The 57671-nt window shown below is 69.8% G+C and carries 48 protein-coding genes and 2 pseudogenes (1 of these 50 running past the window's edge); 31 read left to right on the top strand and 19 right to left on the bottom strand.

Features of this window, described 5'->3' with window-relative positions:
* The 3 genes in view from KCH87_RS43265 to KCH87_RS43255 are tightly spaced (at most 34 nt apart) and all read right to left on the bottom strand, a layout consistent with a single transcriptional unit that may run on beyond the window.
* Nucleotides 1–192 carry the 5' end (the start) of a carbohydrate ABC transporter permease gene (locus KCH87_RS43265; protein ID WP_210593442.1) on the bottom strand. The gene continues 672 nt to the left of window position 1, outside the view, so 192 of the gene's 864 nt are visible here — the first part of the coding sequence; it begins with the start codon at nt 190–192; the stop codon falls past the left edge of the window.
* On the bottom strand, nt 189–1181 hold the full coding sequence (locus tag KCH87_RS43260; RefSeq protein WP_210593441.1) for a carbohydrate ABC transporter permease: 993 nt from the start codon (nt 1179–1181) through the stop codon (nt 189–191). Before KCH87_RS43260 ends, KCH87_RS43265 begins: the two co-directional genes overlap by 4 nt.
* A gap of 34 nt (nt 1182–1215) precedes the next feature.
* Nucleotides 1216–2445, bottom strand: coding sequence for an extracellular solute-binding protein (locus tag KCH87_RS43255; RefSeq protein WP_210593440.1), 1230 nt, complete (start codon nt 2443–2445; stop codon nt 1216–1218).
* Nucleotides 2446–2744: 299 nt separating this feature from the next.
* Between KCH87_RS43255 and KCH87_RS43250 the strand changes: the two genes are divergently transcribed.
* From KCH87_RS43250 to KCH87_RS43190, 13 genes are all read left to right on the top strand, one after another.
* On the top strand, nt 2745–3584 hold the full coding sequence (locus KCH87_RS43250; protein ID WP_210593439.1) for a GntR family transcriptional regulator: 840 nt from the start codon (nt 2745–2747) through the stop codon (nt 3582–3584).
* A 173-nt stretch (nt 3585–3757) separates the two neighbouring features.
* A complete protein-coding gene (locus KCH87_RS43245) occupies nt 3758–5908 on the top strand; it encodes a glycoside hydrolase family 27 protein (protein WP_308299056.1) in 2151 nt (716 codons plus the stop codon).
* Between the two features lie 115 nt (nt 5909–6023).
* Nucleotides 6024–7310: an ABC transporter substrate-binding protein gene (locus KCH87_RS43240; protein ID WP_210593437.1), complete on the top strand. Its 1287-nt coding sequence runs from the start codon at nt 6024–6026 to the stop codon at nt 7308–7310.
* A 1-nt stretch (nt 7311) separates the two neighbouring features.
* On the top strand, nt 7312–8247 hold the full coding sequence (locus KCH87_RS43235) for a carbohydrate ABC transporter permease (protein WP_210593436.1): 936 nt from the start codon (nt 7312–7314) through the stop codon (nt 8245–8247).
* Entirely contained in the window at nt 8247–9113 is an 867-nt protein-coding gene (locus tag KCH87_RS43230) for a carbohydrate ABC transporter permease (RefSeq protein ID WP_210593435.1), read from the top strand. The genes KCH87_RS43235 and KCH87_RS43230 overlap by 1 nt, the downstream gene beginning before the upstream one ends.
* A complete protein-coding gene (locus KCH87_RS43225; RefSeq protein WP_210593434.1) occupies nt 9110–11200 on the top strand; it encodes an alpha-galactosidase in 2091 nt (696 codons plus the stop codon). Before KCH87_RS43230 ends, KCH87_RS43225 begins: the two co-directional genes overlap by 4 nt.
* A 73-nt stretch (nt 11201–11273) precedes the next feature.
* Nucleotides 11274–12044: an SDR family NAD(P)-dependent oxidoreductase gene (locus tag KCH87_RS43220; RefSeq protein ID WP_210593433.1), complete on the top strand. Its 771-nt coding sequence runs from the start codon at nt 11274–11276 to the stop codon at nt 12042–12044.
* A 40-nt stretch (nt 12045–12084) separates the two neighbouring features.
* Nucleotides 12085–12822 carry a FadR/GntR family transcriptional regulator gene (locus KCH87_RS43215; protein WP_210593432.1) on the top strand — a complete coding sequence of 246 codons (738 nt, stop codon included), beginning with the start codon at nt 12085–12087 and terminating at the stop codon, nt 12820–12822.
* Entirely contained in the window at nt 12819–13964 is a 1146-nt protein-coding gene (gene dgoD / locus KCH87_RS43210) for a galactonate dehydratase (RefSeq protein WP_210593431.1), read from the top strand. The genes KCH87_RS43215 and dgoD overlap by 4 nt, the downstream gene beginning before the upstream one ends.
* On the top strand, nt 13961–14791 hold the full coding sequence (locus tag KCH87_RS43205) for a hypothetical protein (protein ID WP_308299055.1): 831 nt from the start codon (nt 13961–13963) through the stop codon (nt 14789–14791). The genes dgoD and KCH87_RS43205 overlap by 4 nt, the downstream gene beginning before the upstream one ends.
* 13 nt (nt 14792–14804) lie before the next feature.
* A complete protein-coding gene (locus tag KCH87_RS43200) occupies nt 14805–15437 on the top strand; it encodes a bifunctional 4-hydroxy-2-oxoglutarate aldolase/2-dehydro-3-deoxy-phosphogluconate aldolase (protein ID WP_210593430.1) in 633 nt (210 codons plus the stop codon).
* A complete protein-coding gene (locus KCH87_RS43195; RefSeq protein WP_210593429.1) occupies nt 15434–16327 on the top strand; it encodes an SMP-30/gluconolactonase/LRE family protein in 894 nt (297 codons plus the stop codon). The genes KCH87_RS43200 and KCH87_RS43195 overlap by 4 nt, the downstream gene beginning before the upstream one ends.
* A complete protein-coding gene (locus KCH87_RS43190) occupies nt 16324–17313 on the top strand; it encodes a sugar kinase (protein WP_210593428.1) in 990 nt (329 codons plus the stop codon). Before KCH87_RS43195 ends, KCH87_RS43190 begins: the two co-directional genes overlap by 4 nt.
* On the opposite strand, the gene KCH87_RS43185 is transcribed toward KCH87_RS43190, so the two are convergent.
* From KCH87_RS43185 to KCH87_RS43175, 3 genes are read right to left on the bottom strand one after another with little or no spacing between them, the layout of a single operon-like run.
* Nucleotides 17303–18751 carry a hypothetical protein gene (locus tag KCH87_RS43185; protein WP_210593427.1) on the bottom strand — a complete coding sequence of 483 codons (1449 nt, stop codon included), beginning with the start codon at nt 18749–18751 and terminating at the stop codon, nt 17303–17305. The two genes, KCH87_RS43190 and KCH87_RS43185, sit on opposite strands and share 11 nt — an antisense overlap.
* 5 nt (nt 18752–18756) lie before the next feature.
* Nucleotides 18757–19239 carry a hypothetical protein gene (locus KCH87_RS43180; protein ID WP_210593426.1) on the bottom strand — a complete coding sequence of 161 codons (483 nt, stop codon included), beginning with the start codon at nt 19237–19239 and terminating at the stop codon, nt 18757–18759.
* A gap of 6 nt (nt 19240–19245) precedes the next feature.
* The gene (locus KCH87_RS43175; RefSeq protein WP_210593425.1) at nt 19246–20094 is read right to left on the bottom strand and encodes a glycoside hydrolase family 16 protein; all 849 of its coding nucleotides are present in this window, start codon (nt 20092–20094) and stop codon (nt 19246–19248) included.
* Nucleotides 20095–20459: 365 nt separating this feature from the next.
* Here KCH87_RS43175 and KCH87_RS43170 point away from each other — a divergent pair, with 365 nt between their 5' ends.
* Nucleotides 20460–24257 (top strand): WD40 repeat domain-containing protein, encoded by a 3798-nt coding sequence (locus tag KCH87_RS43170; protein ID WP_210593424.1) that lies wholly within the window; start codon nt 20460–20462, stop codon nt 24255–24257.
* A 7-nt stretch (nt 24258–24264) separates the two neighbouring features.
* Here KCH87_RS43170 and KCH87_RS43165 read toward each other — a convergent pair whose 3' ends face one another.
* Together KCH87_RS43165 and KCH87_RS43160 are read right to left on the bottom strand one after the other, a co-directional pair.
* A complete protein-coding gene (locus KCH87_RS43165; RefSeq protein ID WP_210593423.1) occupies nt 24265–24912 on the bottom strand; it encodes a response regulator transcription factor in 648 nt (215 codons plus the stop codon).
* Nucleotides 24909–26168 carry a sensor histidine kinase gene (locus KCH87_RS43160; RefSeq protein ID WP_210593506.1) on the bottom strand — a complete coding sequence of 420 codons (1260 nt, stop codon included), beginning with the start codon at nt 26166–26168 and terminating at the stop codon, nt 24909–24911. The genes KCH87_RS43165 and KCH87_RS43160 overlap by 4 nt, the downstream gene beginning before the upstream one ends.
* Before the next feature lie 175 nt (nt 26169–26343).
* Between KCH87_RS43160 and KCH87_RS43155 the strand changes: the two genes are divergently transcribed.
* Nucleotides 26344–27123 carry a class I SAM-dependent methyltransferase gene (locus KCH87_RS43155; protein ID WP_210593422.1) on the top strand — a complete coding sequence of 260 codons (780 nt, stop codon included), beginning with the start codon at nt 26344–26346 and terminating at the stop codon, nt 27121–27123.
* Nucleotides 27124–27401: 278 nt separating this feature from the next.
* Here the strand turns inward: KCH87_RS43155 and KCH87_RS43150 are convergent, their stop codons facing one another.
* Nucleotides 27402–28307, bottom strand: a complete 906-nt coding sequence (locus KCH87_RS43150; protein WP_210593421.1) for a hypothetical protein — start codon at nt 28305–28307, stop codon at nt 27402–27404.
* A gap of 1215 nt (nt 28308–29522) precedes the next feature.
* Here KCH87_RS43150 and KCH87_RS43145 point away from each other — a divergent pair.
* On the top strand, nt 29523–30026 hold the full coding sequence (locus tag KCH87_RS43145; RefSeq protein ID WP_308299054.1) for a hypothetical protein: 504 nt from the start codon (nt 29523–29525) through the stop codon (nt 30024–30026).
* Between the two features lie 250 nt (nt 30027–30276).
* Here the strand turns inward: KCH87_RS43145 and KCH87_RS43140 are convergent, their stop codons facing one another.
* Both KCH87_RS43140 and KCH87_RS43135 read right to left on the bottom strand, forming a co-directional pair.
* A complete protein-coding gene (locus KCH87_RS43140) occupies nt 30277–30741 on the bottom strand; it encodes a DUF6174 domain-containing protein (RefSeq protein ID WP_210593420.1) in 465 nt (154 codons plus the stop codon).
* Between the two features lie 94 nt (nt 30742–30835).
* Nucleotides 30836–31444 (bottom strand): GPP34 family phosphoprotein, encoded by a 609-nt coding sequence (locus tag KCH87_RS43135; RefSeq protein WP_210593419.1) that lies wholly within the window; start codon nt 31442–31444, stop codon nt 30836–30838.
* Between the two features lie 107 nt (nt 31445–31551).
* Between KCH87_RS43135 and KCH87_RS43130 the strand changes: the two are divergent.
* Nucleotides 31552–31906: pseudogene (locus tag KCH87_RS43130) on the top strand (LysR family transcriptional regulator); the annotation flags it as partial.
* A 12-nt stretch (nt 31907–31918) separates the two neighbouring features.
* Here the strand turns inward: KCH87_RS43130 and KCH87_RS43125 are convergent.
* A complete protein-coding gene (locus KCH87_RS43125) occupies nt 31919–33370 on the bottom strand; it encodes a metallophosphoesterase family protein (protein WP_247197680.1) in 1452 nt (483 codons plus the stop codon).
* 377 nt (nt 33371–33747) lie between these two features.
* Here KCH87_RS43125 and KCH87_RS43120 point away from each other — a divergent pair, with 377 nt between their 5' ends.
* Nucleotides 33748–34221: a MarR family winged helix-turn-helix transcriptional regulator gene (locus tag KCH87_RS43120; protein ID WP_210593417.1), complete on the top strand. Its 474-nt coding sequence runs from the start codon at nt 33748–33750 to the stop codon at nt 34219–34221.
* Between the two features lie 153 nt (nt 34222–34374).
* A complete protein-coding gene (locus KCH87_RS43115) occupies nt 34375–35280 on the top strand; it encodes a helix-turn-helix transcriptional regulator (RefSeq protein WP_210593416.1) in 906 nt (301 codons plus the stop codon).
* Between the two features lie 32 nt (nt 35281–35312).
* On the opposite strand, the gene KCH87_RS43110 is transcribed toward KCH87_RS43115, so the two are convergent.
* The 3 genes from KCH87_RS43110 to KCH87_RS43100 all read right to left on the bottom strand — a co-directional run bounded on the left by KCH87_RS43110 (nt 35313) and on the right by KCH87_RS43100 (nt 41054).
* Nucleotides 35313–36128: an SAM-dependent methyltransferase gene (locus KCH87_RS43110; protein ID WP_210593415.1), complete on the bottom strand. Its 816-nt coding sequence runs from the start codon at nt 36126–36128 to the stop codon at nt 35313–35315.
* Between the two features lie 162 nt (nt 36129–36290).
* Complete coding sequence (locus KCH87_RS43105; protein WP_247197679.1) at nt 36291–39461, bottom strand: alpha-L-rhamnosidase; 3171 nt, start codon at nt 39459–39461, stop codon at nt 36291–36293.
* A gap of 753 nt (nt 39462–40214) precedes the next feature.
* Nucleotides 40215–41054 carry an SDR family NAD(P)-dependent oxidoreductase gene (locus KCH87_RS43100; RefSeq protein WP_210593413.1) on the bottom strand — a complete coding sequence of 280 codons (840 nt, stop codon included), beginning with the start codon at nt 41052–41054 and terminating at the stop codon, nt 40215–40217.
* A 311-nt stretch (nt 41055–41365) separates the two neighbouring features.
* Here KCH87_RS43100 and KCH87_RS43095 point away from each other — a divergent pair, with 311 nt between their 5' ends.
* The 8 genes from KCH87_RS43095 (at nt 41366) to KCH87_RS43060 (ending at nt 50438) form a co-directional block, all read left to right on the top strand.
* Entirely contained in the window at nt 41366–42241 is an 876-nt protein-coding gene (locus KCH87_RS43095; RefSeq protein ID WP_210593412.1) for a helix-turn-helix transcriptional regulator, read from the top strand.
* 223 nt (nt 42242–42464) lie between these two features.
* On the top strand, nt 42465–43364 hold the full coding sequence (locus KCH87_RS43090) for a helix-turn-helix transcriptional regulator (protein WP_210593411.1): 900 nt from the start codon (nt 42465–42467) through the stop codon (nt 43362–43364).
* 495 nt (nt 43365–43859) lie between these two features.
* On the top strand, nt 43860–44426 hold the full coding sequence (locus KCH87_RS43085; protein ID WP_210593410.1) for a flavin reductase family protein: 567 nt from the start codon (nt 43860–43862) through the stop codon (nt 44424–44426).
* A 103-nt stretch (nt 44427–44529) separates the two neighbouring features.
* Nucleotides 44530–46176 carry a Na+/H+ antiporter gene (locus tag KCH87_RS43080; protein WP_210593409.1) on the top strand — a complete coding sequence of 549 codons (1647 nt, stop codon included), beginning with the start codon at nt 44530–44532 and terminating at the stop codon, nt 46174–46176.
* Nucleotides 46177–46480: 304 nt separating this feature from the next.
* Complete coding sequence (locus KCH87_RS43075) at nt 46481–47875, top strand: amidohydrolase family protein (protein WP_210593408.1); 1395 nt, start codon at nt 46481–46483, stop codon at nt 47873–47875.
* A 21-nt stretch (nt 47876–47896) separates the two neighbouring features.
* Nucleotides 47897–48616: an Atu4866 domain-containing protein gene (locus KCH87_RS43070; RefSeq protein ID WP_247197678.1), complete on the top strand. Its 720-nt coding sequence runs from the start codon at nt 47897–47899 to the stop codon at nt 48614–48616.
* Nucleotides 48617–48703: 87 nt separating this feature from the next.
* Nucleotides 48704–49930 carry an MFS transporter gene (locus tag KCH87_RS43065; protein ID WP_210593407.1) on the top strand — a complete coding sequence of 409 codons (1227 nt, stop codon included), beginning with the start codon at nt 48704–48706 and terminating at the stop codon, nt 49928–49930.
* 85 nt (nt 49931–50015) lie between these two features.
* A complete protein-coding gene (locus KCH87_RS43060) occupies nt 50016–50438 on the top strand; it encodes a carboxymuconolactone decarboxylase family protein (RefSeq protein ID WP_210593406.1) in 423 nt (140 codons plus the stop codon).
* A 479-nt stretch (nt 50439–50917) separates the two neighbouring features.
* Here KCH87_RS43060 and KCH87_RS43050 read toward each other — a convergent pair.
* Nucleotides 50918–51305 (bottom strand): annotated as a pseudogene (locus KCH87_RS43050) (DUF664 domain-containing protein).
* Between the two features lie 129 nt (nt 51306–51434).
* Between KCH87_RS43050 and KCH87_RS43045 the strand changes: the two are divergent.
* The 3 genes from KCH87_RS43045 (at nt 51435) to KCH87_RS43035 (ending at nt 53228) form a co-directional block, all read left to right on the top strand.
* Entirely contained in the window at nt 51435–51872 is a 438-nt protein-coding gene (locus KCH87_RS43045) for a glutaredoxin domain-containing protein (protein WP_210593405.1), read from the top strand.
* Between the two features lie 166 nt (nt 51873–52038).
* Nucleotides 52039–52605 (top strand): RNA polymerase sigma factor, encoded by a 567-nt coding sequence (locus KCH87_RS43040; protein WP_247197677.1) that lies wholly within the window; start codon nt 52039–52041, stop codon nt 52603–52605.
* Nucleotides 52602–53228 (top strand): hypothetical protein, encoded by a 627-nt coding sequence (locus tag KCH87_RS43035; protein ID WP_210593403.1) that lies wholly within the window; start codon nt 52602–52604, stop codon nt 53226–53228. The genes KCH87_RS43040 and KCH87_RS43035 overlap by 4 nt, the downstream gene beginning before the upstream one ends.
* A gap of 73 nt (nt 53229–53301) precedes the next feature.
* Here KCH87_RS43035 and KCH87_RS43030 read toward each other — a convergent pair whose 3' ends face one another.
* Nucleotides 53302–54165 (bottom strand): LysR family transcriptional regulator, encoded by an 864-nt coding sequence (locus KCH87_RS43030; RefSeq protein ID WP_210593402.1) that lies wholly within the window; start codon nt 54163–54165, stop codon nt 53302–53304.
* A gap of 128 nt (nt 54166–54293) precedes the next feature.
* Between KCH87_RS43030 and KCH87_RS43025 the strand changes: the two genes are divergently transcribed.
* Nucleotides 54294–54941 (top strand): dihydrofolate reductase family protein, encoded by a 648-nt coding sequence (locus KCH87_RS43025; protein WP_210593401.1) that lies wholly within the window; start codon nt 54294–54296, stop codon nt 54939–54941.
* Nucleotides 54942–55063: 122 nt separating this feature from the next.
* Here KCH87_RS43025 and KCH87_RS43020 read toward each other — a convergent pair whose 3' ends face one another.
* Nucleotides 55064–56245, bottom strand: a complete 1182-nt coding sequence (locus KCH87_RS43020) for a serine hydrolase (protein ID WP_210593400.1) — start codon at nt 56243–56245, stop codon at nt 55064–55066.
* Between the two features lie 395 nt (nt 56246–56640).
* A partial coding sequence (locus tag KCH87_RS43015; RefSeq protein ID WP_247197676.1) for a helix-hairpin-helix domain-containing protein occupies nt 56641–57671 on the bottom strand: 1031 nt, incomplete at its 5' end.

Raw genomic sequence — 57671 nt, 5'->3', positions numbered from 1 at the left:
GAACGTCCAGGACTCCGGGAACAGCCGGGGGCTGTCGGACTGGATGTCGCGGGTCGGGGTGAACGCGGTGGCGACCATCCAGTAGACCGGGAACAGACAGACCACGACCGTGACGACGGCGGCGGCGTTCAGGGGCAGGCGGCGGACACGGCGGGTGCGTGGGATGCGGGGCCGGGTCGTGGTCGTGCTCATGCGAGCTCGTCCTCCTGGCGGAACATCTGGCGGAAGTAGAAGACGAGCACGCCCGACATCAGCACGACGGTGACCATGGAGGCCGCCGATCCGAGGTCGTAGCGCTGACTCGACAGGGCGGTCTGCACCGCGTACACGGGCAGGATCGTGGTCGCGTCGCCGGGCCCGCCGTTGGTCATCACCCAGATCTGGACGAACGCCTTGAAGGTCCAGATCACTTCGAGTGAGAAGACGAGCATGAAGATCGGCCGGATCATCGGGAGGGTGATGGAGCGGAAGATCCGCGGGCCGGACGCTCCGTCGAGCCGCGCCGACTCGTACAGCTCGGTGGGGACGGTGGTGAGGGCCGAGTAGAGGGTGATCGCCGCGAACGGCACGGACTGCCACACGACGAGTACGACCACGATGGCGAAGGCGGCCGGACCGTGCGCGAACCATGGGTAGCGGTCGAAGGATTCGAAGCCCAGGTCGGTCAGGACCGCGTTGACGACGCCGAACTCCGAGTGGAACAGCCACTGGAAGACGGTGGTCGCCGCGATGACGGGCATCGCCCAGGTCAGCACGAGCGCGCTGAGGACCGCGGTCCGGCCGAACCGGCCGAGCCGCTCGATCATGAGCGCGACCAGCGTGGACAGGAGCATGATCAGGGCGACGTTGACCGCCATGAAGAGGAAGGTGCGGCGTACGACCTCCCAGAAGAGGCCGTCGCCCAGCAGAGTCTTGTAGTTCTCGAATCCGACGAAACGCGCGTCGCCCACGATGAGTTGGCGCAGTCCGAAGTCCTGGAGCGAGATCACCACCGCGCGTACCAGGGGATACACGAGCAGGTAGAGCGTGCCGAGGATCGCGGGCGCGATCAGGACGTACGGCCAGATCCCGCGACCGGCGGCCTTCGCCGGGCGGCGCGGTCCGGGGCCGGTGGAGCGCCGAAGTGGCCCGGTGCCGAGTGGGGGACGGGGGGTGGTCTGCTCTCGTACGGCGGCCGACACGGCGCTCCTCCTTCCGGTGCGGGGACTGGGCCGTTCAGGAACCGGAGTTCAACGCCGTGGTGATGGCGTCGGACGCACCGGCGGCTTCCTTCTGGGGGTCGCCTCCGGTGAGTACGGCCGTCATGTAGTCCTTGATCGGGTTCTTGGCCTCCACGGCGGCCCAGCCGGGGGTGTTGGGCGTGGCGTGTCCTTCGGCTGCGCCGACCGCCATGGCGGCGGCACCCGGGTCGGAGGCGACCGCGGAGGCGAGGGTGGTCTTGTTCGGGACGTAGCTCATGGCGACGGCGAGCTTCTTCTGCCAGGTGTCGCCGGTGAGCTCCTTGATGAAGGCGTAGGCCGCGTCCTGCTTGGCGGAGGCCGTGGGGATGACGAGGTCGGAGCCGCCGATGAAGACCGAGCCGGGGGTGTCGGCGGTCTTTCCCGGGATCGGGAAGAAGGCGAGCTTGCCCTTGAGTTCGGGGTTGTTCTCGATGATGACGCCGGCGCGGCCGGGGGTCGCGATGGTCTGGGCGATCTTCCCCTTGGCCATGACGTCCGCCTGCGGAGGGTTGGCCTCGTCGGCGTCCTTGGGGCCCTTGCCGAGGGCTTGGAGCTTCTCGTAGAACTCCATGCCGCGGATCGCCTCCGGGGTGTCGAGGCTGCCCTTCCACTTGCCGCCGGACTCGGTGGCGAGGTCGCCGCCCTCGTCCCAGATGAAGCCCGCGAGTGCGTACCAGGTCTGGCCCGGCAGATAGATGCCCTGTGTGCCACCGGTGTTGAGCTTCTCGGTGGCTGAGATCCACTGGTCGCGGGTCTTGATGGCGGCCGCGTCGATACCCGCCGCCTTGAAGAGGTCGGTGCGGTAGATGACGACACGGTTGGCGGCGTAGTACGGAATTCCGTACTGCTTGCCCTCGTAGGAGCCGGGCTCGGCGAGGCCCTTCAGCCAGTCCTTCCCGCCGAGTTCGTCGACCTTGTCGCTGAGGTCGAGCAGCCCCCCGCTCTGCGCGAACTGGGCGACCTGGGTATTGCCGGTCTCGATGACGTCCGGTGCGTCATTGCTGGCGAGGGCGGCCGTCACCTTCTCGCCGATGCCGTCCCACTCCTGGATCTGCACCTTGACCTTGATGTCCGGGTGAGCGGTCTCGAAGCCCTTGACGAACTCGTTCTGGAACGCGGCCGAGACGCTGTCGCGCATCAGCCAGACGTCGATGGTGGTGCTCCCGTCGGAGCTGTCGTCGGAAGCATCGGAGGAGCTGCTGCAGGCACTCAGCCCGGCAGTCATCACGAGCACGGATACGCCGGCAAACAAGCGGAGCTTCACGGTTCACCTCTGGAGGACATGACCTGACCACCTGACCAGTGAGGCTCACTGGACAGCTCACCTCTTGATGTGGGGATGAAGGTGGCATAGACCAATAGAGGCGTCAACCCCCCGTGCTTTCCAGGGTTTTAGCGCGCAGGCCAGCCAGGAGCGGGACGATCATCGAGCGGCTGCGGTTACACTCCCCGACCAAGAGGGCACTTTCGGGCAACCACTGGTCAACTGGTCAACTGGGGATTCCGTGCCTGAGGGAGGGCAACATGAAGGCCGACGAACCAGGTGCGGTGCTCAAACGGGAGCGCGTTCGCGACTTCATCCTCGACCTCGTCGAGTCGCGCCGGCCGGGGGACGCGATCCCCTCCGAGCGCTCCCTCTGTGCCCAGCTGGGTGTCTCCCGCCCGACCCTGCGCGCGGCGGTCGACGAACTCGTCGCCGCGGGTCTTCTGGTACGGGAACACGGTCGCGGCATGTTCGTGGCACCCGAGAAGATCACCCAGGAACTCGTCTCCGGTCAGCAGACCATGACGGTGCCTCAGGCCGCGGGGACCTGGTCGAGCCGCCTGCTGGAGTTCACCACCATCCCGGCGGGCGCCCGCGTGGGCCGCAAGCTGCGCCTTTCACCAGCCGCCGAGATCGTGTACGTGGCACGGCTGCGCCTGGTCGACGGCGCCCCGATGGCCATCGAGCATCTGCACATCAAGGCCGATCTGGTCCCCACCCTGTCCGCCCAGGAACTCGAGGCCGGCGACCTGTACGAGCACCTGCGCGAACAGCACGGCGTGCACGTCCAGGAGGCCGTCCAGGCGATCGAGCCGACCGTCGTCACCCAGGCCGAGGCCGAGCTGCTCGATGTGCCCGAGCTGTCCCCGGCGCTGCTCTTCGAGCGGCTCACCTCGGACACCACGGGTCAGCCCGTCGAATACGTCCACTCGATCTACCGCGGCGACCGCTACCGCATCGTCTCCCGGCTCACCCTCGGCCCCACGGCCACGGCCCCGCCGGCCCGGCTCGGGCACCACCCCGGCATCCCCCCGGGCGACTTCGCCCACCGCGACACCATCGAGTCCTCCACGCGCGGGGACATCCAGTCGGCACCGTGAGCCGTTGCGGCTTCCCGGCGGGGCATCCTGCGCGGTCCATGTTTTTTTAAATTAGTAATAAATATTGACAGGGTTTCGGCCACGGGCCACAGTCGTCGCCGTGACGCCGTCGGCCCTGGCACCCGCGCGGCCCGCGTCACCTCCTCATGCTTCCCAACCTCCGGGAGAGGCACGTGACTTCGACCCCGCACGCACAACGAACCAGACACCGGCAGGCCGCTCGGCTCACCCTCGCCGCCGCGATCGCCGTGGTCCTGACCGCGTCGGCCGTCCCCGCCGCCACCGCGGACACCGCCGTGGACCAGGGAGCGCCCGCGTACTACGACAGCGGCCTCGCGCCGACGCCGTACATGGGCTGGAACACCTACTACGGGCTCGGCGCGCCGACCGAGAAAGAGGTCCGCGCGGTCGCCGACCGGCTCGTCAGCAGCGGTCTGCGTGACAGCGGCTACGACATCGTCTGGCTGGACGGCGGATGGCAGGCCGACAACCCCCGTGACGCACAAGGGCGGTTGGCGGCCCACCCCGACCGCTTCCCCTCCGGTATCCCGGCCCTGGTCTCCTACCTGCACAAGCGGGGTCTGCGGGCCGGCATCTACACCGACGCAGGCACCTACGACGGCGGCAAGACCTGTGGGCTCGGCAGCCGCGGCCACTACACCGAGGACGCACGGCAGTTCGCCGGCTGGAAGATCGACGCCATCAAGGTCGACTTCCTCTGCGGTATCACCGAGAAGCTCGATCCGGGGCCCGCGTTCAAGGAGTTCAGCGACGCCGTCGCCAAGTCCGGGCGCAGGATGCTGCTCAATCTGTGCAACCCGCTCACCGACGACTGGGGGGTGCCGCACACACCCGAACAGGACGCGCACAACACCTACGCCTACGCGCCGACGATCGCGGACTCCTGGCGCAGCGGCACGGACATCGCCTGGGGGACGCCGAGCCCGGGTCAGTGGCCCAACGTGCTGCGCAACATGGACGCCAACGCCTGGCATCCCGAGGCGCAGGGGCCCGGCCACTACAACGACCCCGACTACCTCATCCCGACGCGCCGGATGGCCGACGGCTCCCTGGAGCTGACCGAGGAGGAGTCCACCACCCAGTTCGTGATGTGGGCCGAGATGGCCTCACCTCTCGTCCTCGGCTCCGACCCCCGCACCCTGTCCGCGTCGATGATCAAGACGCTGCGCAACCCCGAGATCATCGCCGTCGACCAGGACCCGCTCGGCGTCCAGGGCGTACGGGTGGCGAGCGACTCCGCCGGAGACGTCTACAGCAAGGTGCTCGCGGGTCAGGGCCGGCGCGCGGTCGTTCTGCTCAACCGCTCCGACCAGCCGGTCGAACGCACCGTGAACTTCTCGGACGTGGCGCTCGGCGGCGCGGTCACGGTGCGCGACCTGCGGGCGCGTACCGATCGCGGCACGCACACCGGCTCGTACACCGTCGAGGTCCCCGCGCACGGCACCGCGTTCCTGAAGCTCAGCGGTGAGGACGCGCTGCCCGGCACGAGCCTGGGCCAGAACGCCACAGCGAGCCCGGCCGTGGTGCGCGACGGCTCCGCGCTGACGACCTTCTTCCGCGGACCCCGCGGAAGCCTCGTCCAGCACCGGGCGGCCGCGGACGGCGACGGCACGTCCCGTACGAAGGACCTCGGGGGCCCGGCCAGGGGGAAGATCCTCGGCCAGCCCGCCGCCTACGCCTCCGCCGGCGGCCGGATCGACGTCTTCGTGCGCGGTGCCGACTCCCGCGCGTACCGGCGGGTCTTCGCCGAGGGGCGCTGGGGCGACTGGCAGAGCCTGGGCGGGCAGTTGACCGACGCGCCGTCCGTCGCGTTCTCCGACCCCGCGCACTGGACCCTCGTCGCGCGCGGCGCCGACGGGCGGATCGTGCAGCGGGGACCGTCGTCCGGCTGGTCGTCGCTCGGTTCGCCCGGCGACCGTGCGACCTACGGCAGACCGTCCGCCGTCGTCGACTCCGAGGGGCGCGTCCATGTCGCCGTCCGCACTGCGGCGGACGACGTGTGGACACGGTCCCGGGCCGCGTCGGGGGAGTGGTCGGCATGGGCCTCGCTCGGCGGGACCGTGAGCGGCAGCCCGACGCTCGTCGCCGTGGGAGACGCCGTGGTGCTGTACACGCGGGCGGGCGACTACACGCTCTGGCAGCAGCGGTACGCCTCCGGCGCGTGGCAGGGCTGGACCAAGCGACAGGAGTTTCCCGGCGCCGCCTTCGAGGGCGCGCTCGGGGCGGTTGCGGGGCCGGACGGTGCGGTCGACGCCGTGTTCCGCGGAGTCGACGGAAGCATCCACCGGACCCAGTTCAAATAAATTAGTAATTAATCTTGACGTGGTGGGAACGCCACGCGAACCTGGATCCGCCGCGAGCGGGGCCCCGGCCGTCAGGAGGGCCGGCCCCGCCGCGCGGATCCACAGGGAGCCACCCATGACGAACCATCAGCCCAGCCGACGGCGCGTTCTCGCCGGACTCGGCGCCGCCGGGACGGCGGCGCTGCTCAGCGGCTGTGTCACCTCCACCTCCTCTTCGAAGAACTCCTCCAAGGGCGCGGTCACTCTCCAGTCCAACCTCTCCGCCCCGCAGGCCAAGGCGGCGATGGAGGACATGGTCGCCGCCTACGGCAAGAAGGACTCCGGAGAGGTCAGCCTCAACACGGTCGCCGCGGAGACCTACCGCACCCAGCTGCCGACGTATCTGACCTCCGCCAACCCGCCGGACGTGTACACCTGGTACCCCGGCTCCGTGGCGGAGGCCTACGCGAAGAAGGACCTGCTGCTCGACCTCGACGACGTCTGGGACTCGCCCGACCTCAAGCGCTACTCCAAGGCGCTGAACTCCCTGTGCACCGCGAGCTCCGGCAAGAAGGTGTTCGTCCCCACCACCTACTACTGGTGGGGCATGTTCTACCGGAAGTCCAACTTCGCCAAGTGGGGCGTGAGCGAACCCAAGAGCTGGGACGACTTCCTCGACCTGTGCGACAAACTCAAGAGCAAGAACGTCGCGCCGATCGGGCTGGGCGCCGGCGGCGGCACGGCCTGGGTGGCCTCCGCCTGGTTCGACTACCTGAACATCCGCATCAACGGAGCCCCCTACCACCGCCAACTCCTCGCGGGACAGCACCGATTCGACGACCCCGAAGTACGCAAGGTCTTCGACCGCTGGCAGGAAGTGCTGCCGTACTTCGACCCGGACGGCACCGCCGTCGCCTTCCAGGACGCCACCACCGCCCTGCTCAACGGCCGCAGCGGCATGATGCTGATCGGCACCTTCTTCGCCGACGCGGCACCCAAGGACGCCCTCGACGACATCGACTTCTTCCGCTTCCCCGTCATCGACGCGAAAGTCCCGCTCGCCGAGGAAGCCCCCACGGACGGCTACTTCGCCAGCGCCCGCACCGGGCGCCGCGACGGGGTGGCCGACCTGATGCGCTACCTCGCCACGGCCGAGGCGCAGGAGATCTACATCAAGGGATCGTCCGGTACGGCCCTGCCCTGCCACCCCGACGCGAAGGACGCCGGCACACCGCTGGTGCAGAAGGGCCGCAGGCACATCGAGGAGGCGGCCGAGATCACCCAGTTCTTCAACCGCGACTCCAGCGACGCCATGCAGCCCGCCGCCGACACAGCGCTGACCAAGTTCATCGCCAAGCCCAAGGAGATCGGGAGCATCCTCACCGACTGGCAGCGCGACGCAGAGAAGATCTGGAAGGCCTGACATGGCCGTCCTGACCGCCCCCCACCGCAAGTCCCCGGTCCCGGCGCCGTCCCGTGGCGGCCGGGGCCGGGGTCCCCGGCGCACCCCACCGCTTGTCCTCGCCTTCGTCCTGGTCCCGCTGCTCGCCGAGGCGCTGTGGGTGTTCTGGCCCGCGCTACAGGGCTTCTACCTCTCGCTCACCGACTGGGACGGCGTCTCGCCGCCGAAGTTCGTCGGCCTGGACAACTTCCGGGAGATGGCGAGCGACGACGTCTTCCGCAGCTCGGCCGGCCACACCGTCCTGTGGCTGGTGCTGTTCGGCGGCCTGTCCGCCCTCCTCGGCCTGGCCACCGCGCTGCTGCTCCAGCAGGAGCGCCGCGGCGTCGGCTTCTACCGCGCCGCGCTCTTCCTGCCCGTCGTCTTCTCCCTGGTCGCCACCGCCCTCGTCTGGCAGGCCATCTACCAGCCCGACGGCGTCCTCAACCAACTCCTGGAGGCGGTCGGCCTCGGCAGCCTGCGCCACGCCTGGCTCGCCGACCAGGACACCGCCCTGTACGCGGTGATCGTGCCCGCGCTGTGGCGGCAGATCGGCTACGTCATGGTCCTCTACCTCGCAGGCCTCAAGGGCATCGATCCCGCCCTGTACGAGGCTGCCAAGGTCGACGGCGCCGGAGCCTGGCAGCGCTTCCGCCATGTGACCCTGCCTCAGCTGCGCAGTGTCAACGCGGTCGTGCTGTCCGTCATCATCATCGACTCGCTGCGCTCCTTCGACGTCGTCTGGTCACTCACCCGCGGCGGCCCCTACCACTCGTCCGAACTGCTGAGCACCTACATGTACTCGACCGCCTTCCAGTCCCTGCGGCTGGGATACGGCTCCGCACTGGCCGTCGTCATCTTCGTCCTGGCGTTCGGCGTCATCGCCTCCTACCTCGTGCGCGCCTTCCGGGAGGCCGACTGATGACGACCGCCAGCAACTCCGCCAGTAACTCCGCCGCGCTGCGCCGCCGCCGTGCCGCCACCGCAGGATTCCACCTCGGGGCCGGCGCCCTCTCACTGCTGTGGCTGCTGCCCATCGCCCTGGTGGTCGTGACCAGCCTGCGGTCCTTCAACGACATCGCCGCCCATGGCCTGGGCAGTTGGCCCCGCTCCTTCACCCTCGACAACTTCGGCCAGGCCTGGGTCGACGGAGGCCAGCAGCGCGCCCTGATCAACAGCCTGCTCGTCACCGTCCCGTGCGTGCTGGTGACGCTGGCGCTGGCCGCCATGGCCGCGTTCGCCCTCAGCCGCTACGAGATGCCGCTTCGCCGGTCCCTGCTGCTGCTCATGCTCGGCGGCAACCTGCTTCCGCCGCAGATCCTGCTCATCCCGGTGTCCAAACTCAGCGAGCTGATGGGCGTCTACGACACCCTGCCCGCCCTCATCGGCGTGCAGATCGGCTTCGGCGTCGGCTTCTACGTCTTCGTCCTGCACGGCTTCATGCGCTCCATCCCCACCGAGATCCAGCAGGCGGCGGTCGTCGACGGTGCGGGCCCCTGGCAGATCTTCTGGCGGATCGTCCTCCCGCTCACCCGGCCCGCCCTCGCCGCGCTCAGCGCACTGTCGTTCACCTGGATCTTCAACGACCTGCTGTGGGCGATCACCGTGCTGCGCAGCGACACCAAGATGCCGATCACCGCCGCGCTCATCGGACTCCAGGGGCAGTACGTGTCGATGTGGAACGTGATCGCCGCCGGCTCCGTCATCGCCGCCGCCCCCACCGTGGCCGTCTTCCTCCGCTTCCAGCGCCACTTCGTGGCCGGCCTGAATCTCGGAGCAGTGAAGTGACGTCGTACCAGCGCTGGACCCTGCGCACCGAGCACACCGGCTACACGGTCCGGCTGTCCCCGGACGGCCCCTGGGCCGAACTCGACGCATGGGGACCGCACGGCGTGGAGACCGGTCCTTCGGCACTGGACTGGTCCCACCGCACCCACTTCATCACGCGCGCCGACGCCGCTCCCGCCGAGTACCTGCCCCACGGGATACGGCCGTTCAACGGAGCCGACCTCGTCGCGAGCCGCCCGGGCCATGAACGGGGCGTGTGGTGGACGTTCGGGGGAGCGGAGGGCGACGAGCACAGCCTCCGGCTGACCTTCACCGACGACATCCTCGGCCTGCGCACCGTCCTGTGCTACGCCACCGTGCCGGGCACCGACGTCCTGCACCGCTGGACCGAACTCACCTGCACGGGAAGCGAGGAGCTGCGCCTGGACCGGCTCGACTCGGCCGCCGTGAACGTCCCCGTCACCGCCGGGGCCCGGCTGACGTACCTCGCCGGTCAGTGGTCGCAGGAATTCCAGCGCACCCAACTCGACCTGCACCGCGGCACGTTCGGCATCGGCAGCACCCAGGGCGCGCCCGGTCACGCGTACGCGCCGTGGCTCGCCGTACAGGACCTCACGACGGACGACGCCCCCGCCTACGGTGTGGCCCTGGAGTGGCCCGGCAACTGGCACATCACCGCGGAAGCCGAACCGGGCGGAGCGGTCCGGGTGCGCGCCGGGCGGGTGCCGCACGAGGGAGCGGTGTTCCTGGCACCCGGCGACACCCTCACCACGCCCCGCCTCGCCTGCGCGTTCAGCCCGGACGGACTCGACGGACTGTCCCGCGTCTGGCACCGCTACGAACGCCATCTCGCCGGGGACCGCCTCCAGCGCACCCGCAAGGTCCTCTACAACTCCTGGGAGGCCACCGGCTTCGACGTCGACGCCGAGCAGCAACTGGAGCTGGCGAAGGCGGCCGCGGACATCGGGGCCGAGTTGTTCGTCGTCGACGACGGATGGTTCACCGGCCGCACCGACGACACCGGGGGACTGGGCGACTGGTACCCAGACCCGGCGGCGTTCCCGCAGGGCTTCGCACGGTTCGTCGACGACGTCCGCGCACTGGGCCTCGACTTCGGCCTGTGGATCGAGCCCGAAGCCGTCAGCCCCGGCAGCCTTCTGTATGCCGAACACCCTGAATGGGCCTACCGGATCGACGACCGTCCGGCGCGTCTGGTGCGCAACCAGCTGCTGCTCGACCTGGGCCGCCCCGACGTCCAGGAATTCGTCCTCGCGACCCTCGACCGGCTGCTGACCGGCTACGACATCGACTACCTCAAGTGGGACATGAACCGCCCGCCCACCGAACGCGGCCGTCCGGGCGCCGGGCCCGCAGACCGCCTCGACCTGGACGCCGAGCACGTCCACGGCTATCTGCGCGTCCTGGACCATCTGCGCTCGGCCCACCCGCACGTCACGATCGAGGGCTGCGCGGGCGGCGGCGGCCGTATCGAGCATGCGACCCTCGCCCGCACCGACGTCGTATGGCCGAGCGACAACACGGCGCCCCTGGACCGGCTGAACGTCCAGTACGGCTTCCTGCACGCCCACGCGCCGCACGTGATGAGCTCCTGGGTCACCGACGCCCCGGGCGTGTTCGACCCGCGCCCGCGCAGCCTCGCCTTCCGCTTCGTCACCGCCATGTGCGGCGTCCTCGGAGTCGGCGCCGACCTGCGCGCCTGGACCCTGGACCAGCGCGCCGAGGCCGCCGGGTGGATCGCCCGCTACAAGGACGTGCGCGACGTCATCCACCATGGTGAGGCCCGCCTTCTGGGCAGCCCGCGGGACGCCACCTGCGGAGTGCAGTACGACGCACCGGACGGACGCCGCACCGTCGTGGCCGCCCTCGGTACCGGCCGCCTGACCGGAGCCCCCCTCGTGCCCGGCCGCCCCTCCCGACTGCTGCTGCGCGGCCTCGACCCGGCCGCCACGTACCGCGACCTCGCCACCACGACCGCCTACACGGGCGCCCATCTGCTCCACTACGGGCTGCCTTTCGCCTGGAGAGCCGATCATGACGCCGAACTGGTGGTACTGACACGTCAGTAGCACCACGAACGTCATATGTTCAGCCCATGTCCGTCCGCCCGCGGACCACGCACGCAAAGGAGCCGATTCCACGATGGACCAGTCACGCCGCAGCGGTGCCCGTTTCACCGGCCGCACGGCCGTGGTCACCGGCGCCGCGTCCGGCATCGGAGCGGCCACCGCCGAACGCCTCGCCGAGGAGGGAGCCGCCGTCGTGCTCGCCGACATCGCCGAGGAAGCCGGCGCGGCTCTCGCCGAGCGGATCACGAAGGACGGTGGCCGGGCCCGCTTCGTCGCCGCGGACGTCTCCGCGGAGGACGACTGGCAGCGGATCGTGGCCGCCGCCCACGCCCACGGACCCGTCGACGTGCTGGTCAGCAACGCCTTCACCGTCGATGTCGCCCCCGCCCACGAACTGTCCCTCGACTCCTGGCAGCGGCAGCTCGCCGTCAACCTCACCGCCGCCTTCCTCGGCTTCCGGGCGGTCCTTGACGACCTGCGCACCCGCCGAGGGGCGGTCGTCCTCACCTCGTCCGTCCACGCCCACAAGGGCATCCCCGGACACCCCGCGTATGCCGCCTCCAAGGGCGCCCTGCTGTCGTTGTGCGGTCAACTCGCCGTCGAGTACGGGCCGGAGGTCCGCGTCAACACAGTCCTGCCGGGACCGGTCCTCACCGGGGCCTGGGACCGGGTGCCGACGGACGAACGGGAGCGCAGCGTCGCCGAGACGGCGGCCCGCCGCTTCGGCACCCCCGCGGAAGTGGCCGCGGCCATCGCCTTCCTGAGCGCGGACGAAGCGTCCTTCATCACCGGGACGAGCCTCGTCGTGGACGGGGGCTGGAGCGTCGTGAAGGCCTCCGCATGACGACCGCCGTGCCCACCCCGAAGCAGAAAGGCTGTACGACATGACGCCCTACGCCCGCCGCGGCGTACACGGCCAGACCGTGGAAGCCCTCGCCCGCCGCATCCTGGGCGGTCGTATCCCCGAGGGAGCCACGCTCGATCTGGTGGCGCTCCAGAGCGAGTTGGACGTCAGTCTCACCGCCCTGCGCGAGTCCCTCAAGGTGCTCGCCGCCAAGGGGATGGTCGACGCCCGCCAGAAGCGCGGCACCTTCGTCCGGGCCCGCGCCGACTGGAACCTGCTCGACGCCGACGTGCTGCGCTGGCAGTTCGAGGGCGACCCGACCACCGACGCGGACCGGACGCTGCTGGGCAACCTCGCCGAGGTTCGCGCCATCATCGAACCGGCCGCCGTGCGCCTGGCCGCCGAGCGCCGCACCGACGTCGACCTGGTGGCCCTGGAGGCCGCCCTGGACGCGATGGGCGGACCGGGCGCCGACCCGGCCGACGCCGTGGACGCCGACCTCGCCTTCCACCGCGCACTGCTCGCCGCCACCCACAACGAACTCCTCGAACGCATGGAGATGGTCATCGAACCGGGCCTCGCCCACCGCGACCGCATCGTGCACAGCCACCCGCACAGCCAGGACCCCGTACCTGCCCACCGGGCCGTTCTGGACGCCGTACGCGACCAGGATCCACGCGCCGCGGAAAAGGCGATGCGGGCCCTGCTCGACCAGGCCGGCCGCGATCTGGACCGGGTCGACGGACCCGACGACACGAAAGGCTCCGGCGGCAAGTGAAGATCACTCGTATAGAAACCTTCCTCGTCCCGCCACGCTGGCTGTTCTGCCGGATCGAGACCGATGACGGCGTGGTCGGCTGGGGCGAACCCGTCGTCGAGGGCCGCGCCGAGATCGTCCGCACCGCCGTCGACGTGCTCGCCGAATACCTCGTCGGCCAGGACCCGCTGCGCATCCAGGACCACTGGCAGGTGCTCACCAAGGGCGGCTTCTACCGGGGCGGCCCCGTCCTCTCCAGCGCCGTGGCGGGCCTCGACCAGGCCCTGTGGGACATCGCCGGCAAGACCTACGGCGCCCCGGTGCACGCCCTGCTGGGCGGCCCCGTGCGCGACCGCGTCCGCGTGTACGCCTGGGTCGGCGGCGACGAACCCGCCGAGCTCTCCGAGCAGATAGCCGCCCAGGTGGAGGCCGGCTTCACCGCGGTGAAGATGAACGGCGCCGGCGCCACCTCCCCGGTCGCCACCGCGGCCGAGACGGCGGCCGTCATCGCCCGCGTGGCCGCCGCCCGCGACATCCTCGGCCCGCACCGCGATGTCGCCGTCGACTTCCACGGCCGCTTCACCGCCGCCAGCGCCCGCCGTGTCCTGGCCGAACTCGCCCCGCTGCACCCGCTGTTCGTGGAAGAACCCGTCGTCCCCGAACAGGGCCACCTGCTGCCCGGGCTGGTCGCGGCGAGCCCGGTACCCCTGGCCACCGGCGAACGCCTCTATTCGCGCAGCGAGTTCCTGCCCGCGCTCACCGCCGGCATCGCCGTCGCGCAACCCGACCTGTCCCACGCCGGCGGTATCACCGAGGTGCACCGCATCGCCTCCCTCGCCGACACCTACGGCGCGCTGCTCGCCCCGCACTGCCCGCTCGGCCCGATCGCGCTCGCCGCCAGCCTTCAGATCGCGTTCGCCACCCCCAACTTCCTGATCCAGGAACAGAGCCGCGGCATCCACTACAACAAGGACGCCGACCTGCTTTCCTACGTCACCGACCCCGCTCCGTTCCGGTTCGTGGACGGCCACGCACCCCTGGGCGACGCCCCCGGCCTGGGCATCACCGTCGACGAGGCCGCCGTACGCGCGGCCGACCGCAGCGGGCACGCCTGGCGCAACCCCGTCTGGCGCCACCCCGACGGCTCCTTCGCGGAGTGGTGACGGCGGTGCTGGACATCGTCACCGACCCCACGCACGGCGGCCGTTGGACCTCCCTGCGCTCACCCGGCCGCGAATGGCTCTGGCACCGCCCGGCGCCGGAACGGGACAAGGCCGCACCGGGCGACCCGTTCGTGGACGCGGGCGGGCTGGAGGAGTGCATCCCCACCGTCCGCGGCCACCCCGACCACGGAGCCGCCTGGTCCCGCGCGTGGACGCGGGACGGGGACACCGAACGCGTACGGTGCGGCACGTTCACGCTGAGGCGCACCATCCGCGGTACGACGGACGGCGCCGAGGCCGACTACGTCCTGACCGCCGCCCCCGGCTTCCGCTTCATCTGGGCGGCACACGCGCTGCTGGACCTCTCTCAGGACGCCACGCTCGCCATGCGCTCCGGCGCAACGACCCGCCTCTACCCGGAGGCCGCCCCACTCCTGAAGCAGGACTGGCCCGTCGGCGCACCGTGGGTCACGGGCCATTGGCCCGCACCGCACGGACTGCCCCTGGACCGGCTCGGCCCCGACGACGGCACCGCGGTCGGGGCCGTCGTGGACACCGCGCAGTGCTGCGTCCACGACGGCGCCGACCGGCTGGCCCTGGAAGTGCAGGCGGACGGGCAGCCCGTGTCGACCGCCCTGTGGCGCAACCTCGGCGGCTTTCCCGCAGCGCAGCCCTATCGGAGTACGGGAGTCGAGCCGATGCTCGGCCGTGTCTTCGACCTCACCGACGCCGGCCCCGACGACGCCGCCCGGGTACCGGAGTCGGGCGAGGTCCGCTGGCGGCTCACCCTCACCGCGGCCTGCCGCTGCCGCTCAACTCACGCGTAAAGGAGCCTTGTTCGTGGATCTCGCAGCTGCCCTGGCGGCCCACCGGCTGGTCGCCGTCGTACGCGGAAAGGACGCCGACGCCGCGTTGCGCACCGTGCTCGTCCTGGCGGAAGAGGGCGTCGAACTGATCGAGGTGTCGCTCAGCGGCGCCGACGCCCTGACCGTCATCGAGGGCGCCCGCAGTGCCCTCGGACCGGACCTGCCCCTGGGCGCAGGCACGGTCCTGACCGCAGACGACGCCCGCGCCGCCCACAACGCCGGCGCCACGTTCGCGGTCACCCCCGGCCTCGGGGAGGGCGTCGCCGCGGCACGCGAGCTGGGTCTGCCCGTCCTCGCCGGCGTGATGACCCCGACGGAGATCATCGCCGCACAGGCTCTCGGCGCTGCCGCGCTGAAGGTCTTCCCGATCGCGCAGGCCGGGGGAGCGGCGTACTTGAGGGCCCTGCGCGGTCCGTTCCCCGACGCACCGTTCGTACCGGTGGGCGGAGTCGACGAAGCCGTCGCCCGCGCCTGCCTCGCGGCGGGGGCGATCGCGGTGGGCGTCGGCTCCCCCCTCGTCGGCGACGCGGCGGACGGCGGCAGCCTCACCGCCCTCAGGGACCGCGCCCGCGCCTTCCGCAGCATCGTGCGGGAGGCAGGTCCGTGATCACGGAGCTCCACCCCATCCGCCCCGACCGGCTGGAACTCGGCGAGGGCATCCGCTGGACCGGCTCCGGTGTCGTACTGGTGGACATCCTCGCCGGCCGCCTTCTCGCGGCGCCGGACGATCCGACGGCACCGCTGCACACTGTGGCCCAACTCCCCGTCCCCCTGGGCGCGGTGGCACCGGTGGCGGGCCAGTCGAGCACCTGGATCGCGGCCGCGGGTACCGGCATCTGCCTGCTGCGCCCCGACGGCACGGTCAGCTGGCTGGCACGCCCGGAGGACGACGCCGGCCCACGCATGCGCATGAACGACGGCGTGGCCGACCCGTCCGGCCGGTTCTGGGCCGGAAGCATGGCGTACGACGCCGACGACGGCGCCGGCTCCCTCTACCGTGTCGACCGGGACGGCACGGTCGTCCGCGTCCTGGACGGCATCACCGTGCCCAACGGACCCGCGTTCACCCCTGACGGCACCCTCATGTACCTGGCCGACAGCGGTCGGGGCGTCGTCCGGCGTTATCCCGTGAACCCGGTGACCGCCGAACTCGGCACACCGGAGGAGTTCTTGACGGTGCGCGACGGCAGTCCCGACGGCATGGTGGTCGATGCCGAAGGTGCCGTGTGGGTCGCCGTCTGGGGTACCGGTACCGTGCGCCGCTACCTGCCGGACGGCACGCCCGAGCGCACCCTGCGGCTGTCGGCGCACCAGCCCGCCGGTGTGTGTCTCGAACACGACGTCCTGCATGTCACGACCGCCCGCGTGGGTCTGGCCGCGCCCGGACCCCACGACGGGGCCCTGTTCACCGCTCGTGTGGACGTGCCGGGCACACCGACGCCCGCCTGGCGGCCGGATGTCGCCCGGGTTCCTCCGTCCGCCGGGGACCCGGCATGACCCGCCCGTGGCGGCCCGCCCCCGGCCCGGTCGTCTGCATCGGGGAAACGATGGCGGCGCTGGCCCCCGATCCGCCGAGTCCCCTCCAGAACGCCGAGCAGCTGCGGCTCTCGGTGGCGGGAGCCGAGTCGAACGTCGCCATGTACCTGGCCGACCATGGCATCTCCGCCACCTGGCTCTCGGCCGTCGGCGACGACCCGTTGGGCCGGCGCGTACGAGCGACGGTCGCCGCCGCCGGAGTGGACGTGTCGCACGTACGCACCGACCCGCACCGCCCCACCGGCCTGCTGGTGAAGGACCCGGGCCCCGCAGGGACACGCGTCCACTACTACCGGACCGGCTCGGCCGCCTCGGCCCTCGGCCCCGACGCGCTGGACAGTCCCGCCGTGCGCACGGCCTCGCTCATGCACCTCACCGGCATCACCCCGGCCCTGTCGGAGTCCTGCCGCGAGCTGGTCAAGCGGGCACTGGCCACGCCCGCAGACGAACGGCCGTACGCGGTGAGCTTCGACGTCAACCACCGCCCCGCCCTGTGGCCGGACGGCACGGCCCCGGGCGTCCTGCTCCGACTCGCCGACCGGGCGGACATCGTCTTCGTCGGCCTCGACGAGGCACAGGGACTGTGGGGCGAGGACCTGACGGCGGCCGGCATACGGGCGCTGTTTCCCCGTCCGCGCATCGTCGTCGTCAAGGACGGCGCGAACACCGCGACCGCCCTCACCGAGGAGGCCACGTACACCGTGCCTGCGCTGCGCACGACGGTCGTCGAGGCCGTCGGTGCCGGCGACGCCTTCGCCGCCGGCTTCCTCACCGGCCTCCTGCGGGGCGCGACCACGGAGCGCGCCCTGCGGCTGGGCCACATCACCGCGGTCTCCGCCCTCGAAGTGACGGGGGATCACGGCCCGTTGCCCGAGGAGAAGGAGACGGAGCGCCTTCTTGCCCTCTCCGCCCAGGAGTGGGCGGAGAGGGCAGGGGTCACCGTTTGACGACCGGCCAGAACGCGTCCCGTACGTCGGACTTGGCGGTGGAGACGAACTCGTCGCCCGGCCCGACGTCGATGCTGTAGTACTCGTAGCGCAGGACGCTCGGGCAGCTTCCGCCGCTGATCTGCACCTCGCGCGGGTCGACGCGCTTTCCGGTGCGCAGCTCGTACACCTTCAGCGGGATCTTGACCTTGTAGAAGGTCACCGAGTAGGGGAAGTAGGGGGACTTGTCGTTCTCGTATTGGCATGTCTCGACGGCGGTTCCGTTCTCCGCCGTGTCCGCGCACACCACGAGCGATGCCTTGGTCGGGTCGCCGGTGCGCCAGCCGCCGGGGAGCTTGCCGGTGTACTCGCTGTCGCCGAGGAACAGCGCGCGGTTGAACCCCTTGCGGTACGGCGGGGCGCCGCTGTACCTGGCGGGCGTCTCGCAGTAGCCGGACGTCGCGTCGTACGTGTCCTCGACCAGACCGCGTACCTTGTCCAGTTCGATGGCGAGGGTGGCCTTCTGGATGCCGCCGCGTGCCTTGCCGGTGTGCCAGTCGCCCGGGTACTCGTCGAGGAGGAGCTGGTAGCGAGCCCGCGCCTCCTGCCAGTCGTCCTCGGCCATCAGAGCGTCGCCGCATCCCGCCAACGCGGTGGGTTCCATCCGCGCCGCGGTGTCGGCGGAACGGTCGAGTACGTCGCGGGTGGGCTCGCGGTCGCGGAACCATTCGGTGATGTCGGCGTTGTCGCAGGAGTCATTGGTGGGCAGGCCGTCGAGGAAGGTGTCCAGGACCGTCTCGACGGTCTTCTCGTTACCCGGCTCCTTCAGAACACCCGCGAGGATTCCGAAGCCTCGCTCCAGGTCCTCGATGCTCCCGCTCCGGCCGGCGGTCAGCCTGGAGGCGGCGCGCTCCAGCTGGTTGCACGCCTCCACCACCGCCTTGCCGGGTTCGACCACCGTTGCGCCCGCCACGCGCTGGCCGAACCCCACCTCGCCCTGCGCGGCCACGGCCGCCTCGCAGTCGCCGCGCTCGCGGGCCTCGTTCACGCGGTCCTCGATGCCGTGGGCGTCGACGCGCAGCAGCACGGCCGTCAGCAGCACCGCGACCACGACGGCGAGCGTGCTGACGCGCTGCCCGCGCCGTACGACATGCTCTGCTCGCCCGTGTGCCAGGGACCAGCCGTGCGCGGTACCGGCCACCCACCAGGCGAGCAGCAGGATCTCCGCCCAGGTGTCGGCGGTCGAGGCGGCGACGTTGAGGAGCCAGACCGTGCCGATCACCGCGAACACGGCCAGCTTCCAGTGCCCCAGCAGCAGATAGCCGATGCCGAACAGTGAGGCGTTGCCGAGTGCGGCGGCCACGGGGTCGCTCGGCGGCCGGATCCTGGGCGGCGTGGGCGGCTGCGGTGACTCGTCGGGCGGCCCATAGGGGGCGTGTTCGTACGTCGAGGAGTCCATGGCCGTCACCCCTGAAACGAAGTGGGCGCCGGACTGCGTGCCGAGAAGTAGTTGCGGCCCGTCTCGCCGCTCACCATCCACAGGGCCGCCAGATCGAGGCAGGCGATCACGAACACCGGGAGGCTGGGGGCCCCGGAGACCAGCGACCCGAGAAAGGCGAAGACTGTCCCCAGCGCCAAGAACGACAGGCACACGATGAGCACCACACGGATCCAGGAGCGCCGCTTGCGAGCCAGTACGACGCACACGACCTGAAGCGCCGCCAGCCCCCAGCAGAACAGCGCCACCAACCAAGCCATGCTCATCGGCATGAGCAGATCCTGACCGTGCTCCTGCTTGTTCTGGTTCTCGTCGATGACCGCCCAGCCGCCGATGACCGTGCCCAGTGCGTGTGCGGCGACGATCACGAGAACGAAGATGAGGGCACCGGGCATGCGCACCGTCCCGGGCGCCCCGGCATGCTCGGGTTGATAGGGAGAACTCTGCATCACGGATCACCTCACGCTTTCGTTGTCCGGCAGGTCGTAGACCCGGGCCCAGTCCACTTCGTAGACAGCGCTCTGCAGGTCGTCGCCGTGGAAGTTGTCGAGCTGGATGGTCTGGTGCATGGACGGCGCGCACTGGATGCAGTCGCGGTCCGCGTTGGCGCCGTCGGCGAAGCGGAACCACTCCTCGCCGTCGACGAAGCCGCGCAGCCGGTCCGGGGTCCACTCGATGGCGACGTTGTGCCACCGGGAGAGGTCCACGCCGCACTTCTGGGCGAACTCCTGCTGCACGGGCACGCCTTCCGGGTGCGGGTAGTGCAGGAAGGCCTCGGCGCAGCTCTCGCCCGGGGCGCCGTTCTCCAGGTAGTCGTACTCGCCGTCCTGAGGGTGCTCGTTCGAGTCGGGCCACAGGATCAGCAGCGGGTGGTACTGCCGCCCGTTGTCGGCAGCGGTGGCCCGGGAGCGTACGCGGGCCTCCCACCGGCCGTACCGCTGTCCGAACTGTGAGGCGAGCCAGCCGGTGTCGCCGTTCGCCTCGCCGGTCATGCGCAGCATGTCGCCGACGACCTGGGTGTTGACGTCGCAGCGGCGGCCGTTGCCGCTGTGGCCCGGCCAGCACTTGCCGGGTTCGCCGCCCGCCAGGCGCCACTTGTCGCGGTCCGGTACGGCGGGTTCGGCCTCGGAGCCGTAGTCGAACTCGTCGGACCAGTCGGGCAACGGGTCGCCCCAGCCGTACCGTTCGGCGGCGGTCGTCGGATCGGCGGGGACGGCGTTCACGGTGGTCGCCGTGAGCGTCGCCGCGAGTCCCGCCGCGCCGAGCCCGACGGCGAGGTGCCGGGCGCGAAGTCGTCCGTACATGGCTTCCCTTCAGCCTGTTGTGTGGGTGCGGGTGCTGGTGCGGAAAGGGGAGCGGTCCAAGCCCTCCCCCCTTGCCGGGCTCGGACCGCGCCGTGGCCCGTCGTGGCCACGCCCTTTGGCCATTCGACCGCCGTACGCCGTTGTTCAGCAGGTCCTCTCCCGGCGCTGAACAACCTGAAGGTGCGAAGAGAACGGATCGGGGCCGGGAGGAAACGTGAGGATCAAGTGAACTCCCGTGCTGCGCCTGCCGATACGGCGGAAGTGCGATTGCGGCCGCCGCTTCCGCTGCCTACCGTGGGCGCCCGTGCGGATGCGCCGGGTGATGGCCTGGTGGCTGTTTGGCTGGACGAAGGCAGGGCGGGCACGTGTCGGGACAACCAGGGCCGGGGCGCACCGAGGGCGAGCTGGATCCGGAGGCGGGACCGGTGCCACGGTTCGCCGCCGAGTTGCGCGCGCTGCGCGAGTCCGCGGGGAAACCCACATACCGGGCGATGGCGCAGCGGGCGCGGTTCGGAGTGACCGCTCTGTCGCAGGCGGCGGCCGGGAAGCAACTGCCGAGCCGCGCGGTGACGCTCGCCTACGTGAAGGCATGCGGCGGTGATGTGATCGAGTGGGATCGGCGCTGGCGCGAGGCGTCGGCCGAGTTGGTCACCGAGGCCGACGACGACACCTCCCGGCCGCCGTACCGCGGCCTGACCCGGTTCGAACCGGGCGACGCCGAACTGTTCTTCGGCCGCGACCAGCTCCTGGAGCGGCTGACCGAGCTGAACCGCAAGCACCGCTTCACCGCCGTCTTCGGCCCGTCCGGCAGCGGCAAGTCCTCGCTGTTGCGGGCGGGCCTGATCCCCCGGCTGCGCACCCCGGGAGACGGGGACGGCGAGGCCCCGCCGGCGGCCGTACGAATCCTCACACCCGGTGCGGATCCGCTCCGCACACACGCCGACCGGCTCCTGCCCGTACCCGGCACCGACGCCGACACCTGGCTGATCGTCGACCAGTTCGAGGAGCTGTACACCCTCGGCGCCGAACCCGCTGACCGGGACACCTTCATCGACCGCCTCGTCGCCGCCATCGACGCCGACAGCCGGCTGCGCGTCGTCATCGCGGTGCGGGCCGACTTCCTCGGCCGCTGCGCCGAACACCCGGGCCTCACCGCCGCGTTGCAGGACGCCACGCTGCTCGCCGGGCCGATGAGCCGCGCGGAGCTGCGGGAGGCCATCGTCCGCCCGGCCGCCGCCGACGGCCTGATCGTCGAACGTTCCCTGACCGACCGCCTCCTCGACGAGGTCGAGGGCGCACCGGGCGGACTGCCGATGATGTCGCACGCCCTGCTGGAGACCTGGCGCCACCGCAGCGGCCGCGTCCTGACCGAGAAGGCGTATGAGGCGGCCGGCGAACTGCGCGGCGCCGTCGTCCGTACGGCCGAGCAGGTGTACGGCGAACTCACCGCACCGCAGGCCGAGTTGGCCCGCCGTATCCTGCTCCGCCTCGTCGCCCCCGGCGACGGCACACCCGACACCCGTCGCCCCACCGACCACGCGGAGCTCGACTTCGGCGGCCCCGCCGACACCCGAGTGGTACTGGAACGCCTGGTCCGCGCCCGCCTGATCACCTTCGACGACGGCACCGTCGACCTCGCCCACGAAGCCCTCATCACCGCCTGGCCCCGGCTGCGCGCATGGATCGACGCCGAACGCGACCGGCTACGCGTCCACCGCTCACTCTCCGAAGCGGCCCGCACCTGGCAGGCACTCGGCCGGGAGAACGCCGCGCTCTTCGCCGGATCCCGGCTGTCCGCCGCCCGCGACGCCTTCTCGCGCGACATCGCACCTGAGGGCCGCCGCAGCGACGAACTCACCCCGCTGGAGCGGCAGTTCCTCACCGCGTCGCTCCGTCGCCGGCACCGCACCGCGCGACTGCGCCGTACCGTCGTGGCCGTACTCGCCGCGCTGGTGCTGCTCGCCTCGGGCACCGCGGTCGTCGCCCTCCAGGCGCGCGCCACCGCGCAGGCCGAACGGGACGACGCCGTCTTCGGCCAACTCACCGCCGAGGCCGACCGGGTCCGCGACACCCACTCCGGACTGGCCGCCCGGCTCGACGTCGCCGCGTACCGCATGCGCTCCACCCCGGACCTGCGGACCCGGCTGGCCTCGGACGCGGGCCGGGTACTGGCCACCCGGCTGCCCGGCCACGACGGTGTCGGCAGCTCCGTGGCGTTCGCACCCGACGGCCGCACCCTCGCCAGCGGCGGCCACGACGGCATGGTCCGGCTGTGGGACACCGGCGGGAGAGCGTTGGGCGAACCACTGCGACTCGGTACCGCACGGGTCAGCGCGATCGCCTTCGCGGCCGACCGCGACCTGCTGGTGGCCACCGGGGAAGGCGGCGCCATCCGGCTGTGGGACGTACACGACCGGGACCGGCCCCGCGCCATCGGCCGACCGCTGGTGAGCCACGACGAGGAGAACATCGTCTCCGTCGCCTTCGCGCCCGACGACCGGACGCTGGCCACCGCCGGCGACGACGGGACCGTACGACTGTGGGATCTCGGCGACCCGGCCGCGCCCGCGCCGATCGGGGAACCCGCCGAGGCCGACTCACGCAGCGTCCGCGCCGTCGCGTTCGCCCCGAACGGGGAGACCCTGGCCACGGGCGGCTACGACGGCACCGTACGGATGTGGCGCTTCGGCGAGGACGACGGGATCGCACCGCTCGGCAAGCCGCTGCGCGAACACACCGCCCCCGTGTGGACGCTGGCCTTCGCTCCGGACGGCCGGACGCTGGCCACGGGCGGCTTCGACGAGACCGTACGGATGTGGGACGCGTCCGACCCGAGCCGCGTCGAGCCGCTGGGTGAACCGCTCACCGGGCACACCGCGCCCGTCATGTCGGTGGCCTTCAGCCCGGACGGTGAGACCCTGGCGACCGCGGGCGAGGACGACTCCCCGATCCTGTGGAACGTGGCCAACCCGGCATACCCGCAGCAGCTCGGGGAGCCCCTGACCGGTCACACGGAGGCCGTGTGGGAAGTGGCCTTCAGCCCTGACGGCCGTACCCTCGCCAGCACCGGCGCCGACCGCAGCGTCCTGCTCTGGCACCGTCCGCCGACGGTCCTCACCGACTTCACCAACCCCCTGACCGCCGTCGCCTACAGCCGGCACGGCCGCCTCCTCGCCGTCGCCAGTACGGACGACGGGCTGATCCGCCTGTGGGACGTACGCCGTCCGGACCACCCGCGCCGGATCCCGCGGACGCTCGGCCACGAAGAAGCGGTGCCGGCCGTCGCCTTCTCCCCGGACGGCCGTACGGTGGCGAGCGGCTTGAAGGACGGCACGGTACAGCTGTGGGACGTCTCCGCACCCGAACGTCCCTCCTCGCTCGGCGAACCGCTGAACGCGCACGAAGGCAGCACCCTCGCCGTCGCGTTCGCCCCGAACGGCCGCACGCTGGCCACCGGCGGCGAGGACGGCACGCTGCGGCTGTGGGACGTACGACGACCGGACCGCGCGCAGCCGCTCGGCGAACCGCTGCGCGGCCACAAGGACGCCGTCTCCTCCGTGGCCTTCAGCCCCAACGGCCGTACCCTGGCCACCGGCAGCTGGGACGACACGGCGCGGCTGTGGCACGTGGGCGACGGAACACACGCACGGCCCGCCGGCGCTGCGCTCACCGGACACGACGAGCAGGTCAACTCGGTGGCCTTCGCCCCGGACGGGAAGACGCTGGCGACCGCGAGCGACGACCGTACGGTCCGGCTGTGGGACGTGGAACAGGCCGATCGCGTACATCCGTTGGGGGAGGAGCTGGCCGAACATCGCGGAGCGGTCAAGTCCGTGGCCTTCGCCCCGGACGGGAAGACGCTGGCGACCGCCGGCGGCGACCACACGATCCGCCTGTGGGACGTGGCCGACCCCGCCAGTGCGGAGCCCGCGGGCCAGGAACTCACCGGCCATGTCGATACCGTCACCTCCGTCGCGTTCAGCCCGGAAGGCGACGCCCTCGCCTCCGCGAGCTACGACCTGACGGCCCGGGTATGGACCCTCGACGCGGACCGCGCGGCGGACTACGCCTGCGACGGCACCGACGGCGTCCTCACCCCTGCCGAATGGGAGGAGCGCTTGCCGCAACTCGGGTACCAGGAGGTGTGCGAGGGGCACCAGTAGCGCTTCGTCACGGCAGGAGCCGTCGCTCCTTGGCGACGGCGACCGCGCCCGCCCGCGTCTCCACCCCGAGCTTGCCGTAGATCCGTCCGAGGTGGGTCTTGACGGTCGCCTCACTGATGAAGAGCGCCCGGGCGATCTCCCGGTTGCCCAGGCCGTGGGCCAGCTGGGCCAGGATCTCGTGCTCGCGGTCGGAGAGGGCGGGGCGCGGGCTGCGCAGCTGGGCCAGCAGCCGGTCGGCCACCGGGGCCGACAGCGCGGTGCGGCCGGCCGCGGCGTTGCGGATGGCCGCGAACAACTCGTCCGGCGGTTCCGCCTTCAGCAGGTAGCCCGTGGCCCCCGCCTCGATGGCGCGGGAGATGTCGGCGTCGGTGTCGAACATGGTGAGCACCAGAACCCGGGGACCCGCCTTCTCTCCGGAGGTCAGGTGCCGGGTGGCCGTCACGCCGTCCATGCCGCCGCCGAGCTGGAGATCCATCAGCACCACGTCTGGGTGCACATGGGCGGCCACGGCGAGCGCCTCCTCGCCGCTGCCCGCCTCCCCGACCACCTCCACGCCGTCGGCACTGGACAGCAGGGCGCGCAGACCGGCGCGTACGACGGCGTGGTCGTCGCACAGCAGCAGACGGACCGGTGACGGCGGCGCCGAGGGACTCACGGGACGGGCTCCTTGGGGGTGTCGAGGACGACGGGGGTGAGGGGGACGGCCACCGACAGGACGGTGCCCTCGCCCGGTGTGGACTCCACAGTCAGCGTGCCACCTGACTGGCGGGTCCGGATGCGCATGGCCGACAGTCCATGACCGCGCGCCCGGTCCGAACCGGGCGACGGCGGACCGTCCACGTCGAACCCGCGGCCGTTGTCGGCGATGTCCAGCGAGATCTGGTCGTCCAGGCAGGTGAGGGTCAGCGCGGCGCGCGTCGCCGCGGCGTGCTCGCGCACATTGGCCAGCGCGCCCTGCGCGATACGAAGGAGGGCCGCCTCGACCCGCTCCGGCAGCCGGCCCGGGGCACCGTCGAGCCGGAACTCCACAGTCAGGCCCGGTCCGCTCTCCCGCTCGGCCAGCGCGCCGAGCGCTCCGGGGAGGGAGTGCTCGGCCAGGTCGGCCGGCGCCAGGTCGTGGACGAACCGGCGCGCCTCGGCGAGGCTACGGGTGGTGATCTCGGCGGCCTTGCCCACGTGCCCGCGGGCCGCATCCGGGTCTGTACGCCAGACCCGCTCGGCGGCCTGCAACAGCATCTGCTGGCTGGACAGCCCCTGAGCGAGGGTGTCGTGGATCTCGGTGGCCAGTCGCTGCCGTTCCGCCAGGACACCGGCCCGCCGCTCGGTGGCCGCGAGGTCGCGGCGGGCGCGGACCAGATCGTCGATCAGGACGCGCTGCCGGGCCGCCTGGCGCTGGAGATGGACCAGTACGGCGGTGGCAACCGCGGCGATGGCCGGCGGAGCCACGACCATGTTGGGGTTCAACGTGCCCTGGTTCACGCGCACTTCGGAGACGACGACCAGAGCGGTGAGCACCGCCACCAAGGGGACGGCGATCCGCGGGGGCAGCGTGTGCAGACCGGCGAACAGCAGCGGCATGGCGCACCAGGTGGCACTCGGCGCGAGGGCCAGCAGCACGATCCATACGGCCGACACGGAACCCAGCCAGATCAGATGGCGCCTGGCGGGCGGCGAACCGGGAGGAGGCGGAGGGGCCAGGAACCGGCCGAGGACGTAGAGCAGACAGAAGGCCGTGAACAGCGCCACCACCCACTCGGTGTGCGTTCCGTCGTGGTCGCGGGTCAGGAAGCGGGCGAACGACGAGCCGAGCAACAGAAAGAACGCGGCGTGCACGATCGTGACCAGCCAGCGCTCGTCCGGGTCAGTGTGTTTCACCCTCCTGTGTCTAACGCGCCGGACACCCGACCGCATCAACCGATCGGCTGACATGAGGGTCGCCCGAACCGCGCCGGGAGCGGAGCCCGTTGACCGAACCGAGAGCACCGTCGACGCCACAAGGCTGTCATCAGGACCCGCACAGCCCGGGAAACACCTCGTCCGGGAAACACCACGTCCGGGAAACACCACTGGGGAAGGCACAGACCTCATGCCCGCGAAGAACCTCGCCGTGAACCGCTCCGTCCTCGGCCACCGCATCGGCTATGCCCTGAGACATCCCGGCCGGGTGCCGCGCCATCTGACCCGCGCCGCCCGGGACATGTGGCTGCGCCACCGCCACCCGGACCACATCGAGTACTACCGCGCGGTGATGCGGTCCGACACCCGCGCCGACCCGGACGCTGCGGTCGGTAGCCGCAGCCGCGAACGATGGCTCGCGCTGGGGGCGATGCAGTTCGACTACCTGCTCGGTCACGGCCTGCTCCCCGAGCACCACATGCTGGAGATCGGCTGCGGCAATCTGCGGGGAGGCTGGCGGTTCATCCGCCACCTGGAGCCCGGGCACTACTACGGCATCGACATCTCTCCCGACATCCTCGCCGCCGCCCAGGACACGATCGTGGAGATGGACCTGCGGAAGCGGCTCCCCACGCTGACCCCGGTGCGCGACCTGACGCTGGCCTTCCTGCCCGACGCCCACTTCGACGTCGTCCACGCGCACAGCGTCTTCTCGCACTCACCGCTTCCGGTCATCGAGGAGTGCCTGGCCAACGTCGGCCGGATACTCGCCCCGGGCGGCTGGTTCGACTTCACCTTCGACCGCACCGAGGGCGAGGAACACCACGTCCTGAGCGAGGACTTCTACTACCGCACCGAGACGCTCGTCGCGCTGGCCGGGAAGTACGGCCTCACGGCCCGCTTCATGGACGACTGGGAGAAACTCCCGCACGGCCAGTCCAAGCTTCGCCTCACGCACACGCCCGGCTAGTACTTCGTGACGTCGGATGCGGCGGGCCGGAAGAACATGGCAGCCGGCCGAGCGTGCCGGTCACCGCGCTCCTACGGCACATCACCCTGGCGATGCTCGCTCATGCCTTCCTTGCCGCCATGGCCTCAGCGGCAGCCGAAAAGGGGGCGGAAGAAACGGTTCCGGCGTTCTCCCGCCGCTCACGGGCACAACCAGGCCATCGCCAGACGGTGCCACTACCGCCGCCGCATCCGAGGTCACGGACGTACACAACCTGACGTGACATCACCCGAGTACGTTCAGGGGGTGGTGAACTTCAGCACGGCACCGTCCTTGTTGTGCGCGACGACGGTCGCCTTGAGGGCGTCGCCGAACCCGGCCTCACCGCCCGCGCCGCCGAGCTGCATCAGCGTGCCCGCCGTCTGGAAGGTGACGTAGTCGTCGCCCACGGAGACATGCACGCTCGTCCCGTTCGCCGTGATGTCCGCCGTGGAGGTCACCAGGACCTCGCACTCGCCGTCCGAACATGCGCCGGTGTTCTTGCCGTCGGCCGCCTTGGGCAGCGGGCCGGTGGGATCGGGCGCGGGCGAGTCCCCGTCCTCGGCCCCCTCGTCGGGCGTCCAGCCCGGAGCGCACTGCTTCGCGCGCTGGTACGCGGCCGCGAGCTGCGGGTCCTTCTTCGTCAGCGCGAGCAGGTCCGGCTCGGGCGAGGTGAGGGACTGTACGAGCTTGTCGACGCCCGCGACACTGCCCTCGGCGTCGTCGAAGGCCGCGCTCGGGGACACCCCGTCGAGGTCGGCCACGACGCCCTGCACCTTCTTCAGCCAGGCGTCGCGCAGCCGGTCAGCCGCGGGAACACCGGACGGGGCGAGGCCGTCCAGGTCGCTTTCCACGTCCTCCACCGTCGACGGTGTACCGGCGAGGTAGCTGACGGCGAGTGACTGGGTGGGGAGTTCGCCCTTGTCCGAGTTCCGGATCTCCTTCAGGTCCGCAGCGCTGTCGGTCCGCAGGTTCTTGATCGCGATCGTCGACTCGCACATGTCACCGACCCACTCCACCAGCTTCTTGGACGGCGTCCGTGTCGGAGCCGGCTCGGCCGACGCCTTGTCCGACGCGCCGGCTTTGTCGTCCGCCCCGCCCCCGCAGCCGCCGACGGCCAGTACCAGCCCGGCGGCCACCACGGCGACGCTCCCCCTCTTCAACATCCAACGACCTCTCTCCGTGCTGTGACCCGGTCCCGCTGCGCGTGCCGGTCGCCGGCACCGCAGGCCCAGTTCAACGCGGCACGGATTGTTCAGTCACCCGGTCCCCGGTCGTGAACAACGCCCGGCGGCGGAGAGTGTTCGAGGCTGTCGAGTTGACGCCGGAGGCGTTCGGCGAGCGTGTGGCGGTGCTGGCCCCGGTACATCGCGGCGGCCCGCCCTGCCGGCCAACCCACGCTCACCAGTGAAGCAAGGTTTTCGCAAGGTTCCCGCCCATAATCACGCCACACCATGCGGACAACGGCCGGTGACCACGAGGGGAGCCACCGGCCGGTATGTACCTGCCGCGAGCGCGTGAGACGCCAAGCCCCGCCGGGATGCCCGGCGGGGCATTCGGACATACGACGCCTTCGGCCCGGTGCTGCAACGGATCAGGAGGCGCTTCCTCCGGGCTGTTGGGTCAGGACGACCTGGATGAGGCCGGGGCCGCACCCCTGGCCCAGACCTTGCGAGCGGCCACATCCCCGGCGACAGCCGGCTGACGGCCGCGGCTGCTTCGTGCTTCGCACCGCCCTCCGCCGCCGGTTCCGACAGAAGACGAGTTCGCGGCACAGAAGGCCAGGCTTCTCAGCTGAGAGCACCCCGCCGTGGACGAGCTCGCTACGGGTGAGGCCGGGAGCCCCCGCCAATGCCCTGACGGTCGGCCCGCTGTGCGACGGCTCGGTGGGCCGGGTCCGTGAACGCCCGCTCCACCGACTGGCGCAGCAGGTCCAACTCCGCTTGTACCGATAGCCCGGCTGCGGAAGGAGCAGAGTGCCCAGCCTCACCATGTCATCGCTGCGGGCGAGCAGTCGCCAGGGGGTCCAGCGGAGCAGTCCATGGATCGCGTTGTGCTTCTCCGGCTCGGTCAGCGGGAGTTGCAGGTCCGGCGTCGCGGGTGGCTGCCTGCGACGTACTGGTCAGCGGTGTCGCTGAATCCGTCTCCGTCCGGTGAGGTCGAGCATGACTCGTCAAAGCACTTGCCTCTGTGCGGGCTTCAGCCCCATGAGGCAACGGCTCCTTCCAATTTCGGCCATGCGGCCACCTGGCGCACGTCGGCTGCCGTGACGGACCGGCGCAGAGCGCGACACTCTGAACAGGCATCAGCCTTCACCCGTACCCCTTGTAGTACCCCTGGCCGCCGACGCGGCAGGAAGAGCCCGGATACGGAGAGGCGACGTGCCACAGCAGCAATCGCGAGGACGCACCAGTCACCCCCTGCCCACCGCCCGCCTGCTGCGCGGCGCCGCACTGACCGCGAGTCTGGCCTTCCTCCCCCTGGCCACGGCCTGTAGCGGCGGCGAGGACGACGCGGCGGCGAGCAGCAAGTCGTCGAAGATATCCGCCGCCCCGGCGGCCGGAGTCGTGGCGCCGGCGAAGGTCGAGGTGATCGCCTCCCTGACCGGGTGCAAGCCCAAGATCCGCATCGAGGCGGAGGAACTGCGTCAGGGCCTCTGCCACACGGAAAAGGTCGACTACCTCATCACCACCTTCCCCGAGGAGAAGTACAAGCAGATCTGGCTGGACTCCGCCGCCATATACGGAGGCAAGTACCTGGTCGGCACACGTTGGATCGTCAGCGCGAAAGAGCCGAAGATGCTGGAGCAGTTCCGTACCAAGATCGGCGGAACCATCCAGCAACTACAGGGCATGGGCCCGACTGCGGGGCCGAGTTCGTCGTAGCGGCACTCCCGTCCCCATGGCCCGGCCGACGAGGCGTCACGTACTCGTCACCGGACATGGTCCCGGTCCGGCGCCGAACGTGAGGCGATGACCTTGCCGACGAAGCAGCCGCACCCTGTGCCACCGCCGGCGTCGCCCACGCGGTCGGCTACACCAGCCCCTCGCAGTTCAGTCGCGAATGCCGCCGCCAGTTCGGCACACCACCCGGCAAGGACGCCACACACCTACGCGACATCCATGGACAGAACACCTAGCCGGCGGCCGGTTCGTAGGCGCTGATGACGTACAGGGCCTCGTCGTCGATGGCGTTCTTCTCCCGGTCCAGGGAGATCCGTACCGGGTGCCCGTCGGCTGCGTACTCTGCTTCCGCCGTGTCCGCTTGGTCGCGCCGGGCCTGTTCCAGTTCCTCCAACAGCTCGCCCAGGGTGGGCACTGCGTCGGGGATGTCCTGCACCAGCCGCCGACCGCTGTCGTCGAGGCCCACGGCCTTGACCACCTTGCCGTCCCGGACGCTTACCCGGAAGGTCCCGAGCAGGGACCGTTCCCCTTCACTCGACGCCAGCGTGTAGGCGTACGAGGCAGGCTCCTGCCAGCCGGTCACGCTCTCCTCAGAGGTGCCCTTCTCGGTGCCGCAGGCGGAAAGTGAGCACATCAAACCCGCGATCAGCACGGCACCGGACCGGACTGAACGGGGGCGGGAGCGTACGGCAGTCATGGCGGCCCCTTCTCACGCGGCTACAGCTATGACGTCGCACAGCCCAGCAACGTTCGGGGGGTTCGTGTTCCTTGCGGCCGTGGGCAGAGGGTTGTCACGGGCCGCGCCAGATGTTGTCGAAGGCGGCGTCTTCGATGCTTCGCCGTTGCCGTACGGCCGCCAGTTCCGTCACCGCTTCGCTGACGGCCGCCAGTACGGTCACGACCGTCTCGTCGGTGAGGCCCGCGAGATCTTCGGACGGCTCGTCGGGGATCCCTACGGCGGCGGCGAGAGCGGCGAGGACGGGCTCGCCCGATGCCCAGCGCTCGGCCGCGTGGCGCCGGGCCGGTGAGTCGGGCAGTGCCGTTCGGTCGGTGCGCAGGGGAATCCAGCGACGGCGTTGCCGGGTGATGTCTCCGTCCGTCTCCAGGGCCGCGAGATAGGCCGCGTGCAGGCCGCGGCCCCGGCGCCACAGCCAGTCCTCGACGGACTCGTACGGTGCCTGCCGGGTGAGGGACGACGCCGCCTCGTTCAGCATCCGGTCATCCAGGTCGCCAGGCGGGGCGGGGACGATGCGGTCGTCGTCCAGGGTCAGGGCCCGGGCGTCGGCGAGGTCGAGCAGCTCGGCTCCCGCGAGGGCCAGGGAGACGTCGCCCTGTTCGGCGGGGTGGTCGGCGGTGGTCTCGTCCAGGGTGACGAACAGCAGGTCCCGTGGTGTGGTCATGTCGGACTTCCTGTCAGAGGCGTCGGTGGTCCGCGGCCGAGTCGCCGTCCGCCGGAGCGGGTGATGGTACCCGGGCGGCTTCCCGCGCCACACGGTGGTGGTGCGGCCTCGACGAGGACACCACCTCCTGGTCGTCCTGGAACGCCTACGCCGAAGAACTCGCCCAGGACACCGGGGCCCACGCGGTACGCATCTCCGGCGGCGGCGTCACCGGACCCGCGTTCTTCGACCACGTCCGCCGCATCGGCCGACCGGTCATCAACTCGCCCAAGGGCCAGACCACTCCACTGCCGCCGGACCTGGTCCAACGCCCCGTCATCGCGCCGCGGATCTACTGGACCTGGTCCCTGGCATGGCGCCGCAGCCCTCGCCGTCGTCGACGTTCTCGGTGACGACGACGCGGACTTCGGAATCCATCGGCCGGACGCCTGGCTGCCCAAGGACGACCCGCACCGGCGGTAGCCGGCGCGGGACTCAGCGCGTCTTCGTACCGTCACTGCGCGCCCGCTGAAGCGTGAAGGTGTCGACCGCCTCGACCTGGCCGTAGAGACCGGTGACGGCGTAGTACGTGACCGCCATCGTGGTGCGGCCACCGGGCCGGATGCCCGGGTCGACGGTGAAGGCGACGAAGCCATAGGGGTTGACGCGGTCGCGAACCGCCGACCACGGCGCCGGCTCCGTCAGATGGACCGGGGACTTCTTGCCGTTGGCACCCGCGGGTCCGACACCCGTGATGACGTTGCACTGGGGAATGTCGAACAGGACGTCCATCGAGGGGATCGAGGTGCCTCCGCCCCCGATCACCATGTGGACGGTTCCGCCGGTGGTGTCGACGAGGTCGGTGCGGGTGGCCGCCGGGTCGGGCGTCATGGTGTCGTTGGGTTGGTGACCGCGGATCGGGTGTGATCGTTCGTAGTGGTGCTCGTGACCGCAGACGACCACGTCGACGCCGTACTCGTCGAACAGCGGCAGCCATTCCTGGCGGATGCCGAGATCGGCGCCGTTGCCGGGGTGGTCGGCGGTGGAGATGACGACCTGGTGCATGACCACGACGATCCAGTCGATGTCGTCGTCGGCGCGGGTGCGGGCGAGTTCGGCCTCCAGCCAGCGGCGCTGGGCTCCGCCGGAGTAGCCGCGGACGTAGGAGTTGCCGCCGTCCTGGAGGGCCACGTCGTCGTTGGCCAGACTCACGACACGCACCGAGCCGACGGTGAACGCGTACCACAGCCCTCGGGTCTCAGGATCACCTCCGTGGCCGGGCAGCGAGAAGTACGTCTGGTAGGCGCCGAATCCGATCGGCCCGTTGCCCAGCTCGTTCTCGTGGTTGCCGGCCGCCGGCATCCAGGGCCGGAAACGGGCCGACCGGCTCGTCATCTCGAACCAGTCCGCCCAGGTGCGGAGGCGGTCGGTGGCGAGATTGGCGTAGCACAGGTCGCCGTTGACGAGATGGAAGAGCGGAGCGATCCGTTCGACTGCGGTGGTCACGTCGTTGGCGTACGGCGAGCCGAGATTGTCGTTGAGGTAGGTGAGCTTCGCGGTGATCTTCGGCGGCATGGGCCCGTCCAACTTCCCGACCGTGGGGGTGCCCTGGTCGCCGAAGCTGGTGAAGGTGAAGGGCGCCCTGCCGCTCGGCCCCGTGCGGAAGGATCCCGGTTCGGGCGTCGCCCCGTCGTGGACCGCGGCGTAGACGTAGTCGGTGCCGGGCCGCAGTCGCTCCAGCCGGGCGTGGTGAACGTAGATCGTCCGGCCGGACTGGGCGTCTTGGTAGAAGGAGGTCTGCGCGTCGGTCTCGTTGCCAGGCCCGTGGGTCGGCGTGCCGAGCAGAACCCGTGGCCGTCGCACGGGCACCGGTGTCTGCCACGACACGACGACCTCGCGTGAGGCGTCGGCGCCGAACTGTAGATGAAGGCCGCTCACGGGCGGCATGCCCGACCCCTCTGGCCGGACCCACAGAGCGGGAGATGCTGCCGCCGGCCTCGAATCGACGAGGGTGGTGGCTCCCGCCGCCGCACCTGCCGCTCCCAGCAGAGCGCGTCGGCTCACGCCAGGACGCTCGCCTCGCCCCTGGGCCCCCGCTCGCTGTCCGGACTCACGCGTCGCACTGTCGGCGGAGTGATCGCCGCCTGCCGATGTCGTCGTCATGTGAGGGAACGTCCCACGCCCTGATATCCGGCCGACACCGGCCAGTTGTGAACACTCCGGCAAGGACCGCTACCGGCAATCGACGTGAACACGAACCCGGACAACCATTTCGGCGGCTGGGACGGTTGTGGTGTTCACGCGGCAGGCACCAGGCTGGCCGCGTGGACGAGCGAGCGATGAGTGTGCGAGGGCTGGACCACGCGATGCAGGAACTGCGCCATGGCCGATACGGGTTCTACGGACCCCTGGTCCGGGAGCGCTTCCTGGACAGGCTGCCAGGAACCGTTTCACCAACCGATTACCGGGTGCTGCGCTTCATCGAGGCCAGTTCCCCGCCACCGCCTCAACTGTCCGACGTCGCAGCGCTGCTGCTGGTCGATCGTGCCCGCGCGACGCGCGTCGTCGATCAGTTGGTGATGGACTGCCTGGTCGTACGTGTCCGGGACGAGGTTGATCAGCGGATCCGTCGAGTCGAGCTGACCGACGCAGGACGGCGCCATCTCGCCACAGCGTCCGCCCGGCGTTCACACCTGCTGGGCGAGGCGTTGGCGGACTGGTCCGACGAGGACCTCCGGAGCCTGGCGGCCTACCTCAGACGACTGAACGACTCGGTCGCGCGCCATCTGCCCGCCTAGGGCGGGCGGACCATGCCCTTCTCGCTCCCGTGATCCGTCGAAGTCGAAGGTCATTCCTGCGAGTTGGAGATCATGCACCGGTCAGCCCCTAGGATGGCTGGGCCGCAGCACTTGCATACGTGCAGAGCTGCGTTCACCACAGGGAGCATGCCGATGGGCGTCAAAGAGGCCGCACATACACCGTCCGACAACCGGGTTCTGGACGGCGGGTCGGCCGGCCCGATGATGCCGCGCCTGGTGCTGGGCGCACGGCTGCGCAGACTGCGCGAGGAACAGCAGATCAGCCGTGAGGCCGCGGGGCATCTCATCCGTGCCTCCCGGTCCAAGATCAGCCGGCTGGAGGGGGGCCGGCACGGGTTCAAAATGCGAGACGTGGCCGATCTGCTCACCCTCTACGGAGTCACGGACGAGGCCGAACGTGCCACCTTGCTGACCCTGGCCGAAGAGTCCAACACCCCCGCCTGGTGGCGGTACTACAACGACGTGGTGCCCACCTGGATGCAGGCCTACCTCGGAGCCGAACAGGCAGCGAGTCTCATCCGCTGCTTCGAGGTCCAACGCGTTCCCGGCCTGCTTCAGACCCCCGACTATGCGCGTGCCTCGATCCGGCTTGCCCACCCGGGCGCTCGGGCGGAGGAGATCGAACGGCGAGTCGGGTTACGGATGGCGCGCCAGCGGATCCTGCACCGTCGGCCGGCGGCTCAGTTCTGGGCCGTGATAGACGAGGCGGCGTTGCGTCGCCCGGTGGGCGGCATCAGCACGATGCGCGCCCAGCTCAGGCATCTCATCGAGATATGCCAACTCCCGCAGGTCACCGTCCAGGTCATGCCGTTCGTCGCCGGCGGCTACGCCGCGGAAGGCGGTCCGGTCACCATCCTGCGCCTGCCCGGTGGTCAGTTGCCCGACATGGTCTTCCTCGAACAGCTCACCACTGCCCTCTACCCCGACAAGCCGACCGAGATCGAGTGCTACTGGGATGTCATGAACCGCCTTGTGGTGGAGGCCGAATCGCCGGACGAGACTCCGACGATCCTCCATCGCATCCTCCAGGACACCTGATCCCGGATCTGGGTCGGTCGAGTCGGCGGGTCTCAGCGCTTGAGGGCGACACCGCCGTACTGATGCACCTCCGCGGGCAGGCCCCACGCATCGGCGTCGGGACGCCAGCGTGAGCAGGAAGCCACGCCCGGTTCGATCAGTTCCAGACCGTCGAAGTAGCGCGCGATCTGCTCGGGGCTGCGGAGGATGTACGGGAGCGAGCCGCCCTCGTTGTACTGCTGGATGGCTTCGACATACGACTTGCTGGTGTTGGTGCTGTCGTATTGCACGAGGTAGCTGCCGGCGGGCAGGGCGTCCACCAGCTCCCGCACGATCGAGCATGCCTCTTCGTGGTCCTCGACGTGGCCCAGGATGCCCATCAGCATGAGGGCGACGGGCTGGTCGAAGTCCAGCGTCTTCCCGGCTTCCCGGACGATGGCGCTCGGCTCTCGCAGGTCGGCGTCGACATAGTTGGTGACACCTTCCGGGGTGCTGGTGAGCAGCGCGCGGGCGTGTGCCAGCACCAACGGATCGTTGTCGACGTAGACGATCCGGCATTCAGGAGCCACCCGCTGGGCGATCTGATGGGTGTTGTCCACATTGGGCAGCCCGGTGCCTATGTCGAGGAACTGCCGGATGCCCTCCTCGGCAGCCAGGTGACGTACGGCGCGGGCGAGGAAGTACCGTGCGGCACGGGCTCCGGTCTCGATACCTGGAAAGATCGTGCGGAACGCGTCACCGGCCACACGGTCTACTTCGTAGTTGTCCTTGCCGCCCAACCAGTAGTTCCAGATCCGAGCCGACTGTGGCACGGAGGTATCGATCTTGGCGAGCGCCTCCTGCGCGGAATTGTCTGCCTCATTGGTCATGGACGCTCCTGTGTGTACGTGGTGGGAACCACGAAACCGTCGAACACCAGTCGTGGACACCCACGCTATTCCTCCAGGCTCGACTCATGTGAATCATCGGCCCCAACGGGCGTTGTTCGGACACCCGTTGGCTGGTTCGAGTCGTTCCGGCGGCTCGCACGGTCAGCCGGATTCGGCCTTCGCGACGAACTCCCACTTGCCGTGTGGCACGCGGTAGACCACGTGGCCGGATTCTGACCGCACGAACTCCGCCCCGCCCGGCGCGGCCGTGTCCTCCCGCCGGGCTGCCGGCACGTGTACTTCGGCCTGCGCGCCCACTGGCACCTCGACCGCAAGACGCAGACGGTCACCGGAGATTGCCCAGTCGACCGAAGCCCTGCCCCTCACCGTCCGGATCGACGTACGTGCCCAGTCCACTCCTGTACGAGCGTCGGGGCGCACGGTGAAGGTGCGGTAGCCCGCGTCGCCAGGACGCAGGCCGGCGACATTCTCGTGGAGCCACTGCGCGACCGTGCCATGGAAGTAGTGGTCGCGCGAGCGTGAGTCGAGCTGCCACATCTCCCACATGGTGTCGGCGCCCTGGTCGAACCAGTACCCCCAGCTCGGGTAGGTTCGCTGGGTGGCCAGGGCATGGGCGACCTCCGGATGTCCCTCGGCGGTCAGTGCCCGCAGCAGCACGCTGGTGCCCAGCGCACCGGTGTTGAGGTGGTTGCCACGAGAGACGATGTCGTCGACGAGGCTCTTGGTGACGCTCTCGCGAGCGGACTCGGGGGCGAGACCGAAGGTGAGCGGTATCGCGTTGCTCGTCTGCCGGTACCCGGGATCCTTGCTGGTGCGGTAGTGGCCGGCCGCCGGGTCGAGAAAGGCCGTGTTGAAGGCGGACTTGAGGTCCCTGGCCGCGGCACGGTAGCGGTCCGCGGTCGCCTTCTCACCAAGGACTTCGCCCATCTCCGCGGTGTGGACGAGTGCGCGGTGGAGATAGGCGGTGGCGGTCAGCCGGGTGTCTTCCGGGGGAAGGCCCTCGTAGCCGGGCGGCAGGAAGTCACCCAGAGCGGTGACGGCGAGACCGTCGTGCAGCCGGGAGAGCTCCCAGTCGAGATAGCGAGTGAGCGTCGGCCAATGGATCCGGGCGAGACGGCTGTCCCCGTACACCCGGTACATCTCCCGGATCACGAAGGGATAGACGGTCGTCCACTCCGGCGACGGCCCCAGTTCGTTGTATCCCCAGCCGCCGCTGGGGACGATGACCGGAAGATGGCCGTCGGAGAGCTGGCTGTCCGCGAGGTCGCCGAGCCACTTGGACAGGAAGCGATGGACCCCGAACGCATACGCCATGACGGGCGCCCCCAGCTGGGCGTCACCGGTCCAGCCGTTCTTCTCGTACATCGGGGTGTCGGTCGGGATACCGTGCAGGTTGTTGAGGATCGTGCGCCGCATCGCGTTGTCGAGCCGTTCGTAGAACGGCTCCGAGCAGCGGAACTCACTGACCTCATCGACCCTGGTGTGCACGACCCTGCCGAGGACCTGGTTGGGTGCAGGGCGCTGTGGAAGCCCGCTGACCTGGACATAGCGAAAGCCCTTGTACGAGAACCTGGGCTCCCAGACCTCTTCACCCGTTCCTGCGCACACGTATTCGTCCGTCTGGAAGCGCCCTGGAACGTGATCCGTCTGGGCATGCACGCTGCCGTCGTCCTTGAGTTTCTCGCCGTGCACCAGCCGGACCGTGGTCCCGGCGTCGGCGGTGACGGTGAGCCGGGTCCAGCCCGCCAGGGTGCGGCCCATGTCGACGACATAGACGCCGGGCCGCAACTCGCTGATGGCCGTGGGACGGATGGTCTCGGTGATCTCGATCGGGTCGTGCGGCTGGGCACGCACGGTTCCCTTCGGGGCACTCTGCACGCCGGCGGCCTGCCAGTCGCGGTCGTCGAAGCCGGGCAGGGTCCAGCCACGGGGCGCGCGCCGTGCGTCGTAGGTCTCGCCGGCATAGAGGGAGTTGGTGAGAGTCGGGCCCTCGGCGATCCGCCAGTCGGGGTCTGAGGCGACGGTGGTGCGGGAGCCATCGGGGTGGTCGATCTCCAACTGGGCGAGGAGCCGGGGTTCCCCGTGCCAGGGAGGAGTGTGCCAGTTCCACACGTTCGCAGTGGTCATACCGAAGAAGCCCCGACCCAGGGTGACACCGAGGGCGTTGACTCCACGGTCGATCTGTTCCGTGACGTCATGGACTGCGTACAGGACCGTCTCGTCGTAGTCGGTGAACCCGGGGTCGAGAACTTGTCGGCCCACCCGTCGGCCGTTGATCTCCGCGTCGTAGTAGGCCAGTCCGCTGATGTACAGGCGGGCGCGCGCGATCGGTTTGCGTACGGTGAACTCCCGGCGCAGCAGCGGCGCGGGCAGCTCCGGTGTGCCGATGCTGACGCCTCGGCCCCATGGGCCCTCCCCGTACGGGGCAAGAATGGTGGCCGCGGCCCAGGCGGCGTCGTCGTGGTCGGGCCGCTGCCATCCTTCCTGCTCCGTTTCGGCGGCCCGCCATCCTTCTCCGGTGACGAGCTGATGGCGGCCTGCGCTCGTCTCCACCTCGAGCCGAAGCAACAGCCCGGCCGGATTGACGTCGCTGCCGCGGTTGGTGGCGACGACAGCCACGACGATCCGCCGGCCCGCCGCACGTACCTGTTCGGTGACATCGGCCGTGTGAGCGGTGCGCCAGCTGTCCGTGCGCTCCGGCTGGTGCAGCAACTGCTGCCCGCCGAGATGAAGCGTGAAGTCGTCGTCGGCCGTGACGGTCACTCGTGCCTGCGTGACCGCAGCATCGGCAGGCAATTCGAGGGCGGCCCGGAACCAGCGCGGTCCGACCGGTGTGCTCCCAACGGGCGGGCCCGGCGCCCAGATCCATGAGGCGCCATCGAGGCCGGGCGGCGCCGGTGGTGCGTCCGCGCCGATCCAGCGGGCCTGCCAGCCGTCGGTGGGCAGCGCGGTCTCCCACCAGCGCACGGCACTCCAGGCTGAGGCGCGGCCATGCCCGTCCCAGACGCGGACCTGCCAGTGGTAGCGGGTACGGTCGCGCAGCGCGGGACCTGAGTACGGGACCCCTACCGTGCGGTCGGAGTCGACACGGCCGGAGTCCCAGAGCGGCCGTCGGCTCAGGTCGCCGCGGTCGGCTGCGACGCGGACCTGGTACGCGCTTTGCCGTGCCCCCTGGCCGCCGGCGGCGAGCTCCCAGCTCAGACAGGGAGCGGTGGAGTCCGTGCCCAGGACGTTCTCCGCGTACTCGACCGTGGTCCGCTCGACGCGCAGCCGCCCGGCTCTCGGTCTGGCCCGGTGAGGAGCTTTCGCCATGGCCCGGTTCACGGCGGTGTACGCCGACGATGCTCCGACTGCCGCGGTTGTCACGGCGGCGCGCAAGAAGACACGACGGTTCCAGCTTCGGCTCATGGCGCTTCGCTCTCTTTGTGGGTGGAGCGTGAAAGGAGAAAGAGAAGGGGGTTTGACGAGACCGGGTCAGTGCGCGGGACTCGCCAGGGCGGAATCCTGGCGACCGGCTCGGGATCGAGTACGACGCCGAGTGGGCCCATCGGCGCGGCAGCTCTTTCGTGGACGGCACGGTGGTCGATGCGGCGCCACGGCAGGACCGGGCTGGTACATGGGAGCTCCTCACCACGAGTGGGCCGACATCCCCTGATGCCATGAAAGGTTTCAGAAGGGCTGTGCGTCGGAAGTTAGAGGTGGTGCCCTCGTGAAGTCAATGGGCCTGCACGACCAAGTCGCTGCCTGGTGCAAATCGGCAACCGCCTGCGATAGGCATGCAATTGCCCCTGGGTAACCCCTTGACGCCTTTCGGTGATCGCTTGGCGGGGTGATGGGTGAATCGATTCACATCCAAGGCGTGAGGCCACTGATTCGCGCGATCTGAAGCCACGATGCGGGGGCGCCGCCAACCACCGCGGCCAGGACGAAATCCTGGGCTGCCAGGACCGGCTGCCCAGGATCACGCGGCCGTGTGCGAGCGGCTTGGCGACGGTCGGAGGGTGCGGAGGGTGCGGAGGGTGCGGAGGGTGCGGGCGCCGTGTCGGTGCGGCGCCCGGTGGTGTGTCAGGCGGCGTCGTCGTGGGCGGTGGCGGCGGACTTCTCGCGCCACGGGGCGAGGTCGTCCTGCACCTGCTGGTACTTGACGTCGAGCCGCTCAAGCGTGTCGCGGCCCAGGTAGAGGTGGGTGGGCAGCTTCTCGGCGGAAGCGGCCTCGACGATGAGGGCGGCGCCCTTGACGGGGTCGCCGAGCTGGGCGTGGTTGGCCTTGTCGATCCAGTCCAGCGTCACGTGGGCGGGGGTGTCGTCGTAGTCGGCGATACGGTTCGCGGCCACGGAGAGCGAGCTGGAGTCGAGGAAGTCGGTGCGGAAGACGCCCGGTTCGACGACCACGGACTGGATGCCGAAGGGGGCCATCTCGGCGGAGAGTGCTTCGCTGATGCCGGCGACGGCGAACTTCGAGGCGGAGTAGAGGCTGACGCCGGGCTCGCCCTCGAAGCCGGAGCGGGAGCCGATGTGCACGAGCCTGCCGGAGCCCTGCTTGCGCATGACGGGGAGCACGGCGCGGGTGACGTTGATGAGGCCGAAGACGTTGAGGTCGAACAGTGACCGGGCCTCCGCGTCGGTGATCTCCTCCAGGGCGCCGAGCAGGCCGCGGCCGGCGTTGTTGACCAGGACGTCGATGCCGCCGAACCGGTCCACGGCGGCCTCGACCGCCTGCGGGATGCTGTCGTTGTCCGTGACGTCCAGGGCGACCGCGAAGACGTGGTCGGAGTTCTTCAGGTCGTCCGGCACCCGCTCGGGGTTCCGCACGCCGACCACGACATTGTGACCGCCGGCCAGAGCGGCACGGGCGATTTCCGCGCCGATACCGCGGGAAGCGCCGGTGACAAACCACGTAGCCATGAACAGGCCTCTTTTCTCTGCTTCTCATTCACATGTCCATCGGAGGTTTTCCTCCGAGGTTTTCGATTCTGAGAGGTAACGCGAGAGGCAGGAAGGCCAGGAGTTTCCTGGGAGAAATATTCCCAGGCTATGGTGGGCCCCTTTCACTGTCGGCCTGCTGTGGGAACACGCAGGCCGATCGGTAACGCCCAATGAGCCAGGACATCCGGGGCGATCGAGGTATGGCTCTGCAAGGGGCCGGAAATTCCTGGGAGAAGCGCACCCCCCTTTCGATCCGCCACAGGCCTTCGAGCCGCCCTAACCTCGACGGCATGGACACAGAAAAGCACCCCTTGGCCGAGAATGCGCTGGGAGGTTTCCTGCGCGCACGACGCGCTCAACTGCGCCCCGAGGATGCCGGGCTTCCCACGTCGGGACGCCGCAGGGTGCCCGGTCTGCGCCGCGAGGAAGTCGCCACCCTGGCCGGTGTGAGCGCCGACTACTACATGCGCCTGGAACAGGGCCGCGAACGGCATCCCTCGCGGCAGGTACTTGAGGCCGTGGCCAAGGCCCTGCGTCTTGATGACGACGCGGTGGCACACCTGTACCGCGTGGCAACGCCCACTACGCGCCGCGCACGTCGCGCGCCCCGCATCGAACGGGTCAGTCCGCAACTCCGGCGGCTCCTGGACACCTGGTGCGGTACACCCGCCTTCGTCCTGGGCAACGCCCTGGACGTCCTGGCCCGCAACGAGCTCGCAGCTGCCCTGTTCACCGGCTTCAGATCCTGCGACAACCTGCTGCGCATGACGTTCCTGGACCCGGCCGCGCACCACTTCTACCGCGACTGGGACCGTGCCGCCGAATCATGTGTGGCCGCCCTGCGACGCGCAGTCGGCATTGATCCCGACGACCCGCGGCTGATCGAAATCGTCGGCGAACTGTCAATGAAAAGCGCCGAGTTCCGTGCCCTGTGGGCCCGCCATGACGTGCGGGGCAAGACCCGCGAGGCCAAGCTCTTCCACCACGCGGAGGTCGGCGACCTGGAGCTGCACTACGAAGCCTTCACCGTCAACAGCGCCCGTGGCCAGCAAGTCATCGTCTACCAGGCCGAGGCGGGCAGCCCCTCCGCCGACGCGCTGGCGTTGCTCGGTTCCCTGACCGCGGTGCCGTCCCTCCGGCGTGCCCCGTTCGTCGGCCCGGAATGAGGACGAGCCCCGGAGACAAGGCGCAGGACGCCCGCATCACAGACCTGCCGCGGTACAGCGCCAGTGTGCCTGCAAGCTTCTGCACCGCTCGCACATCCGCTGACTGCGTGCCATCGGAAAAACGCGTCCGCTCGCAGCCACAAGACTGCTCCATCGTTTCCTGGGTGTATTACGGCTACCCTTGCGCCTTCCCGCGCCCAGGGGCGTCGCTGAGAATTGCGGTATGAACCAGATCGTGGAGCTGGGAGAGTTCCTCCGTTCGTGCCGGGGCCGGCTCAATCCCGCAGACGCGGGAATGCCCAAGACCGCTCGGCGCCGCGTCCCGGGCCTGCGCCGTGAGGAGCTGGCCCAGCTGGCAGGCGTCAGCGTCGACTACTACACCCGCTTGGAACAGGGGCGCAGCCGCACCGCCTCGCCGGAGATCCTTGAGGCTCTGGCGACAGCCTTGCGACTGGACGACACTGAACGCGTACATCTGTTTGATCTCGCGAACCGGCGCCCCCTCCAGCCCCGGCGGTCCATGCCCTCCCCGGCCGAGCAGGTCAGCCCAGCCGTCCACCAACTGCTGGGCACCCTGGATGCCGCCTACTGCCCCACATTCGTCCTGGGGCGGCGCACCGACGTGGTGGCTTCCAACCCGCTCGCTCGTGCACTGATCGCCGACTTCGACGCCATGCCCGCGAACGAGCGCAACCAGAGCCGGTTCGTCTTCCTCGATGCCGCCGCCCGCCAGCTGTACGCGGACTGGGAGAGCGTCGCCGCAGACACCGCCGCCATGCTGCGCATGGACGCCGGGCGCCACCCCGAGGACCCGCAGCTCGGCGAACTGGTCGGCGAACTCGCGGTGCGCAGCGAGCAATTCCGCGCGTACTGGGCTGATCGCAGGGTTCACGAGCGAACCGAGGGGACCAAGAGCTACCACCACCCCGTGGTCGGGGACCTCACCGTCACCTACCAGGCTCTCGCCCTGCCCGGCGACAGCAATCAGACTCTGTTCATCTACAGCACCGAGCCCGGCTCCTCCTCCGAAACCGCCCTGCGATTGCTGGCGACATGGTCGACCGAGCCCCAGGAAGGGCAGGCCCGCACCGCCGCGCCCAATGAACCCGACACCGCCGCCTGACCCTCTTACGCCCAGCCGCTGCCCGGCCGAGGGTCGGTCCGCCCCGGTCCGCCACCAGCTTCCGCGCACCACCTGGCTGACCAGCGATGCTGTCTCTGCCCCTACGATCCGGGCGCCCCGGGACGGTGGCCCCGGGCGTCGCGCCTCCGGCACACCCCGCCCGGCGGAGGCAGCCGCCCACCACAGCGCATCGCGATCGGTTCAGCGCCCGCCGCATCCGAGAATCAGGCTGAACCCGCCAGTTACGCTGCGGCCGCATTCGCCGAGCTCCGCTCGCATGCCACCCACCGATACGCCGCGTCGTCGAACGACGCCTGACCGTGGCACCGGTGCCCGCAGCCTGGCCCTCGCGTACCCAGGAAGATCCCGGCCATTACAGCCCCACCTTTTGCTGGCCAGACTGGACGTACAGAAAAGCCGAGGACACCGACCCGCGAATTCACTGAGACAGCGAGCGCCTCCTCGGCAATTCCCACACGCCTCAGGAGGCCGGCGATGACCACTGTCAGCGATTTGCAGGAACACCCCTTGGATCAGGTCCACCGACTCATCGAGCCCGGCCCGGTGATTCTGGTGACCACGCAGAACCGTGGCATTCCGAACGTGATGACCAACGGGTTCAACATGATGATCCGCCACGCCCCGCCACTGATCGGCTGCACCATTGGTCCGTGGGACCACAGCTACACCGCGCTGCGCGACACAGGGGAATGCGTCATCTCCATCCCCGGCAGTGAACTTGCCGAGACCACGGTCGACATCGGCAACTGCTCAGGCCAGGACGTGGACAAGTTCCAGGAGTTCGACCTGACCCCGCTGGCCGCACAACAGGTCGGCGCACCGCTGATCGCCGAGTGTTTCGCGAACATCGAATGCGAGGTCGCCGACACCTCCCTGGTCGGCCCGTACAACCTGTTCGTTCTCGAGCCGTTGCGGGCGTGGGTCGATCCGTCCCAGCCGCACCCGCAGATGTTTCACCACCGTGGCGACGGCACCTTCACGCTGGATGGCGAGACCATCGACCTCAGAGACCGCATGACCAAGTGGCAGTACCTCCTGTGATACCTCCAGTGATACCTCCTGTGACGCTCCCCGCTACCGGCCCTGGCTTCGCACCACCGCCAACCCGGCGCCCGGAACACCCCACCGGGATGAGGGACGAATCATGAGCGGCCTCGAACTCATTGCCGTGGTCCTTGCCGCTGTGCTGCTGATGACCTGGCTCGCCCGCCGCCTCCACCTGAGCGAGCCGCTGATGCTGCTGGGCGGGGGCGTCCTCATCGGACTCACCCCGCACTTCGGCCATGTCGACCTGCCGCCCGACGTGGTGCTTCTGGTCTTCCTGCCGGCGCTTCTGTACTGGGAGACGCTGACCACGTCGGTGCGCGAGATCAAGACGAACTTCAGGTCGATCGCCCTGCAGTCGACCGGCCTCGTTCTGGTGACCGCACTTGCCGTGGCCGCGGTCGCGCATGCACTCGGCTACGCCTGGCCGATCGCCTTCGTCCTCGGAGCGGTGCTGGCACCCACTGACGTAGCGGCGGTCGCCGCGGTGGCGAAGGCCATGCCGCGACGCATCGTGACACTGCTGCGCACCGAGAGTCTCCTCAACGACGGCACAGCCCTGGTGCTTCTCGCGGTGAGCCTGGAACTCCTCACCACGGACGAGCCGTTCTCCTGGGCCGGGACCACACTGCGCTTCGCGGAGTCGTACGTCGGCGGCGCGGTCATCGGCGCGGCGATCGCTCTGGCCCTGATCCCCGTGCGCCGACGCCTGCAAGACCGGAGCCTGCACAGCGGACTGAGTGTCGCCACCCCGTTCATCGCCTTCCTGCCCGCCGAAATCCTGCACGTTTCGGGCGTCTTGGCCGTGGTCACCTGCGCACTGGTCACGAGCCGCGTAGGACCCAACCTCATCCGTTCCGACGCACGTTTGGAGGCCACCGCCTTCTGGGAAGTCACCGCGTTCCTGCTCAACGGCGCACTGTTCGTCCTGGTGGGCATCCAGACGCCCGCCGCCGTTCGCGCGCTGACCTCTGTCTCCCTGCTTCAGGCGACCATGATCGCTGCCGCGGTCAGCGCGACGGTCATCGCCGCCCGCGCCGCATGGTTCTACACGATCCCCTACCTGATCCGCCTGGTGGACCGTCGCCCGCAGCAACGCCGGAGGCGCATCGGCGCACGACAACGACTGCCATTGGCGTGGGCCGGCATGCGCGGAGCGATCTCTCTGGCCGCAGCACTGACCATCCCCGCGACGACGACCGATGGACAACCGGTGGCACAGCGCGACGCGGTCATCTTCATCACCGTGGTCGTCATCACCGTCACTCTTGCCCTACTCGGCCCGGCCCTCCCGGCAGTTGTACGCAACGCGCAATTCACCGTGGACGCCGACGAAGCAGCGGAGGAGGAGTTCGTCATACGTCACCTGGCCCACACCGCCCTGGCCGAGCTGCCCGCCCTGTCCGAACGGTTCCCCGTGCCCGAGACGACCATGGCCCACATCACCAAAGACCTGCGCAAACAGGCCGCTGCGGCTTCGGACGAAACCCGCGACCAGGCAATCCGCCGCGAGCAGCAGATCAGCGCCACATACGCGCTCGAGACCGCGCTCCTCGACGTCAAGCGAGCTGCACTGCGCGACCTGCACAACCAAGCCCGCATTGATGACATCGCGCTGCGCCGGGTGCAGCGCCATCTGGACACCGAGGAGCAACGACTGAGCGTGAAGATGTCCTTGCTCCCGCCGTCCGCCCGCGGAGCCGACGAGCCGGACGGCCCACTCCAGGGTGGCCCACCTGCCCCCTGACAGCGAATGCGGATGCGCGCTGGTGCGCGTGGCCACCGTCGAGCCCGCCATGGTCGCCACAGGACTCCTCGACCACGTCGTCGCAGGACATCGCCGAGATCACGATCCTGCCCACCGTCCTGTCCACCGAGCAGGCCATCCGAGTCGTCCCGCCCACGGGCACCGCCCACCCGGAGCGACGGTGAACGTGGGTGTGGCGCACCTGGGGAAACGGCGGCCTGGTTGCCCCGGTGAGACCGGTCGACGCTGGTGTCCACAAGCCGTTGAGCAACAGCCCACCGCACCTCTGCGAGGAGAACCTCCCATGAACGTCAACGACACCACCAGCGTCGCCGTACTCGACCAGCTCCAGCGCCGGTCCGCCGACCCGCGTCGACGCATTCTGTTCACCGGCGCGACCATCGTCTCGATGGATCCGGAGCTCGGCGTCATCGACCGGGGCGATCTGCTCGTCGAGGGCGACACCATCACCGCCGTCGGCCGCGACCTCAGCGCGGAAGGCGCCGTGGTCGTGGACGCCACCGGCACGGTCCTCACCCCCGGCTTCGTGGACACTCACCGGCACGCCTGGGAGGCCCAGTTGCGCCGCATCATGCCGGACGTCGACGACCTCGGCGGCTACGTGATGACCACCCTGGCCGGCTACGCCACCGTCTACCGGCCCGAGGACATGTACATCGGCACCAAGCTGGCCGCCCTGACCGCGATCGACAGCGGCATCACCACCATGCTCGACTTCTCCCACAACTCCCGCACCCGCGAGCACTCCGACGCCGCCATCCAGGCCCTCCTCGACACCGGCATACGCGGCGTACACGCCTCCATGGGCCCGCACTTCGGCGACTGGGACCGGCAGTGGCCGGGCGACCTGACCCGCATCAAGGATCAGTACTTCAGCAGCAACGACCAACTGCTGACTCTGCGCCTGGCGACCCTGGCCACTGACGAGATCTCCGGGCCCGCCCTCGCCTACGGCCCTGAACTTGCCCGTGTCGCCAAGGAGTTGGGTATCGGTGTGAGCGTGGACGCCGTCTTCGGCACGTCCTCCTCCGAGGCGGTCCTGCGCTGGGCCAAGGACGGCATTCTCGGCCCCGACGTCACTCTCATCCACTCCACCGGACTGACCTCCGAGGCGTGGAAGGCGATGGGGGAGACCGGCACCACCGTGGCGCTCGCTCCCACGTCCGACGCGCAGATCGGCCTGGAGACCGCGATTCCCGCCGTCGACGAGGCACTTGCCGTCGGTATCCGTCCCGGACTGAGCATCGACGTCGAAGTCGCCCTGGCCAGCGACATGTTCACGCAGATGCGGGCCCTCCTCGCCATCCAGCGGATGCGCGCGGTCAACGCCGCCTACGGCACCGACCAGCAGCCCTCTCGCATCACCACCCACGACGTCCTGGACTTCGCCACCCTCCAGGGCGCCCGCACCAACGGTCTTGCCGGGGTCACCGGCTCGCTGACCCCGGGCAAGAAGGCCGACCTGCTGGTCATCCAGGCCGAGGACCTCAACAACATGCCGCTCAACGACGCGATCGGCACCGTCGTGCTGGGCTCGGACGCCCGCAACATCAGCGCCGTCTTCATCAACGGTGAGCCCCGTAAGTGGAACGGCCAGGTCCTCGACGTCGATCTGGCCGCCCTGCGCGGCGAGGTGCACGCCTCACGCGAGTACGTCCTGAACACCACCACCGGCTGAACGACCGAAACAGGGAACACCATGACGAACAACACCCCAACCACAGTTCCGCGCCGCGACGACGCCGTCCTGCGCGAACTGCGCAACCCACAGGGCCGACCCCTGCTGCTGACCGGCGGCACCGTCATCACCGGCAACCCGCTGATGGGCGACTGGCAGGAAGCCGACGTCCTCATCGGTGGCTCGCTGATCGTCGGAGTCGGCCCCGGCCTGCTGACGGCAGCGGGCGACGACAACATGATCGTCATCGACTGTGCGGGCACCCTCGTCCTTCCCGCCACAGCCGACTTCACCGAGCCCGCCAAGAGCGGCACCCTCACCCCGGGAGAGGCCGCCGACATCGCCGTACTTCGGCTTGCCGACGCCCCCGGAACCCCGGCCGGCGCGGTCCCGGCCCGCGGCACGCACCTCGACATCCTGGTCACCGAAGGCCAGGTGCGCCTCTGGAACGGCAGTCCCCTGGACAAGGCCGCGACAGCCGCCACAGACGAGGCACCCGTCTACGACCAGACACACCCCTACGTGGGCATGTGGGCCGACGAGAACGACTTCGTACGCCAAGAACTGCTGCCCGACGGCCGCTACGACGAGGCTCGAGGTGATCGCCCCAGCGCCTATCAGGGCCGCTACTGGATCAACGGCACCCGCATCGACTACCTGGACGACCTGGGCTTCTGGGCCTTCGGCGAGTTCCAGGACGACCACCTGCACCACGCCGGATACCGCTTCACCCGACGCTGACGCCCTCACCCAGCGGCGCCCTCGGCCGGTCGCGCCCTTGTACGCAACGGCGTGCCCGGCCGACCTGACGCCCCGACTGGAGTTCCCATGTCCCACCCCACCACCTCCATGACTGCACAGGGGACCGGCGAACCGGACTCGCCCCAGGCCTGGGCCCCCGCCGCGCAGACCATCGGGCTGCTGACCGCGCTCGGCGTCCTGATGGTCGGCCAGATGTACACCGTCCTGGCCCTGCTGCACCCCATGGCCACCGCGCTCGGCACGACACCAGGGCAGGCCACCTGGACGGCGACGGCGTTCGGCTTCGCCTACGCCGCCGGATTCCTCCTGGCCGGTCCGCTGTCGGACCGCTACGGATCGCGCGCCGTGATCACGACCGGGCTTGTGGCCGCCACGGCAGCCACACTGGCGGTCGGCGCCGCTCCCGACCTCACCTGGGCCGTCGCCCTGCGGATCGTGCAGGGACTGACCGCCGCGACCTTCGCGCCCTCCGCGCTCTCCTACGTTGTCCATCACCTCGCGCCCCAGCGCCGTGGCACCGCACTGACCTGCATCACCAGCGGAATGTTCGCCGCCGCAGTCATCATGCAGATCGGCGCCCAGGCCGTCGCGGCCGGGCCCGGCTGGCGCGCGGTCTTCTGGATCAGCGCCGCCCTCATGACGTTGAGCGTGCTCCCTGCGCGCCGCGTTCTGCGGCCGACCCTCCGCCACGGTTCCGGCGGCGGGCTGCGCCAGGCGTTCGCGGCGATGCCGCGGCTGCTCGGCCGGCCACGCCTGGTCGCCCTCTACCTCTCGACCGTGGCCCTGATGTCCGCTTTCGTCGCCGTCTACACGGCGGTCGCCATCGCCGGACCGCCCGGCATCGCCGGAAACTCGTCCGCGAGCCTCGCCCTGCGGGCCAGCGCCCTGCCCGCCCTGGTCGCCGTCCCCGTGCTCGCCCCCGTGCTCCAGCGCCTGGCCGCACCTCTGCGCGCGGTACTCGCCTTCGTGCTGGCCGCCCTCGCCGTCGCGGCCGGCTCCTTCCTCGGCGGCCACACCGTGGCGCTGGCCATCGCCCTGCTCCTGTTCGTGGCAGCCGTCGCGGCAGCGGCACCCGCCGTCGTCGAGACCATCAACGCGAGCGCCCCGCACGCACGCGGCGCGGCTGTCGCGCTCTACGGATGCAGCATGTTCATCGGCGCGAGCCTGGGCCCACAGCTCACCGGCGCGCTGACCGGCCTGGGCTTCGCCGGCATCCTGCGCGTCGTCGCCGCCACACTCGCGCTGGGCGTCCTCCTGGCCTTGCCGGCTTTCCACGATCAGCGCACCGACTAGCCCCACCCGCAATCCCGGCAAACCGCTGGTGACAACCGGCGGCACACGCCGCCCGACGGCAGGAACGGAAAGAGGAAGCAGAGCCATGAGCACCCACGACAGCGCGAAGAACCGGCAGGAGCGTTTCGACCATGGCATGGCCGTACTGACGGGAATCGACGGCGAGAGCGGACAGAAGGTCATCGACTCGCTGGCCGACATCTCGCCCGAGTTGGGACACCAGGTCGTCGCCTGGGCATTCGGCGAAATGTACAACCGCCCGCAACTAGCCCCGAGAGACCGCCAACTGGTCACCCTGGGCATGCTGACCGCCCTCGGCGGCTGTGAGCCGCAGCTCGAAGTCCACATCAACGCAGCCCTCAACGTCGGCCTGACACCCGAGGAAATTGTCGAGGCGCTGCTGCACGCGGCCGTCTACTGCGGCATGCCCAAGGCTCTCAACGCCACCTTCGTGGCAAAGAAGGTCCTCACCGAGCGGGGCCTACTGCCCACCGCCTCCAGCGAGTAAGCGTTTTGCAGAGCTGGCCGCCGTCCATCCCGGCACGGGCGGCCGTCTGACGAGTGGTAACGGCGGTGGAAGGGCACGAGTTCGGGCTGCTGGAGCCACTGAGTGGCCGCCATGACGGGCGTGCGCTGGATCTCGGCAGCCCACCACGTCAGCGAGGACGAATTCCTCTGGCCCCGGCTCGCGGCACGGACCGCGGTGCGGGCCGAGGCGATCTCGAGTTCTGTGAGCAGGTGGCGGATCAACTCACGGAATTGGGCTCGGTGTTGAGTGCGTTGATGGCAACAGCAACCCCCGAAGAGCAGCGAACGCTTCTCGCCAAGGCACCACTGCCCGCCCGCCTCCTGTGGCGCCTGTCCGGCCGCCGCTACGGTGGACGGTGAAGCCCCTCGCAATCTTGCAGGCGAACGTGTCCGTCGGCCGGCTCGGCCGGGTGGGGCCGCAAGGCCGACCCCAGCACCGTTGGGAGCGGCGGGGCGAGGTCAGGCGTTGCCGACTTTCCGTGCCACGCGCTCCAGTCTGCGTCGATGGTTCTCCCACCATGCCTGATCGCCCGGCGGCATGTTGTCGTTGCCCTTCAGGTACCCGACGGATCCATCGATGAGCTCTCGCACGATGTCGGCGTGACCGGCATGCCGTTGGGTATCGGAGATCACGCGGACCAGGATGTGGTGCAGCGTCACCTCTCGTCGTTCCCGGGGCCACCACGGAACATGACCGATCGCGTCAAGCGCCAGCGTCGTTCGTTCCCGTGGGAGTCAGCGGGCGGCGGATGTCGTATTCCGAGAGCCCATCGAGCTTCCATAACAGGGCGTCACGCCCGTCTTGCAGGTAACGGAGAAGGTCCGTTTTCGGATTCGGTTCGATCATGCCCGGCAGTCTTCCACCCAGCGCTGACAGCCGGGCTCTACACGAACTGCTTCAGGGACTTGCCCCCCAGCTCTTGCCCGGCGCTCCCGGTTCGAGGGGTATTTCGGCTCATCGATAGCCTGGGTCATCATGACGCGTGCCTGGATCTTGCCGGTGCTGCTTGTGCTCTGCGGCTCAATCGTTGCGACGGGGCTGATCGTCAAGGGGAGCCCTGGCGAAGCCGTAGCGCTCCTGCTGGTGTTCGTGCTGTTCGCAGGCGTGAACTCGCCCCTTGTCTTCCCGAGGTCGATCGGTGCGTTGGAGGCACAACGCCGCAGCGCGGTCGACGGTCGGCCGGTCGTCTTCTGGCGGCCGGGCTGCATGTACTGTCTGCGGCTGCGCATCCGGTTGGGCCGTCGCGCTCGCCGCTTGCATTGGGTCGACATCTGGCGGGACCCGGCTGGTGCGGCAGTGGTGAGGGCGGCCAATGATGGCGATGAGACCGTGCCGACTGTTGTTGTGGCGGGCCGGCCGCACGTCAATCCCGATCCTCAATGGGTGCGCGAACAGCTTTCTCCTTCCGCATGATCGGCTGCGGGCGCCGTATCGGCAGGCGCCCGCAGCCGCGAACGACCGTCACTGTCAGCCGGTTTGGCGTCGAGACGGCGTCTCTCAGGTCCGGGTCGTGGGCCATTGCCCGATCGGGCTACTGAAAGGAACCGGCCGCTGCCGGACACGACGGGTTGTGGAATCCATGACGGAACAGGAGACGCGCCGGGAACAGCAGGCGCGTTTTGAAGGACTGGCGCACGTGGTGGCGGAACCGCTGCACCGGTATCTGCTGCGACGGACGAGCGCCGACGTGGCCGAGGACGTCCTGTCGGAGACGATGCTGGTGCTGTGGCGTCGTATCGAGGATGTGCCCGGGCTCAGATCAGGTTCCAAGCCCGATCCCGACGACGTACTGCCGTGGTGTTACGGAGTGGCACGCGGATGCCTGGCAAATGCACTCCGTGCTGACGGACGCAGGCTTCGTCTGGTGGAGCGGCTGGTGCAGACGCAGCAGCCTCCGGCAGAGGTCGCCGATCACAGCTATGTGCATGCCGCGCTCGATGCCCTCGGGACGCTGGAGCGTGAGGTGGTGCGGCTGTGGGCGTGGGAGGGACTGGCGCCGCGTCAGATCGCGGAAGTGACCGGGCTGACCTCCAATTCGGTGAGCATCCGGCTCCACCGGGCCAAAAAGAAGCTCGCCGCGCAGCTGGGGCGAAAGAACACAGAACGGCCCGGACACAAGACAGATGAAGGAAGGAGCAGTCAGTGAATGACGACGAGTTGCTGGCCCGGCTGAAGGCTGCGGACCCGGCACTGACGCCAACAGCTCCGCTGCCCGACATCAACCGCCTTGTGGAGGCCACCTTGACCACCGACACCACGCCCCAGTCAGCCAACACCGCCGTTGACAACACGACTCACCCCGCGAAGACCACCGCGGGACGCGGGCGCCGCCGTCTCTTCGGACTCGCGGCGGCCGCCGCTCTCCTCGTGCTCGGAGGCGTCGCCGCTGGAGGAATCATGGCCAACGACGACAACGGTCACGGGACCTCGGCCAACCCGCTGGTTCTCACCAACGAGAGCGGCTCCGCCGGCCAGAAGTGCCGGGAACCCCTCCCCGACAACCTGCGCGAATACCCGACGCTCTTCGAAGGAACAGTCACCTCCGTCCAGGGCTCCTCGGTCACCTTCCGTGTCGACCACTGGCTGATCGGTGACGGCACCGACACGGTGGTGCTCGACAGCGGCGCGGACCAGCCGGAGAGCCTGACCTTCGTGGACGGTGAGCACTACATCGTGGCCGCCGACAAGGACGGCGTCGTCCCGCCGTGCGGCGCTAACTCGGCCTCGACCGAGACCATGAACAAGTTCCGCCAGGCATACGGAAAGTGACTGCTCGTACTGAACCGTGTTGTTGCAAGGACCTGAGGTGGGCATCTCCTCCGGCGGCCGCGACTGTCCCTCTTCAGCGGGGTCGTGATGTCAGGATCTCGATCAGCGCGGTTGTGGCGGGTGGGTCCGGCGGGTCGCCGTACGTGGCGGCGTAGATCCGGCGGGCGTTGCCGGTGAGCTGTGCGGTGTGGATGCCCGGCGCCCGGTGAGCCTGCAACGCGAGTCCGTTGAGTATGGCGACACCCATCCCGGCGGCCACCAGCGCCTGGGAGACGACCGTGTCGTCGCAGGAGTAGGCAATGCGTGGGGAGAAGCCGGCGCGTTCGCATGCCGTGATCGTGGCGGCTCGGCAGCGTTCGCAGCCGCCGACCCAGGCGGAGTCCCGGTGGTCTTCGAGACGTTGATGGGGTTGGTCACTGACGAGGTAGAGGGGATCGTCGAGCAGGTGGGTGAGTCGGAATCCCTCCTCTTCCAGTGGCGTGTCGGCATGCCGGAAGATCAGGGCGATGTCGACGTGTCCGGAACGCAGCATCTGTAGGCCCTCGACCGGGTGGGCATCGACGAGGTTCAACTCGATTCCCGGGTACGACCGGGACAGTTCGGCGGCGGCCCTCGGTACGAGGGTGCTGAGGACGGTCTGGAAACCGGCGAGTCGTACCCGTCCGGCACGCAGTCCCACGCGGGCGGCCAGCTCGACGGATGCGGCGTCCACTCGTCCCAGAATCTCTGTTGCCCGTTGTGCCAGGAGTTCGCCTTCGGGGGTGAGCCGGATACCGCGGCCCGCTCGTTGGATGAGCCTGGCTCCGGTGACGGCTTCCAGTCGCCCCAGGTGGTGGCTGACCGACGGCTGGGAGTAATGCAGCTCCTTCGCCGCTTCGGTCACCGATCCATGGCGGGCGACCGCCTCCAGAACCTTGAGGTGCGTCAGGTTCAGCATGGATTAAGTTTATGTATGAGACATGGGAAGAAATGGCATTAGACGTCATGGCATCGGGACGCCCATCATCGCTTCATGACGAGCTGAGACGACGAAGCTCCATCAGCAGACGGAAGGGAACGCCAGCCATGTCACTAGCCCGCGTCCACAACTTCTCCATCTCGCTCGACGGCTTCGGTACCGGTGATGTGCAGAGCCTTGACGCGCCGTTCGGCCACGCCGGCGAAAGGCTGCACGAGTGGATGTTCACCACCGGGTTCTGGCACAGGATGACCCACAAGCCCGGCGGGACCGGCGGCGTCGACGACGCCTTCGCGCGGCAGTTCGAGCCCGGAGTCGGCGCCGAGATCATGGGCGCCGGGAAGTTCGGCCCTCCCGGTTGGCACAAGGACCCGGAGTGGAAGGGGTGGTGGGGGCCCAACCCGCCGTTCCACACACCGACCTTCATCCTCACCCATCACCCTCGCCCGTCGATCGAGATGGAGGGCGGCACGACCTTCCACTTCCTCGACACCTCGCCCGCCGAGGCGCTCAAGACGGCCCGCGAGGCAGCGGGCGGCCAGGACGTGCGCATCGGCGGAGGGCCCACGGTGATCCGCGACTTCTTTGCCGCCGGGCTCATCGACCGCATGCATGTCGTGGTGGTTCCGATCCTGCTCGGCCGAGGCGTGCGGCTCTGGGACGGGCTCGAGGGCACCGAGAAGGACTACGAGGTCGAGGCCGCCTCCTCGCCCAGCGGAGTCACGCATGTGACGTTCACCCGAGTGGGTCTCTGAACCGCCCGCGGTCGAGGTCCCGGCGCGGGGGCGTGATCAGGCGTATTCCTTGGTCTGACTGAGCCATGATCAGGCCCCGCGCCGAGCTCATCGCTCACGGGCCACCGCGACGACGCCTCCGCTCACGGGGTGCTGGGGCCCCCTGCGCACAGTGCGTGGTCGATCAGGGCGCTGGCCGCGTTCTCCTGCTCCAGTATGTGCTCGGGGGTGTCGCCGCGTGCCTCGGACATGGAGACCACGGCGCTTCGCCTGCCGTCGTCGGTGACGCCGTTGAGGGTGATGTAGCCGCCGTCCCCGCCCTCGTGGCTCCAGTAGGCGCCTCCGCAGCTCAGGGGGCGTTCGACCAGGCCGAGCCCGTATCGGCCGCCGGGCCACAGCTGTTGGACCTCCGCGCTCACGGGGACGGTCTGCTTCATCTCGGCCAGCTGCCGCTTCGGTAGCAGGCGGCCCGCGAGCAGCGCGCGGAAGAAGTCGTTCTCGTCCTGTGTGGTCGTGACCCACGAAAGGTTCTCGTGGTCCACCAGTATCTGGTCGGTGACGTCCACCACGGAACCGGGGCCGAAGAGCTCGTAGGCCTGGGCGTGCGGCTGGGGGAGGGTGGGCGAGGTGCCCATCCACAGGGTCCGGTCGAGGCCGAGCGGGCGCAGGATGCGGTCCTTGATCTCCTGGTGGGCGGCTTGACCGGTGACCCTCCGGATGATCATGTCGAGCAGTACGTAGCCGGTGTTGGAGTACTGCCAGCCCTTGCCGGGCGGGAAGTCCGGCGGGTGGGCCATGGCGCGGGCAACCAGCTGCTCAGAGTTGTATACGTCGTGGCGCTGCTGGTAGTACTCCTCCGGTGTCCTGTATCCGGGCAGATCGTCGTGGATGCCGCTGGTGTGCTGGAGCAGTTGGCGCACGGTGACCCGGCTGCCGTCGTTGCCGTTACCCTGCACCACTCCTGGCAGCCAGTCGTCGACCGTGTCGTCCAGGGACAGCCTGCCCTCGGCCTGTAGTTGGAGGATCACGGTGGCGACCAGCGTCTTGGACGTGCTGGCCATGCGGAAGTAGCCGTCGGAAGGCACCGCGCGGCCGGTGGTCAGGTCGGCGGTGCCGCTGGTGGCGACCGACTGCCGGCCATCAGGCGCGATCACGCGGGCCTGCACACCGCTGATACCGAGGGCGTGGATCGCCTCGGTGTCCTGGCGCAACTGCTTCACCGGGGAGGGCTCGGCGGGTTCGGCGACGGCGATGCCCGCCTCGGCGGCGAGCAGCGCAGCGACACCGAGTGCCATGGCGAGGTGCTTTCGCAGAGTCGCGGTCATGGCTGAACGCTAGTTTCACCCCCCGAGGGGGCGCGCTCCGGCGCACCCCAGGATCGGAATGGGGGATATCCCCCCGGCGCGGGCCGTCACCCGTCTGTCGCCGAGTGCGACGGCCTGGGCGGATCGACCCGCGACGCGCGTCTGGGGCAATGCAGAGGCCCCGGCTGGACGGGGGAGACCAGCCGGGGCCGTGTGCGGTGGCATGCGGAGGGCGGTCGCCTCTCGGCGGAAGGCTCCATGGGGCTTCAGCCGTACGATCGTCCCCATGGGCTATAGGTGAGGCCCGGGGACACTGTCCCCTCCGCAGCCACATGGTGAAGAACGGTCCACCGCCTCGGGTTGTTCCTCGCCCCTCCCGGCTTCCGTTGTGAGGTGCGGCACCCGCCGTCAACGGGTCATTCGAGGAAGTCGGCGATGAGGGTGGCGAATTCGTCGGGACCGGCCAGTCGGATGCCGAGGTCCTCGGCCTTGGCCCGCTTGGATCCGGCGCCCTCACCGGCGACGACCAGGGTGGTCTTCTTGGAGACGCTGGAGGAGGAGCGGCCCCCGGCCCGTTCGATGAGTTCGTTCATCTGGTTGCGGCTGAGCTTCTCCAGTACGCCGGTCATCGCGCCGGTCACGACCACCGTCATCCCGGCCAGCGGCCCGCCCGCCGCCACCGCGCTCCCGGAGGTGGTGTCGTCGCCAGCGGGGGCGGGTGGGGTGGCGCCGGGCTCGGTCATGTTCACCCCGGCCGCGGCGAGTTTGCCGATGAGCGGGGCGAGTTCGGCAAGTTCGGCGACGATGGACGGGGCCTTCTCGGTGCCGATGCCCTCGACCTGCTGCATCGCTTCGGCGTCGGCGGCGCGGATGTTGTCCATGGTGGCGAAGTACCGCGCGATCCGGCGGGACATGGAGCGTCCGGTGCCGCGCACCCCGAGCGCGCACAGGACCCGCGACAGCGGCTGGTCCTTGGCCGCGGCGATCGCGGTGAGGAGGTTGTCGGTGCTGGTCTCGCCCATCCGCTCCAGGCTCAGGAGCTGCTCGCGGGTGAGGGTGAAGAGGTCGGCGAGATCGGCGACGAGACCGGCGTCGACGAACTGGACGACGCGCGTGGCCCCCAGGCCTTCGATGTCGAGCTGGTCGCGGCCGGCGGCGTAGGACAGGGCGGCGACCAGATGGCAGTTGCGCCCGTTCTCGCAGCGCCAGCGCTGCTCGCTGGTGTCGATGCCGGCCCCGCAGCGCGGGCACGTCTCGGGGAAGGCGATGGGCTGTTCGTCGCCGGTGCGCAGGTGGGCGACGGGGGCTTCGATGCGGGGGATGACGTCACCGGCCCGGTGGACCATGACGTGGTCGCCCAGGCGCAGGTCGCGGCGGGTGATGTCGGCGGGGTTGTGAAGGGTGGCGTAGGTGATGGTGGCGCCGTCGATCTCGACCGGTTCCAGGA

Source organism: Streptomyces sp. GESEQ-35 (assembly GCF_017948485.1).
In the GTDB taxonomy this organism is placed as follows: Bacteria; Actinomycetota; Actinomycetes; order Streptomycetales; family Streptomycetaceae; genus Streptomyces.
Note: the sequence above shows the minus strand (reverse complement) of the source record. Positions and strands in the feature narration are given on the sequence as shown.

What these genes read in the sequence shown, in the direction of transcription:
- KCH87_RS43255 (WP_210593440.1), bottom strand. Translation starts at nt 2,445, where the DNA reads ATGACTGCCGGGCTGAGTGCCTGCAGCAGCTCCTCCGATGCTTCCGAC.
- KCH87_RS43250 (WP_210593439.1), top strand. Translation starts at nt 2,745, where the DNA reads ATGAAGGCCGACGAACCAGGTGCGGTGCTCAAACGGGAGCGCGTTCGC.
- KCH87_RS43240 (WP_210593437.1), top strand. Translation starts at nt 6,024, where the DNA reads ATGACGAACCATCAGCCCAGCCGACGGCGCGTTCTCGCCGGACTCGGC.
- KCH87_RS43235 (WP_210593436.1), top strand. Translation starts at nt 7,312, where the DNA reads ATGGCCGTCCTGACCGCCCCCCACCGCAAGTCCCCGGTCCCGGCGCCG.
- KCH87_RS43230 (WP_210593435.1), top strand. Translation starts at nt 8,247, where the DNA reads ATGACGACCGCCAGCAACTCCGCCAGTAACTCCGCCGCGCTGCGCCGC.
- KCH87_RS43220 (WP_210593433.1), top strand. Translation starts at nt 11,274, where the DNA reads ATGGACCAGTCACGCCGCAGCGGTGCCCGTTTCACCGGCCGCACGGCC.
- KCH87_RS43215 (WP_210593432.1), top strand. Translation starts at nt 12,085, where the DNA reads ATGACGCCCTACGCCCGCCGCGGCGTACACGGCCAGACCGTGGAAGCC.
- KCH87_RS43190 (WP_210593428.1), top strand. Translation starts at nt 16,324, where the DNA reads ATGACCCGCCCGTGGCGGCCCGCCCCCGGCCCGGTCGTCTGCATCGGG.
- KCH87_RS43185 (WP_210593427.1), bottom strand. Translation starts at nt 18,751, where the DNA reads ATGGACTCCTCGACGTACGAACACGCCCCCTATGGGCCGCCCGACGAG.
- KCH87_RS43180 (WP_210593426.1), bottom strand. Translation starts at nt 19,239, where the DNA reads ATGCAGAGTTCTCCCTATCAACCCGAGCATGCCGGGGCGCCCGGGACG.
- KCH87_RS43175 (WP_210593425.1), bottom strand. Translation starts at nt 20,094, where the DNA reads ATGTACGGACGACTTCGCGCCCGGCACCTCGCCGTCGGGCTCGGCGCG.
- KCH87_RS43160 (WP_210593506.1), bottom strand. Translation starts at nt 26,168, where the DNA reads ATGCGGTCGGGTGTCCGGCGCGTTAGACACAGGAGGGTGAAACACACT.
- KCH87_RS43155 (WP_210593422.1), top strand. Translation starts at nt 26,344, where the DNA reads ATGCCCGCGAAGAACCTCGCCGTGAACCGCTCCGTCCTCGGCCACCGC.
- KCH87_RS43150 (WP_210593421.1), bottom strand. Translation starts at nt 28,307, where the DNA reads ATGTTGAAGAGGGGGAGCGTCGCCGTGGTGGCCGCCGGGCTGGTACTG.
- KCH87_RS43140 (WP_210593420.1), bottom strand. Translation starts at nt 30,741, where the DNA reads ATGACTGCCGTACGCTCCCGCCCCCGTTCAGTCCGGTCCGGTGCCGTG.
- KCH87_RS43135 (WP_210593419.1), bottom strand. Translation starts at nt 31,444, where the DNA reads ATGACCACACCACGGGACCTGCTGTTCGTCACCCTGGACGAGACCACC.
- KCH87_RS43125 (WP_247197680.1), bottom strand. Translation starts at nt 33,370, where the DNA reads ATGCCGCCCGTGAGCGGCCTTCATCTACAGTTCGGCGCCGACGCCTCA.
- KCH87_RS43115 (WP_210593416.1), top strand. Translation starts at nt 34,375, where the DNA reads ATGGGCGTCAAAGAGGCCGCACATACACCGTCCGACAACCGGGTTCTG.
- KCH87_RS43110 (WP_210593415.1), bottom strand. Translation starts at nt 36,128, where the DNA reads ATGACCAATGAGGCAGACAATTCCGCGCAGGAGGCGCTCGCCAAGATC.
- KCH87_RS43105 (WP_247197679.1), bottom strand. Translation starts at nt 39,461, where the DNA reads ATGGCGAAAGCTCCTCACCGGGCCAGACCGAGAGCCGGGCGGCTGCGC.
- KCH87_RS43100 (WP_210593413.1), bottom strand. Translation starts at nt 41,054, where the DNA reads ATGGCTACGTGGTTTGTCACCGGCGCTTCCCGCGGTATCGGCGCGGAA.
- KCH87_RS43095 (WP_210593412.1), top strand. Translation starts at nt 41,366, where the DNA reads ATGGACACAGAAAAGCACCCCTTGGCCGAGAATGCGCTGGGAGGTTTC.
- KCH87_RS43090 (WP_210593411.1), top strand. Translation starts at nt 42,465, where the DNA reads ATGAACCAGATCGTGGAGCTGGGAGAGTTCCTCCGTTCGTGCCGGGGC.
- KCH87_RS43085 (WP_210593410.1), top strand. Translation starts at nt 43,860, where the DNA reads ATGACCACTGTCAGCGATTTGCAGGAACACCCCTTGGATCAGGTCCAC.
- KCH87_RS43080 (WP_210593409.1), top strand. Translation starts at nt 44,530, where the DNA reads ATGAGCGGCCTCGAACTCATTGCCGTGGTCCTTGCCGCTGTGCTGCTG.
- KCH87_RS43075 (WP_210593408.1), top strand. Translation starts at nt 46,481, where the DNA reads ATGAACGTCAACGACACCACCAGCGTCGCCGTACTCGACCAGCTCCAG.
- KCH87_RS43070 (WP_247197678.1), top strand. Translation starts at nt 47,897, where the DNA reads ATGACGAACAACACCCCAACCACAGTTCCGCGCCGCGACGACGCCGTC.
- KCH87_RS43065 (WP_210593407.1), top strand. Translation starts at nt 48,704, where the DNA reads ATGTCCCACCCCACCACCTCCATGACTGCACAGGGGACCGGCGAACCG.
- KCH87_RS43060 (WP_210593406.1), top strand. Translation starts at nt 50,016, where the DNA reads ATGAGCACCCACGACAGCGCGAAGAACCGGCAGGAGCGTTTCGACCAT.
- KCH87_RS43045 (WP_210593405.1), top strand. Translation starts at nt 51,435, where the DNA reads ATGACGCGTGCCTGGATCTTGCCGGTGCTGCTTGTGCTCTGCGGCTCA.
- KCH87_RS43040 (WP_247197677.1), top strand. Translation starts at nt 52,039, where the DNA reads ATGACGGAACAGGAGACGCGCCGGGAACAGCAGGCGCGTTTTGAAGGA.
- KCH87_RS43030 (WP_210593402.1), bottom strand. Translation starts at nt 54,165, where the DNA reads ATGCTGAACCTGACGCACCTCAAGGTTCTGGAGGCGGTCGCCCGCCAT.
- KCH87_RS43025 (WP_210593401.1), top strand. Translation starts at nt 54,294, where the DNA reads ATGTCACTAGCCCGCGTCCACAACTTCTCCATCTCGCTCGACGGCTTC.
- KCH87_RS43020 (WP_210593400.1), bottom strand. Translation starts at nt 56,245, where the DNA reads ATGACCGCGACTCTGCGAAAGCACCTCGCCATGGCACTCGGTGTCGCT.